A 57054-nucleotide genomic window follows, 5' to 3' on the forward strand; every position below is an offset into this window, starting at 1 on the left:
GATGCGCTCCGGATGAATATGATGATCTCATATCAGGAACTTGTTCGCACCTTCCTTAGATTAGAGGAGGCTAAAGCCTCCTCATTTCATTAACTTTTATTTATGAAACCTTCTATATACCATCTGAGGAAATCATTATGTTTGATATTCTTATATCTCATATTGAACAATGGAGTACATTCATAAGTGCAGTCGCAGCAGTACTAACAGCCGTAGCTACATTTTTCCTTTGGCGCGTAACAAAATTACTTGCGAGAGAGACTACCCGAATGGTTGAAGCCTCATCACAGCCAAATATCGTTGTGACTCTTGAACCTAATGCTTGGTCTGTATATTATTTTGATATTAATGTAGCAAATACAGGTAATGCACCAGCTTACAACATCGAAGTTAATTTTGACCCACCTTTGACCAATGCAGAACACAGAGAAGCCAGACAGCACTCTATACCATTCAGAAAAATTAGCATATTGAAGAATGGTCAGGTTTTATCTAGTAACCTCTGTGATTACAATCAGATAAAAGGAAAGACCTATACTGTAACAATCAGTTGGTCAAAGAAAGCCAACTCGTCTGAAAGAGAGTTCAACCAATACGAATATGACATGACCTCATTTGAGGGAGTTACTTATTTAGGTGCACGAAACCCACTGACGCAAATAGCGGACCAGATTAAAAAAATTAGAGATGACTGGAGACCTATTACACAAGGGTCTAAAAAAATTAAAACAGATAACTATAGTTCAAGTGATAGAGAAAAAGAAAGAATAGCATATGACGAGTGGTGTAAAAATGCTCTAGAAGAAAGAGAGAAAAGAAAAGTGAGAAAGTTATAATTAGATAGGACTAATATGCCCTATTTACATAAAGACTAAGCTGAATTGGCTTTTGCACAGGACTCTTTAACTCAATCCAACCCGGATACTTCATGGCATGAATTATTGCATTTAAGCGGCGCTGCTTTGTTCATAGCTCAAAATCCTCCAGTATTTTGACAATAGTAGCCATTTAGCGCCGTGATGGGACACTATAGCAAGCGCCGATAGGCGCATCATCATGGTATGTCAGTTAACCGTTCTCTTATCGAGTACCGATCATTTATGGCTCGGTGAACACCACGGCAGAGCCAGCCCCTTTCCCGGACTGGTTAGGCTTCCCAACGTAACCCATCTATTACATAGCAAACCGTAGATAATGGGAACGTATGAAGATACCGCCTGGTGATCCCTGAGCCGCTCTTCTCATGACCGACCACCTGTTGCAGGTGCGCCAGGTTACCAACCCAGCCAGCTAAACAGGTTGAGATCATTGTGTGCCTGAACGAATGTACCAGCCGCCGCTGCCCATAATCATCAAGATAAGGAATTCCAAGTTGATCACGGACATCCGCTAAAACTTTGCCGATCTTCGTCATGTTCGATCCAGCCACTTCTGAAAAAATCCGCTCTTTCCATTGGCGATCAACGTAATCCATGAAACCCCATTCAATTAACTTAGGATGAATGACTACCTGCCGTGTAGCGTTCTCAGTTTTGCCCTGCCCCCCTTCCGCGATCAGGAGATAGTACCGCTGGCTATCCTCATCAAATTTGATCTGTGATTTCTCCAGCTTGGCGATCTCCCCTCTTCTGGCTCCCGTATACGCCAACAACAGGGTGATCCACTTCTGCCATCCGTCAGGTTGCTGGAGCGCCCAGCCCACAAATTTTCTCATTTCTGCTGCACTGTATGCTCCAAACCTCGCTTTCGACGGTGCGGCGACTACTCCATCAGTTGGAGACTTCTCAAGAATATCTTTATTATCAGTCAGGAAGGTTTTGAAGAGCGATTTGTAAATCTTCAAATGCTTGTGGATAGACTCAGCGCCAACCAAATCTTCGGGCGGTACATCATCACACTCGATTAATTGCTGAACAGTCATCGAGCGGTAAGGCTGAACAACACGCTTAGGCAAGTTTTCAATAACCTCCATCACCTGCTTAATGTCCTGTTTGGTGATCGTAGTTACGTCTGTGGATGCACCCAAGACAATCATCAGCACTTCCATAAAGCGTTCATTGGCCTGTGAGATTGCCTTCGTCCAGTTCTGAGCCTTCTCCTTTTTGTACATGTTCCAGGCACCAGCAAGCGTTAGCACTTCCTTTGGTTGTGCTTCCATTTGTTCTTCCTCATCTCCCGAAGGAGTGACAACCTTGCGGTATTCCTGAGCAACTATCGGCTGAATATTGCACTGCTCATCATTCAGAAATTGGTGCGCCAGCCATTGTTCATTCTGCTGTTTCAGGCTATTGCCATATTCAGAAAGACGCTTACCGAAGTGATCCGGTTGGATGGTTCCACGTTGAACCAGAGGAATTACAGGAGACGCAAAGGACATAAGCAACTGCGCCTGGGTGTGGCTGTCAGTCTCCAGCGACTTGCGGAAATATTTATTACCGGGCAGCCGGAAACGGACGTAATAAATCCCGTTGCGTGTGATGGTGTGACGTATGGTTCTGTGGCCCATTCTGAAAGCCTCATTGAGTAATGAACTATCAAAACAGGACGTTAAATCTAGAAATTTCTTTTGATTTTCAATGGATAACAGCCAGACTACGCTGGCATTATCCAGATCAGGTGGTACGGGTATTTCTCAGCCTTCAACGAAGAAGGGCACCCCGAGTCAAAATAGTGAAATTGTTAAGCGTTGTGGAATTTACCGCAACTCACCGGTTCATACAACAAGCCTTTAACCCTGCATACGACACCCTCGCGGCTATCATGCTCATCAAGCGACCGGGCAAGATTGCATTCCGCTGCTGGCGGGCGGAAAATGATGACATCATGAGCTAATTAGCCTACTGAGGATATACGCCATGGCGCTTTATCACCATGCGCTGGTACTGATCAACAGCAGTCAGGACGGCGTCCCGCTGCTCGAGCATGCCGCCAGAATGGCAGAAGAGAACGGCATGCGCATCACCATCGCCCACATCAGCACCGACTACCGGGCGCTGAACTATGTTTCCGACAGCCTGCGCGACGATCAGGTCTCGCAGGAGGTGATCCAGGCCAAAGCCCTGCTCAACGAGCTGGCCTGCACCGTCTCCCTGCCGGTGGATACTCTCTCGCTGGTGACCACTCGCCGGTTTGAAGATGTCGAAGCCTGCATTCGACAGCGGCAGATCGATTTAATTATTGCCGGGCACCATAACCGGCTGCTGGGCGTCCTTTCCTCACACTCGCTGGAGTACATCAACCACTTAACCATAGACGTGCTGATCAAGCACCTGCCCTAGCGCAAGGCGGCCTGCAGCAGGGAAAAACAGTCTTCGATAAGCGGCGGCAGCGCCTGCGGCCCGCGCATCAGGGCCACCGTGCGGGTCAACGCCGGCTGCTGCAGCTGCGCGACCTTGAGCGCCGGGTCCTGCAGATGGGTGGTGTACAGCTCCGGCAGAATCGCCACCGCTAAGCGCGAGCGTACCAGGCCATACAGGGTTTCGATATAGTCCACCTGGTAGCGGGTGGTCAGCGTCAGGCGATGGCTCTCCACTAATGCCGCCACCAGCCGCTGGATATTGCCCTTCGAGAAGACGGCAATGTCCCGCCCCACCAGCTGTTTCCACGGCAGATGCGCCTGCGCGGCCAGCGGATCGTCGCGGTGCAGCACCGCCACGAAGGGATCGTCGCGCAGCGGATAGACCAGCAATTCCGCGGGCAGTGAGCTGTCGATCGCCCCGATGCCGAAATCAATCTCGCCGCGCTGCAGCGCCTGGATAAGCGCATCGTTGGTCTGATCGTGAAATTCAATGCGCAGGCGAGGAAAGGCCTGGGCCAGGGTCTGCGGCAGCAGCGGAAACAGCAGCGAACTGACCGACGGCACCAGGCCGATGCGCACCGTCCCGTCGCCGCCCGCCTCGACGATCTGCTGCATATCGAAAAAGGCCGCCTGCGCCACGCTGAGGATCCGCTGGGCGTGGGGTAAAATCGCCGCCCCCAGCTCAGTCAGGGTGACCGCCGAAGCGGTGCGGTTGACCAGCTTGCCGCCGAGCACCGTTTCAATCTGCCGCAGGGCGCTGCTCAGCGCCGGCTGGCTAATCGCCAGCCGACTGGCGGTATCGGTAAAATGGCGCAGCTGGGCCAGGGTGACGAAATACTGAAGCTGTTTAAGTGAGAGCGCGGGCAGCCGCTGCCAGGGTTCTTTCATTATCGGGTTCGCTACGGTGGTCCTGCACAATAACCCGAGCTTATCGGGTGATAAATTTATTCATCTGGGCAAACGTTTGCTGTGCCTCTAGAGTATCCGCATTATCCTTGTGCCGGAGTGGTTATGTCCAGCAATGCTCAAGTCCGCCGTCGCGCCGTACAGGCCGCGCGCGGCGAATCCCCGTTTGATCTGCTGCTGGTCGATGCGCAGATCGTCGATATGGCCACGGGCGAAATTCGCCCCGCTGACGTCGGTATCGTCGGCGAGATGATCGCCAGCGTCCACCCCCGCGGCAGCCGCGCCGACGCCCATGAAGTGCATTCCCTGGCCGGTAGCTATCTGTCGCCCGGCCTGATGGACACCCACGTGCACCTCGAAAGCTCGCATCTGCCACCCGAGCGCTACGCCGAAATCGTCCTCACCCAGGGCACCACCGCGGTGTTCTGGGATCCGCATGAGCTGGCCAATGTCCTCGGCGTCGAGGGCGTGCGCTACGCGGTAGACGCCAGCCGCCACCTGCCGTTGCAGGTGATGGTCGCCGCGCCGTCGAGCGTCCCCTCCACCCCCGGCCTCGAAATGTCCGGTGCCGATTTCGCCGGCGCGGAAATGGAGACCATGCTCGGCTGGCCGGAAGTGCGCGGTGTGGCGGAAGTGATGGATATGCACGGCGTGCTGCACGGCAGCGAGCGGATGCAGGAGATTGTCCAGGCCGGTCTCAACAGCGGCAAACTGATTGAAGGCCATGCCCGCGGCCTGAGCGGCGCCGACCTGCAGGCCTACCTCGCCGCCGGCGTCACCTCCGATCATGAACTGACCTCGGCGGACGACGCGCTGGAAAAACTGCGCGCCGGACTGACGATCGAGATCCGCGGCTCGCACCCCTATCTGCTGCCGGATATCGTCGCGGCGTTGAAAACGCTGCCGCACCTCTCCTCGCAGATCACCGTCTGCACCGATGACGTGCCGCCGGATATGCTGCTGGAGAAAGGCGGGATCATCGCCCTGCTCAACCTGCTGATCGAATACGGTTTACCGGCGGTCGACGCGCTGCGTTTCGCCACCCTCAACGCCGCTATTCGTCTGCAGCGCCACGATCTCGGGCTGATTGCCGCCGGGCGACGCGCCGACCTGGTGGTGTTTGACTCCCTGGAAAAACTGGCAGCCCGCGAAGTCTATGTTGGCGGGGAACGGCTGGCCCAGGCCGGCCGCCTGCTGAAGCCGATCGCCCCGGCGCCGGGCGTGACGCCGCCGCGCGATACCTTACAGATAGCCCCCCTCGCCGCCGATGACTTTATCCTGCGCATCAAGGGCATTCGCCACGGCGTCGCCCGCCTGCGCCATATCCGCGGCGCGCGCTTCACCCAGTGGGGTGAGGTCGAGGTGCAGATCCGCGACGGCCAGGTCCAGCTGCCCGCCGGCTTCAGCCTGATCTGGGTCAAGCACCGCCACGGCCGCCATCAGGCAACGCCGCAAATCGCCCTGCTTGAAGGCTGGGGCGAGCTGCGTGGCGCCATCGCCACCAGCTACTCCCACGACTCACATAATCTGGTGGTGCTCGGGCGCGATGCTGAGGATATGGCGCTGGCGACCAACCAGCTTATCGCCTCCGGCGGCGGGATGGCGCTGACGCAACAGGGCGAGATCCTCGCCCATGTGGCGATGCCGATTGCCGGCATGCTGTCGGATCTGCCGGCCGCCGAGCTGGCGCGTCAGTTCCGCGAGCTGCGCGATCTGAGCAGCAGAGTCGCTGACTGGGAGCCGCCGTACCGGGTCTTCAAGGCTATTGAAGGCACCTGTCTTGCCTGTAACGCCGGGCCGCATTTAACCGATTTGGGTCTCACCGACGGCGGCAGCCGCCAGATAGTCGACCCGTTGATAGCCTGCCGGGAGACCCCGGCGCCAACGCCTCACAACAATAATCCTCAGGGAGCCTGAGCATGGCCGATAACACACTTCACTCTTCCGCCCGCGATAACTGGCTGGAGCGCCGCTTTGCGCTGCGCTCGCGCGGCGGCACGCTACGCACTGAATGCCTGGCCGGGATCACCGGTTTCCTCGCCGCCGCCTATTTACTGGTGGTCATCCCGGGACTGCTGGCGATCGGCGGGATGGACAAAGGCGCCGCGACCACCGGCACCATTCTGGTCTTCGTCGTCGGTTCGCTGCTGATGGCGTTTTACGCCAACCTGCCGTTTATCGTCGGCCCGGGCATTGGCGGCTCGGTGCTGGTAGGGGTCACGCTGGCAGGTAGCGAGGGGATTGGCTGGCAGACAGGCCTCGGGATCGCCTGCTGGTCAGGGGTTCTCTTCTTCCTGCTGACCCGCTTTGGCCTGCGCGAAGTGGTCACCCGCTCGGTGCCACAGTCGATCAAGCTGGGGCTGACGGCCTCCATCGGCCTGTTTGTCGCCGTTCTCGGCTTTCGCAACGCCGGGCTGGTGCTCGCCAATGCGAAAACCAACGCCCTGATGCTCGGCGACTTTCTCGCCCCCGGCGCGCTGGTGGCGCTGTGCGGCCTGTTCCTGGCGATAGCCCTGCAGGCGCGTAAGGTGCCGGGCGCCATTTTGTGGGCCATTCTGTGCGCTACCCTGGTGGGGATCCCGTTCGGCGTGACCAAACTGCCGACGCATTTTATCGATGTCCCCCACTCGCTGGCGCCGGTGCTGGGACAGGTCGACCTGCTGGGGGCGTTAAACATCGCCTTCCTGCCGTTCCTGTTCGTCTTTTTCGCTTCTGAGTTTTTCTCCACCATGGGGACGACGCTGGCGGTGGGCGGCGAGGCAGGTCTGCTGGATGAAGAAGGCAACATGCCGCAGATTAATCGCCCGTTTATGGTCGATTCGATTGCTGCGGCGCTCGGCCCGTGGGTGGGGATTCCGGCGGCAACGGCGCTGATCGAGTCATCTGCGGCAGCGGAAGCCGGCGGCAAAACCGGCCTCACCGCGCTGTCGGCAGCGGTGATGTTCCTGCTGATGCTGCTGTTCACGCCGGTGGCGCTGATGATCCCGAAGGAGGCCACCGCCCCGGCGCTGATCCTGATCGGCCTGAACATGTTCAGCGGCCTGCGCAAAGTGGATCTCGGCAACTTCACCGACGGCCTGCCGGTGCTGATGATGGTGATGATCACCCTCATCGCCAACAGCTTCGGCACCGGTATCGCCGGCGGGCTGCTGTTTTACATTGTGATCAAGGCCATCGCCGGCAAGTGGCGGGAAATCCCGATTGGCCTGTGGGTGCTGGCCGTCCCGCTGGTCTACTACTTCGCGACCTTAGTTAGACATTAAGCCCTTCACAATGTGCTTTCACCTCTTCATATAACAAACGCACCGCGGCAGAGAGCTGCTTGCGGTGCGGACAAATCAGGTTTAACGGCACCATATCCCCCTGGTAACGCGGTAGCAGGCGCCGCAGGCGGCCCGCCCGCAGATCGTCGCTGACGTCGAGCATCGATTTATAGGCAATGCCCTCCCCGGCCACCGCCAGCCGCCGGATCACCTCCGCGTCGTCGCTCATCACCGTGCCGGAGACCTTCTGCTGCTGAACTTCTCCATCGAGGCTCAGTGACCAGCGGTCGAACGGGCGGCCGCGCAAAATGTAGATCAACGCATTGTGCTGGCCGAGCTCCTGAAGGGTCTGCGGCTCGCCGTGGCGGGCGATCCACTCTGGGGAGGCCACCAGCACCCGACGATTTTCCGGCGCCACCGGCAGCGAAATAAACGAGGCGTCATCGTTATTGCCATAGCGAAACGCGACGTCCACCGGATCTTTAAACACGTCGGTAAGCTGGTCGGAAAAGAGCAGCCGCAGGCGCAGCGCCGGATGGCGTTGCCGAAAGTCGCGGAACAAGGTCAGGAGCAGGTTACGCCCGAGGTCTGACGGCACGGCAATCTGCAGCATGCCGCGAATTTCATCATCCGGGGTCTGGATCTTCTGCAGGCCGGCCTCGAGGGTATCGAGCATCTGGGTGGCATACGGCAGCCAGGTCTCCCCCTCCGGCGTCAGGCGCAGGCTGCGGGTCGAGCGGGCGAACAGGCGAATATTGAGGATCGTCTCCAGACGTTTAATCGCCGCGCTCACCTGCGCCGGCTGCTGCCCCGCCTCGCGCGCGGCGTCGCTAAAACTGCCCAGTGCCGCGGCGCGGACAAATAAGGTCAGATCTTCCAGCCTGAACATGCCGATTCTCCCCTGCTTCAGATTGCTCCCAAAATACGCATCACCGTCGCTGCAACGCAAGCGGCGCCGGACTTGCGCCGTGTTTTGCTTACACTTTTTAAAAATCCAGTGCTTGCCATTTCAGCAACGCATCAGGAATGATACGAGGCTGCTATTTTGAGTCCAGGTAATATTGAGGAAATTATGCGTAAAACAAAAATGATGCTTCTGGGCGTACTCCTTGCCACCGCTGGCGCCAGCTGGACGGCTTCTGCCGCGGGGATCGATCAGTATGCGCTGAAAGAGTTCACCGCCGACTTCACCCAGTTTCACATTGGCGACACCGTTCCGGCGATGTACCTCACCCCGGAATACAACATCAAAGGCTGGCAGCAGCGTAATCTGCCCGCGCCGGACGCCGGCAGCCACTGGACCTATATGGGCGGTAACTACGTGCTGATCACCGACACCGAGGGCAAAATCCTCAAGGTGTACGATGGCGAGATCTTCTATCATCGCTGATCCGCTCAATATCCGCATCCGCCCCGGCGAACCAGCGGACTCTCCGGCGCTGCGCCAGCTCTTCCTGCGGGCGCGCAGTGTGTCGTGGACCTGGCTTCCCTCCACGACGTGGCGGCTGGAAGATTTCGATGCCGCCACCGCGGATGAACAGCTGTGGGTCGCGGAATGCGACGGCCTGCCGGTGGGCTTTGCCGCCGTATGGACCGCCGATAATTTCCTTCACCATCTGTTCGTCGACCCGGACTGGCAGGGCAAACATATCGGCAGCGCGCTGCTGGCGCAGGTCGAACGGACCTTTACCGCCAGCGGGACGCTGAAGTGCCTGATGGAAAATAAAAACGCCCTGCGCTTCTACCAGCGTCACGGCTGGACCATCGAAGCACAGGGCGCCTCGCCCGAGGGTGGATACTGGCTGATGCGCTCGCCGCGGCCTTAAACGGCGCGGAAGGCAATCTCACCCGGGATCACTTCTCCCTGCCAGTACATCTGGGCCGCCACCCGGCCCGCCAGCTGGCGGTAAATGTCGGTAAATTCGCTTTCCGGACGTGCCACCACCGTCGGCGTGCCGTTATCCAGATCTTCCCGCAGCGTAATATGCAGCGGCAGCTGGCCCAGCAGCTGGGTGTGGTATTTCTCGGCCAGTTTTTGCGCGCCGCCGGTGCCGAAGATCGGCTCGTGGTGCCCGCAGTTGCTGCAGATATGCATGCTCATGTTTTCCACGATCCCCAGCACTGGCACTTCCACTTTCTCGAACATCGCGATGCCCTTTTTGGCGTCGATCAGCGCGATGTCCTGCGGCGTGGTGACCACCACCGCGCCGGTCACCGGAATGTTCTGCGCCAGCGTCAGCTGAATGTCGCCAGTGCCCGGCGGCATATCCAGCACCAGGTAATCCAGATCCGGCCACAGGGTCTCCTGCAGCATCTGCATCAGCGCCTTGCTGGCCATCGGGCCGCGCCAGACCATGGCGTTGTCGTCAGTCACCAGGTAGCCGATGGAATTGGTGGCCAGCCCGTACTTCATGATCGGCGCCATATGGGTGCCGTCCGGCGAGGTCGGGCGGCTGTCCTCCGCGCCAAGCATGGTCGGAATCGACGGGCCGTAGATATCGGCATCCAGAATGCCCACCTTCGCCCCTTCCGCGGCGAGTGCCAGCGCCAGGTTTACCGCCGTGGAGGATTTACCGACGCCGCCTTTCCCGGAGCTGATGGCGATAATGTTCTTCACGCCGTTGATCCCGGGCTGGTTTTTCACGCGCTTGAGGGTGGCGATGCTGTGGGTCAGCTTCCAGTCGATAGCCTTCGCGCCAGTGATGCGCAGCAGCTCGGCGCTGCACTGCTCTTTCAGCGCTTCGAAGGCGCTGCTCCAGACGAACGGCATCTGCAGCTCAATATGAATGGTATCATCCAGCCAGGCGACATGGTGCAGCGCCTTGAGGGTGGTGAGGTTATGCTTCAGGGTTGGGTGCTGGAAATTGGCCAGCGTCCCGGCGACCATCGCACGTAGGCGCTCGGGGGATTTGGCCTGGGATTGCGAATTCATCCCGACTCCTTTGTTGTTTTGAGATGCTTTCAGTAATCACAGAGTTTATCACAGGTAAGGATTATCCATATATGGGCAGCCATTTATGGCGCACCCACAGCCCTTTTGGTAATATCGGAAGCCCTTTTTACAACAGAAGATGTAATGCTCACTATGACTCAAGTCGCGAAGAAAATTCTGGTAACGTGCGCCCTGCCGTACGCCAACGGCTCCATCCACCTCGGCCACATGCTGGAGCACATCCAGGCTGATGTCTGGGTCCGTTACCAGCGAATGCGCGGCCATGAAGTCAACTTCATCTGCGCCGACGACGCCCACGGCACGCCGATTATGCTCAAGGCGCAACAGCTCGGTATCACTCCGGAGCAGATGATTGGCGAGATGAGTCAGGAGCATCAGACCGATTTTGCCGGCTTCGACATCAGCTACGATAACTATCACTCGACGCATAGCGATGAGAACCGCGAGCTGTCGGAGCTGATCTACACCCGTCTGAAAGAGAACGGCTTTATCAAAAACCGTACCATCTCTCAGCTCTACGATCCGGAAAAAGGCATGTTCCTGCCGGACCGTTTTGTGAAAGGCACCTGTCCGAAGTGTAAATCTCCAGACCAGTACGGCGATAACTGCGAAGTGTGCGGCGCGACCTACAGCCCTACCGAGCTTATCGACCCGAAATCGGTGGTCTCCGGCGCCACGCCGGTGATGCGTGACTCCGAACACTTCTTCTTCGACCTGCCGTCATTCAGCGAAATGCTGCAGGCGTGGACCCGCAGCGGCGCGCTGCAGGAGCAGGTGGCGAACAAAATGCAGGAGTGGTTTGAGTCCGGCCTGCAGCAGTGGGACATCTCCCGCGATGCGCCGTACTTCGGCTTCGAAATTCCGAACGCGCCGGGCAAATACTTCTACGTCTGGCTGGACGCGCCGATCGGCTACATGGGCTCCTTCAAGAACCTGTGCGACAAGCGCGGCGACACCACCAGCTTCGACGAATACTGGAAGAAAGACTCCACGGCCGAGCTGTATCACTTTATCGGCAAGGACATCGTCTACTTCCACAGCCTGTTCTGGCCGGCGATGCTGGAAGGCAGCCAGTTCCGTAAGCCGACCAACCTGTTCGTGCACGGCTACGTGACGGTCAACGGCGCGAAGATGTCCAAGTCGCGCGGCACCTTTATCAAGGCCAGCACCTGGCTGAAACACTTTGATGCCGACAGCCTGCGCTACTACTACACCGCCAAGCTCTCTTCGCGCATCGATGATATCGACCTTAACCTGGAAGACTTTATCCAGCGCGTGAATGCCGACATCGTCAACAAGGTGGTTAACCTCGCCTCGCGCAACGCCGGCTTTATCAGCAAGCGTTTTGACGGCGTGCTGGCCGCTGAGCTGGCCGACCCGGCGCTGTACAAAACCTTCACCGACGCGGCGGAAAGCATCGGCGAAGCGTGGGACAGCCGCGAGTTCGGTAAGGCCATCCGCGAAATCATGGCGCTGGCCGACGTGGCCAACCGCTATGTCGATGAGCAGGCGCCGTGGGTGGTGGCGAAACAGGAAGGCCGCGACGCCGACCTGCAGGCCATCTGCACCATGGGTCTGAACATGTTCCGCGTGCTGATGACCTGGCTGAAACCGGTCCTGCCGCAGCTGGCCGCGCGTGCGGAAGCGTTCCTCAACAGCGAGCTGAGCTGGGACGCCATTCAGCAGCCGCTGCTGGCGCACAAGGTCAATCCGTTTAAGGCGCTGTACAACCGCATTGAGATGAAACAGGTGGAAGCCCTGGTTGAAGCGTCAAAAGAAGAGGTGAAAGCCGCAGCTGCGCCAGTGACCGGCCCGCTGGCGGACGATCCGATTCAGGACACCATCACCTTTGACGATTTCGCCAAAGTCGATCTGCGCGTGGCGCTGATTGAGAACGCGGAATTTGTTGAAGGCTCCGACAAGCTGCTGCGCCTGACGCTGGATCTGGGCGGCGAGAAGCGTAACGTCTTCTCCGGCATCCGCTCCGCTTATCCGGATCCGCAGCCGCTGATTGGCCGCCTGACGGTGATGGTCGCCAACCTGGCGCCGCGCAAAATGCGCTTCGGTATCTCGGAAGGGATGGTGATGGCCGCCGGCCCTGGCGGGAAGGATATCTTCCTGTTAAGCCCTGACGACGGCGCCAGGCCGGGTCAGCAGGTGAAATAATAAAAAAGCCGGATTAACCATCCGGCTTTTTTTTGCCCGGCGGCGCTGCGCTTGCACGGGCCTACGGGTTATGTAGACCGGGTAAGGCGAAGCCGCCACCCGGCAAAATTCACGGTTTCGGGTGATGCACCCGCTGGGTCAGCCCGCGCAGGAAATTACGCAGAAACTGGTCGCCGCACTCGCGGTAGTTTTTGTGGTCAGGCGATCGCATCATGGCGGTCACTTCCGGCACTGACACGCGGTATTTCTGCTCGCTCATGATCGCCACAATATCGTCCGTTTTCAGCGAGAAGGCAATCCGCAGCTTTTTCAGCACCGTGTTGTTATTCACCCGACGCTCCAGCGCTAACTCCGGCGCCGAATCGTCTTTGCCGCGCTTGTCATAGATAAGGCCGTTGAGGAAACCCGACAGAATAATGTCCGGGCAACGGACAAAGCCCTCTTCATCCTCTTTCGTTGTCCAGGTGTCGAAGCTGGCGGAGGTGGATTCCATCGCGGATAGCGCAAGAATGCGCACCATATCGTTATTATTGACTTTCAGGGTGTAGCGCAGGCTACGAAGAATATCATTACTGAGCATGAGTGCCTTTTACTGTCGATGATGCAATGGGGCGCAGTGTAGCAGCTTTACAGGCCAATCGCCTCTTTCAGGCTTTTTAAATAGCGTCGGCTCACCGGCACCGTTTGCCCGGCGCGCATTAGTAGCTCCGCCTGACCATTCTCCTCCAGGCGAATCTCCTTCAGGTGCGCCATATTCACCAGATACTGGCGATGGCAGCGCAGCAGCGGCGTGCGGCTCTCAAGGGTGCGCAGGGTCAGCTCGGTAAACCCTTCCTTGCCCTCGCGGTCGGTCACGTAGATGCCGCTCATCCGGCTGCTGACAAAGGCTACATCCTCCATCTGCAGCAGCCAGATACGGCTGTGACCGGTACAGGGTATGTATTTCAGCGTCTGCTGAGCATCATCCAGCAGCGACACATCCTGCAGATTACGCTCCTGGCGCAGGCGGGCGAGGGTTTTCTCCAGCCGGGCAGCTTCAATCGGCTTAAGCAGATAATCAAAAGCGTGCTCCTCAAAGGCTTTCACCGCGTATTCATCAAAGGCGGTGAGAAACACAATATAGGGGCGGTGCTCCGGGTCGAGCATCCCGACCATCTCCAGACCGCTGATGCGCGGCATCTGGATGTCGAGAAACAACACGTCGGGACGCAGCTTATGTACCGCGCCAATCGCCTCCACCGCGTTGCCGCACTCGCCGACGATCTCGATATCGCGCTGTGTCTCCAGCAATATACGCAGGTTTTCCCGCGCCAGCGGCTCATCATCGACGATCAATACTCTCAGCATGCATTCTCCTCCAGGGGCAGACGTAAGGTGACACGGGTAAAGCGCTCCGGCTCGCAGGTGACGCTGATGCCGCAGTCGGCGCCAAAACGCGCCCGCAGCCGCCTGTCCACCAGATTCATCCCCAGCCCGCTGGCCTGAGGGTTGGCCTGGTACAGCCCGGCGTTATCTTCGATATCCAGCTGCAGCCAGCGATCGTCCTGGCTGGCGCGAATGGTAATTTCGCCGACGCCTAGATGCTGCGATGTGCCATGCTTAATGGCGTTCTCCACGATCGGCTGCAGGGTAAAGGCCGGCAGCTGGTGATGCGCCAGCCCTTCCGGCACCGCCATCTGGATCTGCAGGTTAGCCTGAAAGCGGGCCTTCTCAATCTGCAGATAGGCGTTAACATGCTCTATCTCATCGGCGAGGGTGACGATTTCCGTCGGCCGCTTCAGGTTCTTGCGAAAGAAGGTCGACAGATACTGCACTAGCTGGCCGGCCTGCTCGCTGTCGCGACGGATCACCGCCTTCAGGGTGTTGAGCGCGTTAAACAGGAAGTGCGGGTTAACCTGGGCATGCAGGAGCTTGATTTCGGATTGCGTCAGCAGCGCCTTCTGCCGCTCGTACTGCCCGGCGAGGATCTGCGCCGACAGCAACTGAGCAATCCCCTCTCCGAGGGTGCGGTTGATCGAACTGAACAGGCGGTTTTTCGCCTCATACAGTTTGATGGTGCCGATCACCCGCTGGTTCTCACCGCGTAAGGGGATCACCAGCGTCGATCCCAGCTTACAGTGCGGATGAATCGAGCAGCGGTAAGGCACCTCGTTGCCGTCGGCATACACCACCTCCCCGGTCTCAATCGCCCGTTGCGTATACGACGAGGAGATAGGTTTGCCCGGCAGATGGTGGTCGTCGCCGATGCCGGTAAACGCCAGCAGCTTGTCGCGATCGGTGATCGCCACCGCGCCGATATCCAGCTCCTGGATAAGCACCTGGGCCACCTTCATGCTGTTCTCTTCGTTGAACCCCTGACGCAGGATCCCCTCGGTGGACGCCGCCACCTTCAGCGCCGTGGCGGAAAAAGCGGAGGTGTACTTCTCGAACATCGCCCGCTTGTCCAGCAGAATGCGCATAAACAGCGCCGCACCGACGGTATTGGTCACCATCATCGGCGCGGCAATGCTCTGCACCAGATGCAGGGCGTCCTGGAACGGGCGGGCAATCAGCAGAATGATCATCATCTGCACCAGCTCGGCCACGAAGGTGATCGCCCCGGCGGTGAGCGGGCTAAAGACTTTGTCCGGCCGGCCTCGTTTGACCAGCACGCTGTGCACCAGACCGCCCAGTAGCCCCTCGACGATGGTGGAGACCATACAGCTTAAGGCGGTCATCCCCCCCAGTGAGTAGCGGTGCAGGCCGCCGGTCAGCCCCACCAGCCCGCCGACCACCGGGCCGCCGAGCAGGCCGCCCATCACGGCGCCGATGGCGCGGGTGTTGGCGATAGAGTCTTCGATATGCAGACCAAAATAGGTCCCCATAATGCAGAAAATGGAGAAGGTGACGTAGCACAGCAGCTTGTGCGGCAGGCGAACGGTGACTTGCATCAGGGGGATAAACAGTCGGGTTTTGCTCATCAACCACGCGATGACCAAAAATACGCACATCTGCTGAAGCAGCAGCAACACCAGATCAAACTCGTACATACCCGCAAACCACACATTCCAGAAAGCGCGTACCATACCCTGACTGGCGAAAACTTTCTTTGAAGCCCTGCATAAAAATGAAAAATGACGGGCAGGATCACACTTTTTTGCGGCGCGTTGCTCAGCCAAATAGGCAAAAAGCCCGGCGCGGCGCGCTAAACCGCAATTAATGTTTCATTAACACCTGCGCTTCACCGTATAATCCCCCTGTTAACATCAGGAGCCTATTATGAAGCCAGCGAAAATCGCGGTCGTCACTCTCTTCTTACTTATGGCCATCGGCGGGATCAGCGGCGTAATGCTGGCCGGCTATTCCTTTATTGTGCGTGGCGGTGTCGGCTGATCCAGCGGGTCAGACGCTCAAACGCGCGGTCGACAATGATCGCCGCCAGCGCCACCAGTAGCGCCCCCTGCACAATATAGGCGGTATTAAACCCGCTCAGGCCGATGATGATCGGCGTCCCAAGCGTATTGGCCCCCACCGTCGAGGCTATCGTCGCGGTACCAATATTGACGATGACCGAGGTGCGGATCCCCGCCAGGATCACCGGGGCCGCCAGCGGCAGCTCCACCTTATACAGACGCTGCCAGCCGGTCATTCCCATCCCTTCTGCCACATCTGACACGCCCGACGGTATCGATCCCAGCCCGGCCAGCGTCCCCTGCAGCACCGGCAGTATGCCATACAGCGCGAGGGCGATCAGCGCCGGCAGCCAGCCAAAGCCCAGCACCGGTACCGCCATCGCCAGCACCGCCACCGGCGGAAAGGTCTGCCCGATAGCGGCGATGGTCTCCACCAGCGGACGAAACGCGCTGCCCGCGGGCCGGGTAACCGCCACCCCAGCCCCCAGCCCGACGGCGGTTGCCGCGAGGCTGGATACCACTACCAGCCAGCCGTGATCGAGAGTGAGCGCCCAGAAGCTCTCCTGCTGGTAAACCGGCCGCGGCAGTTCCGGAAACAGCCGACTGAACAGCGGCGCGCTGTAGGGTAGCCCCATCAGCAGGCCGATGAACAGCGCGATAAGCCACCACAACGGCTCACGAAGCGCCTTCATGACTCGCCTCCTGGCGCAGCAGATCGGCAAAATGCAGCGTGCCGCAGGGCTGCCCCTCGGCATCCACCACCGGCAGCGCCTCGCAGCGCCGGGCGACAAACTGCGATAGCGCTTCCCGCAGGGTCATGGTGACGGTCAGCCCCTCGCCCGCCAGCCGCTCGTCGGGGCGCAGATAGTCCCGCACCTCACGCAGCGACAGCAGGCGCACGCCCAGCTCGCTGCGGCCAAAAAAGGTCTGCACAAAGCTATTCTCTGGCCGCAGGAGCATCGCCAGCGGCGCCCCCTGCTGGACCACCTCGCCACCATCCATCAGCACCAGGTGGTCCGCCAGACGTAGCGCTTCGTCAATATCATGGGTCACCAGGACAATCGTCCGCCCCAGCAGGCGGTGAATGCGCAGCATCTCCTGCTGCAGCGCCTCGCGGGTCACCGGGTCGAGGGCGCCGAAGGGTTCATCCATCAGCAGCACCTCCGGGTCTGCCGCCAGCGCCCGCGCCACCCCGACCCGCTGCTGTTGGCCGCCGGAAAGCTGATGGGGGTAGCGGTCGCGCAGCGTCGCCTCCAGCCCCAGCAGCGCCATCAGCTCGTCGACCCGGTCGGCGATCCTCGCCCGCGGCCATTTTTGCAGCTGCGGCACGGTGGCGATATTCTGCGCCACCGTCCAGTGGGGAAACAGGCCGATAGACTGGATGGCATAGCCCATCCGTCGCCGCAGGGTCAGGAGCGGCTGCTGGCGGATGTCTTCGCCGGCAAAGCGAATCATGCCCCGGTCCGGCTCCAGCAGGCGGTTGATCATTTTCAGCGTCGTCGACTTGCCCGAGCCGGAGGTCCCCACCAGCACCGAAAAGGCGCCTTCGCGCAGCTCCAGGGTCAGGTCCTTCACCGCCGGGTGGCCGGCAAACGCTTTGCTGACCCCTTGAAATTCAATCATTGGCCTCTCCTTTTAGCCAGGCGCCCCACAGCGCGAACAGAGCATCCACCACCACCGCCAGGGCAATGGTCGGCACCACGCCCAGCAGCACCAGATCCAGCGCGCTGCTCAGCAGCCCCTGAAATACCAGCGCGCCAAAGCCGCCGGCGCCGATCAGCGCCGCCACCACCGCCATGCCGACGGTTTGCACGCTGACCACCCGCAGGCTGCGCAGCAGCACCGGCATCGCCAGCGGGAGCTGCACCTGACGAAAGCGCTGCCCGGCGCTCATGCCCATCGCCGTCGCGCTCTCCAGCGCATCCTGCGGCACCTGCTGCAGGCCGGTCACCACCCCGCGCACCAGCGGCAACAGCGCATACAACGTCAGGGCAATCAGGGCCGGCGCCACGCCGGTCCCGGAGACGCCCAGCTCGCCCAGCGCCGGAAAATAGCGCGCCACACCGGCAAGCGGGGCAATCAGCAGGCCGAACAGCGCCACCGACGGGATAGTCTGGATCACATTGAGCACGGTGAAGGCCGGCGCCTGCCATCGCGGACGCCGCCAGAGCCATACCCCCAGCGGCAGGCCGATCAGCAGGCCCGGCAGCAGGGTGCCAAACAGCAGAAGCAGATGCTGGCGCAGAGCGTCGTCAAACACCTCCTGGCGGTTGGCATACTCTTTCAGCAGCGAGAGCTGATCGAGCGCCCCGGCGGCGAGCAGGATGATGGGCAGAAGCCAGACTTGCGCATTGAGCAGCCAGCGCCACAGCGGCCGGGCGGTAAGATGACGAATGGCCTCGCTGGCCAGCAGCAGGCAGAGCGCCAGCGACAGCCACAGGCCGCTGCCGGGCGAGGTGCGCGCCAGCGGCGAGCCGTGCCGGGAGAGCTCAAGCGCCGCCTGGCCGCTGCCCCAGATAAGCAGCGGGAAGAGCAGTTCGGCCAGCAGCAGATGGAGAAGCGGCGCGACCCTGCCCGGCAGCCAGCAGAGCAGCATCCCGGCGAGGGCTGCCGCCAGCTGAACGCCGGCGAGCCAGGGCATCACCTGCCACAGCCCGCGCCCTTCCCCGGAGAGTAAGCGATTCGGCGCGTAAGTGATAAACGGCAGCGCCAGCGTAACCAGCAGCAGGCCTGTCAGCAGCAGGCCGACGCGGTGAGTACAGCGAATGGTCACCGGTGGCTTACTTCAGCAGGCCTTTCTGCTGCAGATAATCTGCCGCCACGCGCTTCGCATCCTGGCCTTCCACTGCGATGCGGGCGTTGAGCTGCTGCAGGGTCTTTTCATCGAGGCTGGCGAAGACCGGCTTCAGCCAGTCGGCGATCTGCGGGTAGGCTTTCAGCACCGTCTCGCGCACCACCGGCGTTGGGGCGTAAATCGGCTGCACGCCCTGCGGGTCGCTCAGCGTCTGTAATCCCAGGGCCGCCACCGGGCCGTCGGTGCCGTAGGCCATCGCCGCGTTGACACCGGAGGTCTGCTGCGCCGCCGCTTTGATGGTCACCGCCGTATCGCCCCCGGCCAGCGACAGCAGCTGGTTCTGGTTGAGTTTAAAGTCATACGCTTTTTCAAACGCCGGCAGCGCGTCCGGGCGTTCAATAAACTCCGCCGAGGCCGCCAGCTTAAATTCGCCGCCCTGCTGCAGATAGCGGCTGAGGTCGGCCAGCGAAGTCAGGTGATTTTTCTCCGCCAGCTCCTGACGCACGGCGATAGTCCAGGTGTTGTTAGCCGGCGCCGGGGTAAGCCATACCAGCTGATGTTTCTCCTGATCCAGGCGCTTCACCTTCTCATAGCCCTGCTGGGCATTCTTCCACGCCGGGTCGTTTTCATCTTTAAAGAAAAAAGCGCCATTGCCGGTATATTCCGGGTAGATATCCAGCTCGCCGGCGACAATCGCCCCGCGCACCACCGGCGTGGTGCCGAGCTGGATTTTGTTAATCGTTTTGACGCCGTGGCTTTCCAGCACCTGCTGGATCATATTACCCAGCAGCGCCCCTTCGGTATCAATTTTCGAGCCGACCTTCACCGGCTCCGCCGCCTGCAGCGGCATACTTATCAGGGCGGCCAGCGCCAGCGCGCCGGACAATTTCGTCGCCATCTTCATCCCGCATCCCTCAGTTCTTTTGCGCTTCGCTTACAGAAGCTTAAGAGAAAAGCGTAGTCCATTTGCCAGCGATACGAAAAAGAAAAGGCCGATTAATCGGCCTTTTAAGTGTGACGTTGGGCTTAAGGGCTATGCCTTACAACAGCTCAAACTCGCTCTGCTTCACGCGGGCGGAGTCCACGCCGATAAAGACATTGAATTTGCCCGGCTCAGCGACGTATTTCATCTGCTGGTTCCAGAACTTCAGCGCGTCGACGTCGATCGGGAAGCTGACGGTTTGCGTTTCGCCCGGCTTGAGGTTGACCTTTTTAAAGCCGCGCAGCATTTTTACCGGCCGGCTCATGGAGGCGGTGACGTCCTGCAGATACAGCTGAATGACCGTCGCCCCTTCGCGTTTTCCGGTATTGGTCACCTGCACGCTGGCGGTCACGCTGCCGTCGCGCGGCAGGGTGGCCGACGACATGGTGACATCGGAGACGCTAAAGGTGGTATAGCTCAGGCCGTAGCCAAACGGGTACAGCGGGCCGTTGGCTTCATCGAAGTAACGCGAGGTGTACTTGTTCGGCTTCTCCGGATTATACGGACGACCGGTATTCAGGTGGCTGTAGTAGGTTGGGATCTGCCCCACCGAGCGCGGGAAGGACATCGGCAGCTTGCCCGACGGGTTATAGTCGCCAAACAGCACGTCGGCGATGGCATGCCCGCCTTCGGTGCCGGCAAACCAGGTCTCCACCAGCGCATCGGCTTGCTGATCCTCTTTCACCAGCGCCAGCGGACGGCCGTTCATCAGCACCAGCACCAGCGGTTTGCCGGTGGCCTTGAGGGCGGCAATCAGGTTGCGCTGGCTCTGCGGCAGGGTGATGTCGGTCCGGCTGGAGGCCTCATGGGCCATGCCCTGCGCCTCGCCCACTACGGCAACCACCACGTCGGATTGCTTCGCCGCCGCGACGGCTTCGTCGATCATTTCCTGCGGCGAGCGCGGGTCAACCTGCACCGCGTTCTCATACAGGTTGAGGAAATCGACAATGCCTTTGTCGTCGGTAACGTTCGCCCCTTTGGCGTAAATCACTTTGCCGTTATCGCCCAGCGCTTCTTTGATGCCGGTGAGGACGGTCACCGACTGGTCGGCCACGCCCGCCGCCGACCAGCTGCCCATCATGTCGCGTTTGCTGTCCGCCAGCGCGCCCACCACCGCGATAGTGCCGGATTTTTTCAGCGGCAGCGTATCAAGCCGGTTTTTCAGCAGCACCAGGCTCTCGCGGGCGACTTCCCGCGCCTCTTTACGATGCAGACGGCTTTCCGCGTTGGTGTCCTGCGGGTCAGAATCTTTTGGCCCCAGGTGGCTGTACGGATCGTTGAACAGCCCCATATCATATTTGACGTTAAGCACGTGACGGGTGGCGTCATCCAGCTCGGCCATGGTCACCTTGCCGGACTTCACCAGCCCCGGCAGGTACTTGCTGTAATACTCGTCGCTCATGCTCATGTTGATGCCGGACTTGAGCGCCACGCGCACCGCGTCTTCCGGGTCGGAGGCCACACCGTGCTTGATCAGCTCTTTAATGGCGCCGTGGTCGGAGACGGTGATGCCTTTAAAGCCCCACTGGTCGCGCAGGACATCTTTCAGCAGCCAGGAATCGGCGGTCGCCGGGGTGCCGTTCAGCGAGTTCAGGGCCACCATCACCGCGCCGCTGCCGGCATCCAGCCCGGCTTTATACGGCGGCATATAGTCGTTGAACAGGCGCTGCGGGCTCATGTCGACCGTGTTGTACTCTTTCCCGCCCTCCACCGCGCCGTAGGCGGCGAAGTGCTTGACGCTGGTCATCACCGAATAGCGGTCCGCCGGGCTCTTGCCCTGCATCGACTCTACCATCGCCTGGCCCATCATCGTGGTCAGATAGGTGTCTTCCCCGAACCCTTCGGAAGCGCGTCCCCAGCGCGGGTCGCGGGAGACGTCGACCATCGGCGCCCAGGTCATGTTCAGCCCGTCATCGGCGGCTTCATAAGCTGACACCCGGCCCACGGTCTTCACCGCGTCGAGGTTAAACGACGAGGCCAGGCCGAGGCTTATCGGGAAGACGGTGCGCTGGCCGTGCAGCACATCGTAGGCAAAGAACAGCGGGATCTTCAGGCGGCTAAGCTGCATCACCTGATCCTGCATCACGCGGATATCCGGCCGGGTGACGGTGTTAAAAATCGCCCCCACCTGACCGTTTTTGATCATTTCACGGATCGCCTCTTTGGGGTTATCCGGGCCGACGCTTATCAGACGCAGCTGACCGATTTTCTCGTCTACGGTCATTTTTTTCAGCAGGTCGGTGACAAAAGCATCCCGCGCCTGCGGGGTCAGGGGGTGGTTACCAAACAGTTCATCCGCCAGCGCGGGTTGCAGCGCCAGACTCACGGCGACGCCTACAGTGCAGAGCCATTTCATTGTTATCTCGCTTTTTCTCAGACGGGGACTCGGTAAAACATAATAAAAACCGCAGTTTGCCATATATATAAACAACGCGCCCGCAGAATGCTAAGGTTCTTCTCTGATTTTTGCGAAACATTCATGCATCAAATTGTCATACAAAGCGCTATGCTTATCCTCGATATTTCGCGCACCACCACAAGGAGTGGAACATGTCATCTGCACCCACTAACACCAATAAAACGTTTCTGGCTGACCTCGCGCGCCTGGTTGGCCCTTCGCATCTGCTGACCGACCCGGCAAAAACCCAGCGCTACCGCAAAGGCTTCCGCTCCGGTCAGGGCGAGGCGCTGGCGGTTGTCTTTCCCGGCACCCTTTTGGAACTCTGGCGCGTGCTCAACGCCTGCGTCGACGCCGATAAAATCATTCTGATGCAGGCGGCCAACACCGGCCTGACCGAAGGCTCCACCCCCAACGGCAATGATTACGATCGCGAGATCGTGATTATCAGCACCCTGCGCCTGGATAAACTGCATCTGCTGGACAAAGGCGAGCAGGTGCTGGCCTGGCCCGGCACCACGCTCTACTCACTGGAAAAAGCGCTGAAACCGCTGGGGCGCGAGCCGCACTCAGTGATCGGCTCATCGTGCATCGGCGCGTCGGTGATCGGCGGGATCTGCAACAACTCCGGCGGTTCCCTGGTGCAGCGCGGGCCGGCCTACACCGAGATGTCGCTGTTCGCACAGATTGACGCCGACGGCAAGCTGAAGCTGGTCAACCATCTGGGCATCGATCTCGGCAGTACGCCGGAGCAGATCCTCAGCCGACTCGACGACGAGCGGATCAGCGATAGCGATGTGCTGCACGATGGCCGCCACGCCCACGATCACGACTATGTTACCCGCGTGCGCGATGTCGATGCCGACACCCCGGCGCGCTACAACGCCGACCCGGACCGCCTGTTCGAATCCTCCGGCTGCGCCGGCAAGCTGGCGGTTTTCTCCGTGCGTCTCGATACCTTCCCGGCGGAAAAGCGCCAGCAGGTGTTTTACATTGGCACCAACCAGCCGCAGGTATTGACCGAGATCCGCCGCCATATCCTCGCCGAGTTCCAGCATCTGCCGGTGGCCGGGGAATATATGCACCGCGATATTTACGATATCGCCGAGAAGTATGGCAAAGACACCTTCCTGATGATCGACAAGCTCGGCACCGACAAAATGCCGTTCTTCTTCACCATGAAGGGGCGAACCGACGCGATGCTGGAGAAAGTGTCGCTGTTTAAACCGCACTTTACCGACCGCTTTATGCAGAAGCTCGGCCACGTCTTCCCGGCGCATTTACCGGAGCGGATGAAAACCTGGCGCGACAAATATGAACACCATCTGCTGCTGAAGATGGCCGGCGACGGCATCGAAGAAGCACAGCGCTGGCTGACGGAATACTTCCAGCAGGCCGAGGGAGATTTCTTCGCCTGTACGCCGGAGGAAGGCAGTAAGGCGTTTCTCCATCGCTTTGCCGCCGCCGGCGCGGCGATCCGCTATCAGGCGGTGCATGCCGACGAAGTCGAAGATATTCTGGCGCTGGATATCGCCCTGCGCCGCAACGATACCGAGTGGTTCGAACATCTGCCGCCGGAGATCGACAGCCAGCTGGTGCACAAGCTCTACTATGGCCACTTTATGTGTCATGTGTTCCATCAGGATTACATCGTCAAGAAAGGGGTCGATGCCCATGCGCTGAAGGAGCAGATGCTGGAGTTGCTGAAAGCGCGCGGCGCCCAGTACCCGGCGGAGCATAACGTGGGTCATCTGTATGAAGCGCCGGAGAGCCTGCAGCAGTTCTATCGCCAGAACGATCCGACCAACAGCATGAACCCGGGGATTGGTAAAACCAGTAAGCAGAAATATTGGGGTGAAGCGGCCCCGGCGCCGGTCTCCCCGGCGGATCCGCAATAATCGGCGGCAGGACTATTCAGCCTGGCGCTTCTGTATTACGCTGCACGCCGGAGAATGTCTCTCCGGCAGATTCAGGAGCGCCGCCATGCCCGCAGAGGCCCCGTTACTCGACAGTGATTTAGAAATTCGTGAAGCGCTGCCCGACGATGCGCACGCCATCGCCGCGCTGTATGTCTGGCACGTGCTTAATGGCCGCGCCTCCTTCGAAGAGATCCCCCCCACCGTTGACGAAATGCGTAAACGGATCCAGACCGTGCGCGATAACGGGCTGCCCTGGCTGGTCGCGCTGTGGCGCGGGGCTATCGTCGGCTACTGCTACGCCACTTTCTATCGCCCGCGCCCGGCCTATCGCTATACCCTCGAGGAATCGATCTACGTGGAATCTGGAATGGGCGGGCGCGGCATCGGCAGCGCGCTGCTGTCGCGGCTGATCGCCGAATGCGAGAAAGGCCCGTGGCGGCAGATGCTGGCGATCATCGGCGATGGCCATAACAATGCCGGCTCGCTGGCGATCCATAAAAAGTTCGGTTTTACCGTGGCGGGTCAGCTGCGCAGCGTCGGCTATAAGATGGGCGACTGGCGGGATACGTTGATTATGCAGCGCGCGCTGGGTGACGGCGACTGGACGCTCCCGGAGTAATATTCGGCGTCAAATCCCTGGCTCGCGGCGTAAACGCCTCAGCCGGGCTACCGTTCAGCGCGGTTTCCCAGGCCGGATAAGGCGTCAGCCACCATCCGCCACAACCACCGGCACTCGGCCTGATTGCCCGGCGGCGCTTGCCGGGCCTACGAAGGGGGCGAACCGGGTGCCAAATCACGTAGCCCGGATAAGGCGTCAGCCACCATCCGGGGGATGTGCAGGTTAATCGTTCTGCGCGGTCTGGGCGCCGCCTTTCAGCATCGCCTCCGCCATCTGCGCTTCGCGCTGCTTCTTATAGCTCAGCGCCGAAGCCGGCACCGGCATCACCTTCCCGGTCTCGATCCACGTGCGCAAACGGCTGGCGTCGGCAAAGTGGGTATATTTGCCGAAGGCATCCATCACCACCAGCGCCACCGGGCGTTGGTTGATCACCGTACGCATAATCAGGCAGTGGCCGGCGGCGTTGGTGAAGCCGGTTTTGGTCAGCTGGATGTTCCAGTTGTCGCGATACACCAGATGGTTAGTGTTGCGGAACGGCAGGCTGTAGGCCGGATGGGCAAAGGTGGCGGTCTCTTCTTTGGTGGTGCTCAGCTGGCCGATCAGCGGGTACTGCTCGCTGGCGATCAGCAGTTTGGTCAGATCGCGGGCGGTGGAGACGTTATGCACTGACAGTCCGGTGGGCTCCACGTAGCGGGTATGGGTCATCCCCAGCGCCTGCGCTTTGGCGTTCATCGCGCGAATAAAGGCGTCGTAGCCGCCCGGATAGTGATGCGCCAGGCTGGCGGCCGCACGGTTCTCGGAAGACATCAGCGCCAGCAGCAGCATATCGCGGCGGCTGATTTGGCTGTTGAGACGCACGCGCGAGTAAATCCCCTTCATTTCCGGGGTATGGCTGATATCCACCGTCAGCATCTCATCCAGCGGCAGATGGGCATCGAGCACCACCATGGCGGTCATCACCTTGGTGATCGACGCCATCGGGCGCACCAGATCCGGCTGGCTGGCGTAGATGATTTTTTTGGTGGCCAGATCGACGATCATGGCGCTGCCGGAAGCGATGTCCGGCTGCGAGGCGGTCACCGCCGCGGAGGTTTTTGCTAACGCCTGGGGCGCAAAAGGCACAGCCAGCAGCAAGGTCAGGCTGAGCAAAGAGACTCGAAATTTCGGCATCATGGGCATTCTGAAAAGTATTTTTGCACGTTATGCAACGTACGCCGCGAGGTTAAGTGGGCAACTTCGCTGGCAAATGCCATCATACCGCGCTGTAAGGCCCTGTGCCTAATAAGAATCGTGAAGAAATGCTGCATTGCCGACATAAAATACATATTTGCCGGCAATGCATATTGACCCGTTACGTCCGATCAGAAGAGTCGGTAGCCATACCCCCACAGCACCACGGTGATCGCCAGCAGGACTTCCAGCACCAGCACCCCGATGGCCAGGGTTGAGCTGGCGAAACTGAGCCCCTCTTCCCGGTTAATGCTCAGGAAGGTCGGGATCCCGAGATAGAGCAGATAGCCAGTATAGAACAGGGCAATGGTACCGATCAGCGCGCATAGCCAGACCAGCGGATAGAGCGCCACAATCCCGCTCAGGAACAGCGGTGTGGCCACATAGCCGGCAAATACCATGCAGCGTTTCAGGGAAGGCTGCTGTGGATACTGCCTGGCCATCCACCAGATGACCCGCCCCATGATCGCCACCCCGGCGAGCATCACGGCATAAAACAGCACCGCCAGCGCCAGCCCGGTCAACATCGACAGTTTAATAATAGTGCCGTCGCCGAAGTTCCAGCCCAACTGCGTGGTGCCGATAAAGGCGCAAACCACCGGAACCGCCGCCATCAGCAGCACATGGTGCGTATAGTGATGAGAAATGGTTTCATTCTCGCTCTTAATCACGCTCATCTCCCGGTTGGGATGAGCGAAGAGCCCCCAGACATGGTTCATAGCGTCCCCCTTGTCACGGCTTCGTACTGCACTGATCCAAGTATAATTCACCCTGTAGATTATTTTGTGTACAGCGCAAAAAATCTGCCTCGCCGCGTTTTGGTCAGCAGGGTGTATGATTAAGAGGTGATGAGGTAAGGAGAAAAGCTGTTTATGGATATCAATCACCTGATTTCCCAGTATGGCTACGCGGCGCTGATCGTCGGCAGCATGGCGGAAGGTGAGACCATTACCCTGCTGGGCGGCGTCGCAGCGCATCAGGGGCTACTGAAGTTTCCCCTGGTGGTGATCGCCGTCGCCCTCGGCGGGATGATTGGCGATCAGCTGCTCTATCTGCTTGGTCGCCGCTTCGGCGGGCGCATTCTGCGCCGTTTCGCCAGCCAGAAGGCGCGGATCCGGAAAGCGCAGCGCATGATCCAGCACCGGCCGTGGCTGTTTGTCATCGGCACCCGCTTTATGTACGGCTTCCGGGTGATCGGCCCCCTGCTGATCGGCGCCAGCCGCCTGCCGCCGCGCATTTTCCTGCCGCTGAATATTGTCGGAGCGCTGGTGTGGGCCCTGCTGTTTACCACCATAGGCTATCTTGGCGGCGAGGTGGTCGGCCCGTGGCTGCACCATCTGGACGCCCATCTGAAGCATTGGATCTGGCTGATCCTCGCGGTGCTGGTGGTCGTGGCCGCCCATTGGTGGCTCAGGCGGCGCGAGAGTAAGAAGAAAGACTGAGCGGCGCGCCCGCGGGCGCACCGTGGTTGGCGGTTACTTCACCGTCTGATGGTAGCCGCCGCCAAGGGCCGAGGTCAGCTGAATGCTGGCGTCAATCCACTGGCCGTGCAGGCGCAAGGCGGTGATACGCTCCTGCAGCGCCGGGAGTTTCGCCAGGCTCACCCTGGAGCCGGGCAGGATCCCCGCCGCCATTCGGGCCTGCGCCAGATCCACCACCCGCTGGGCGTCTTTTTCAACCTGCTGCTGCTGTTGGCTTTTGGCCATCAGCGTCTCAACCTGGCTGGCGGTTTTCGCCACCTGGTTGACGGCGTCCACCACCGCTTTGTTGTATTGGGCGATGGACAGGCTGTTCTGCGCGCTGGCGATATCCAGATTAGCATTGAGACGACCGCTGTCGAAGATCGGCAGCGTCAGTCCGGCGGTGACGCCCATCTGCTGCGCCGAATGGCGGAAAAGATCGCTTAAGTGCAGGGCATCCTGCTGCAGGAACGCCATCAGGTTGATGTCCGGATAAAACGCCGCCTTCGCCGCGTCCACTTCGCTCAGCGACGCCTCGATATACCAGTGAGCGACCTGCAGATCCGGGCGGCGCGCCAGCAGCTCATAGCCGAGGGTATCCGGCAGCTGCGCGCTGACCGTCGGCAGGCTGGCGGGTTTGAGGTTTAGCGACTGGCTCTGGCTGTTGGTCAGGGCCATCAGCCGCGCTTCAATCTCTTTCATCGTGCCCGCCACGTCCGCCAGCTGCTGGTCGGTTTTGCTGACATTAATATCGTTCTCCGCCCCTTCGGCGGAGTTGGTGATCCCGCGCTGATACAGGGCCTTGTCGACCGTCACGATATTATTTTGCTCGTTTTTCACCTGCTGCAGCACCGCTTTGATCGCCGCTTCCGTCTGCCACTGCCAGTACAGGCGCGCCACGCTGCCGGAGAGCAGCTCGCGGGTCTGGGCCTGCTCGGCCACCTGGGCTTTCAGCTCGCCGATACGCGCTTTCACCAGCGCGCGGTTTTTGCCCCACAGATCGAGATCCCAGCCGGCAGTCAGGCCGAAGGTGCCATTGGTGTACCACGGGCCGGTATTGCCGTCGGTATCGGTGGCGAACGGCCCCATCAGGCCTTCAGCGGACATTTTCTGCCGTTCGATATCGGCGGAGAAATCCATCTCCGGGCCAAGATTCGCCTGCGACATTCGCGCCTGCGCTTCAGCAAGCCTGATGCGCTGTTCGGCAATCTGCATGTCCGGCGCGTTGGCGAGCGCGCGCTGAATCAGATTATCCAGTTGGGCATCGTGGTAGTCTTTCCACCAGTCAGTGTGTGGCCAGCCATTTTTGACGGCGGCGGGAAGATCCATGGAAACGTGGGAAGCCGGAATTTGCTGCTGCGGCGGATTAGCGACCTCATGAGAAGGCGCGCAGCCAGCCAGCGCGATGGCCAGGGGCAACGCCGCCAGCACGCTATTTTTTAATATCAATTTCATTTAACAGGTCAGATAACGTAATCAGGTTGGTTATCATAAATTAATTGAATTAAACGCGTTTAGTAAAGCGTGTGACTAAATTATTAGTTAGCTAAAAATAAACAACCTTATCAATTCAAGGGATGAATATGAGCCAGAATATTTATGACGACCCGCAGTTCTTTGCCGGCTATGCGACCCTCGATCGCTCGGTGAAGGGACTGGAGGGTGCACCAGAGTGGCCATCGCTGCAGGCAATGCTGCCGCCAGTAACCGGTTTGCGGGTGGTGGATCTCGGTTGTGGCTACGGCTGGTTTTGCCGCTGGGCGCTGCAGCAGGGAGCCAGCCAGATAATTGGTTTTGATATCTCCCGACGTATGCTGGCGCAGGCGCGAGAGATGACCCGCGGGGATGAGATTGACTACCGCTGCGCCGATCTGCAAACCCTGACGTTGCCCACCAACAGCTGCGATCTGGTCTACAGCTCACTGGCGCTCCATTACTTACCAGACATCGCCCCGCTCTTCACCGCCCTGCAGCAGGCGCTGGTCCCTGGCGGCATCCTGGTCTTTTCCGCGGAACATCCCATCTATACCGCGCCGCTGCAGCAGGGATGGCAGGTGAATGAGCAGGGGCAAAAAAGCTGGCCGGTCAGCCACTATCAGCAGGAGGGCGAGCGCGTAAGCAACTGGTTTGCCGAGGGCGTCATTAAACAGCACCGCAAACTCTCAAGCTGGGTAAACGCGCTTATCGCCGCTGGTTTTGTGCTGGAGCAGCTGGATGAGTGGGGTCCGAGCGCCGAACAGATTGCTCAACAGCCCGCCCTGGATGAAGAGAAAGAGCGTCCGATGATCTTTTTACTGCGCGCGCGTAAACCGGGCTGATCCCTCGCCCGGCGATGGCCGGGCGGGGAAGCATTACGCTTTCAGGCTGGCGCCGCGGCTGGCAATCACCTCTTTATACCAGTCAAAGCTCTTCTTCTTACTGCGTGCCAGGGTGCCGGTGCCGTCATCATGGCGGTCAACATAGATAAAGCCGTAGCGCTTCGACAGCTCCGCCTTCGAGGCGCTCACCAGGTCAATCGGCCCCCAGCTGGTAAAGCCCATCAGCTCAACGCCATCGTCAATGGCTTCCCGCGCCTGCACCAGGTGGTCGTTCAGGTAGCTGATGCGGTAGTCATCATTAATGCTGCCGTCGGCTTCCACCTTATCTTTGGCGCCCAGACCGTTTTCCACGATAAACAGCGGCTTCTGATAGCGATCCCACAGCACGTTCAGCAGCGTACGCAGGCCGAGGGGGTCTATCTGCCAGCCCCACTCCGAGCTCGCCAGGTGCGGGTTCGGCACCATGCTAAGTATATTGCCGCGCGCCTGCTGGTTCAGCGCCTCATCGGCGGTGACGCACCCGGTCATGTAGTAGCTGAAGGAGATAAAATCGACGGTGGTTTTCAGCGTTTCGCGCTCGGCCTCGGTGATGTCGAGCGTGATGCCGTTGTCGCGGAAAAAGCGCTGCATATAGCCCGGGTACGCCCCGCGCGCCTGCACGTCGCCGAAGAACTGCCAGCTGCGGTTCTCCTGCAGCGTCTCAAACACATCTTCCGGTTTGCAGCTCAGGGGATACATCAGCCCGCCGAGCAGCATATTGCCGATTTTGCCCTCGGGCACCAGCTCATGACAGGCTTTGACCGCCAGAGCGCTGGCCACCAGCTGGTGATGAATGGCCTGATACACCTCGCCTTTACTGCTGCCGGCCGGCAAGCCGACGCCGGTCATCGGGGCATGCAGCGACATATTGATTTCGTTAAAGGTCAGCCACAGTTTGACTTTGTTTTTATAACGGCTGAACACCGTCCGGGCGTAGCGCTCAAAGAAGCCAATCACCTGCCGGCTGCCCAAGCCGCCGTAATTTTTCACCAGCGCCCATGGCATTTCATAATGCGACAGCGTCACCAGCGGAGTGATGTTGTGCTTCGCCATCTCGTCGAACAATTTGTCGTAGAAGGCGAGTCCGGCTTCGTTCGGCTCGGCGTCGTCGCCGTTGGGGTAGATGCGCGTCCAGGCGATGGAGACCCGCAGGCAGTTAAAGCCCATCTCAGCGAACAGGGCGATATCTTCCGGGTAGCGATGGTAAAAATCGATCGCCACATCCTTTATGCCGCTGTCGCCGGGTACGCGCTCGACCACTTCGCCGAAGACGCCGTGCGGCTGCACATCGGAGGTGGATAACCCTTTGCCATCTTCCAGGTACGCCCCTTCCACCTGATTCGCCGCGGTCGCGCCGCCCCATAAAAAATCTGTCGGGAATGTTTTCATCTCTCTCTCCTGTGATTAATGGCTGACTGACAACAACGGCTGACCGGCTTCGACGGCGCTGGGCGCCACCGTGTCGATCTCACGATAGTCATCGCTGTTGCTGATAATAATCGGGGTCGCCAGGTCGTAACCGGCGTCCAGAATCGCCTGACGATCGAACTCAATCAGCAGATCGCCGGCCTGTACCCTGTCGCCCTCTTTCACATGCGCGGTAAACGGCACGCCGTCGAGTTTGACCGTGTCGATGCCAACGTGGATCAGCAGCTCGATGCCGCTGTCGCTCTGCAGGCCGATGGCGTGTTTAGTCTGAAACAGGGAAGCCACTTCGCCCGGGAATGGGGCGATGACTTTGCCCACCGCCGGGATAATGGCGACTCCTCTCCCCAGCAGGCCGCTGGCGAAGGTGCTGTCCGGCACCTGATCGAGAGCGATGACGCTGCCGCTCATCGGCGCCAGGATGTCATTTGCCGAGACCGGCGCTACCGCCACGGCGCCCGGCGCGGCGCTGGCGCGCGGCAGGCCGGCGAAGAAAGTTAAACCACAGGAGATAATCAACGCCGCGAAGATACCCACTACGCCGCCCCAAACGGTGCTATCAAGCCCTTGGGGCGGGATCATTTGTGCGACAGTAAAAATGTTCCCGAAGCCGAATGAATAGACGTGAGCGTTACTGAAGCCCACAATCGCGCCGCCAATGGCGCCCGCCACGCAGCCGAAGATAAACGGCCGGCGCAGCGGCAATGTTAAGCCATAGATAGCCGGCTCGGTAATGCCGAAGATGCCCGCTGAAAACGCAGAGCCGGCCAGCACTTTCTGGCGGGCGTCGCGGGTTTTCAGCAAAATACCCAGCACCGCGCCGACCTGTCCCATCACGGCCGGCAACAGCATGGGCAGCATGGAATCATGGCCAAGCACCGTCAGATTGTTAATCATCAGCGGAATCAGCCCCCAATGCAGGCCGAAGATCACACAAACCTGCCACAGCGCGCCCATCGCCGCTCCCGCCAGCCACGGCGCCACCGCGTAGATAATCTGATACCCCTGGGCCAACAGATGACTGAGCCAGGTCGCCAGAGGACCAATCAGCAGAAACGTCAGCGGAACCACAACGGCGAGACAAATCGCCGGGGTAAAAAAGTTTTTCATCGATGACGGCAGCAGCGCGTTGCTCTTGCGCTCCAGCCAGCAGCAGACCCATGAAGCGAGAATAATCGGGATCACCGATGAGCTGTAATTGATAAAGGTCACCGGGATGCCGAGAAAGTGCTCCACCGCCGCGCCCGGCGCCTGGCTGGCCTCAAAGGCCTGAATCATCAGTGGGTGGGTTAACGCTCCACCGATCACCATTGAAACAAACGGGTTACCGCCAAATTTTTTACCGGCGGTGTAACCGAGAAACAGCGGGAAGAAAAAGAACAGCGCGTCGCTGGCGGCAAACCAGATTTTATAGGTTCCCTGTTGCGGGGTCAGCCAACCGCAGACGACCGCCAGCGCCAGCATTCCTTTGAGGATACCAGAGGCTGCCAGCACGCCGATAAACGGCGTGAATATCCCCGACACGACATCGATGATCTGCCCCAGCAGCGACCCTTTTTCAACGCTTTCCGCCGTCGGCTCGCTGTCATCGCTCAGCCCAGCCTCCTGGCGCACCGCCTGCCAGACGTCGTGGACGTGGTTGCCAATCACCACCTGAAACTGGCCGCCGCTCTCCACCACCATAATGACGCCCGGATTCGCCTTCAGCCCTTCGGCATCGGCTTTGCCGTTATCTTTCAGTTTAAAACGCAGACGTGTCGCACAGTGAACCAGACTCACAATGTTCTCTTTGCCGCCGACGCGGTTGAGAATATCCTGCGCGAGTGCTTTATATTCCATGCTCTTTTCCTTACTGCCGCTGCCCGCAGACAACCGGCGACTGAGTAGTAAAAATAAAAAAAACCCGAGAACCACGCCGGTAGGCGTCGCGCTCAGGTTTTGCCTGCATCATGCAGTAACAATCCAGTTTGTCGGGAGACTTAGCGTCCCTCTTTTCTTACCCGTTCAATATGAATGGCAAGAAACATAATTTCTTCGGTGGTCAGCGCCCGCTGATACTGCTTTTGCAGATGCGTCGCCACCGTTTCCGCACACTTCCACGCTTTGGCGTAGTTGTCTTTCACCGCGCTGTGCAGCGAGACGTCGTCATCTTCCACCACCGTGCGGGTCAGCATCCGCTGAGCGAAAAACTTCAGGTGGGTGACGAAACGCTGATAGCTCAGCGACTCCTCGTCGTAGTTCAGCTGCAGCTGATACTTCACCAGCTGCAGGATCTCCTGCATCACCCGGGTCACGTGCATGACCTCCGGCATTTCGCTGTTGAGCTGCGCCGTCACCAGATGCAGGGCGATAAATCCGGCTTCATCCTCCGCCAGCGCCACGCCTAGCCTTTTGGCAATGATGGCCCTTGCCTCCTGGCCCAGCGCGAACTCCTTCGGATAGAGCCGCTTAATCTCCCACAGCAGCACGTTACGCAGCGCGATGCCCTTTTTCTGCCGCTCGATAGCAAAGTGGCAGTGATCCGTTAACGTGATGTACAAACTTTCCTGTAACTTGCCCAACCGCCCGCGTGCCAGGTCGATAATGCGATCGCAGGTAGTCATCACTTCTAACGGAATCTGACTGAGTAACTCACCCAGACGGCCTACCAGTTCATCGCTTTGTAAGGCGAAGACTTTTTCAATTTTGCTGTCGTCCAGCGCGTCGCCCGGGCGTTTCTGAAAGGCCAGCCCTCGCCCCATCACCACCTGTTCGCGCTGGTGCTCGTCAAGAACCACCACCACATTGTTATTGAGTACTTTGGCGATTTGCATATTGACCCCAGAAACAAAAAAACCTGACCCCCGACGAAACGCCAGGTAATCAGGTTTTGCCTGCCGCAGCAGTTGCAATCCAACGCCAGCACTGTAACAACTTCTGCTGCGCGCTCAACCTGACAAGTGAAAAAACGTGATAAAGATCGCGACTATCAGAAGGTCACGACGGTTTTCCACTCCACCACCCACGCGTCCTGGGTCTGCGCAACGCCGCCCGGACGGTGCCAATACTGCAGGCCCGGTTGCAGCTCCAGCCAGGAGACCGGGCGGAAGCGATAATAGAGTTCGCCATTCAGCGACTGGCCGGCCACCGGCTGCCAGGCCGGATCGTTATAGTCGGTGGCGCCGCTGAGCTGGTTCATATAGCGCTGATTGCGCGCGTAGTGGCTGCTCATGTCGATCCACGTCAGGCCGAAGCCGATCCAGTCCTCCGGACGGGCGTCAAACAGCCCGCGGTAGCGCAGTGAGGCGGCGACGGCGGAGTGGATATAGTTGCTGCGCTGGTCGCTGAGGCTGCCGCTCAGCGAGACGCTCATTCCCCGCAGCGGATCGTCGGCATGGCGGGTAATCTGCTGGTTCAGGCCAGCGTACATAAACCAGGTGCTGTCGTGCTCGGCGTAGCCTTGCGGGTCCGTCGCCCCGGCGCCGCCAGATTTGCCGCTATAGAGGTCGCTTTGCGGCGCGTTAGTCCAGACCACGCCGAGGTTATAGGCCCCCGGCAGGCCATTAATCAGCGGGCGGGTTTCGATCTCCATTGGCAGTAAAATGCCTTTGCTGCCCTTCGTCGACCAGCTCCAGGCGTGGCTGCGCGAGGCGGCCTGCGGGTTCTGCTCCATCACCCCGCCTTTGAGGGTGACCGTCGGCGTCAGCTTGTACTCGAGGGTGGTGCCCCAGGTGTGGATGTTCCAGTTATTCCACGTCAGCGAGTTGGCCGATTTGCCGCCGCACTGGGTCAGCAGCTGGAAATCGCAGGGAATGATCTGGTCGAAGGTTTGCACCTTGTTCATCATGCCGATACGCCAGGTCAGGCGACGGTCGTCAAAGCTGCGGGCGAAGGTCAGCCAGCCGAGACGGGTGATCGACCCGCCGCCCCAGCTCTCCTGTGACAGATCGTTGAAGCTGACCCGCGGATCCTGCAGCCGTTTCGTGGTGAGGTTATCATCATGGTTGCGGTTGACGATATTGCCCTCAAGCCGCGCGTCCGGTATGCCGGTCCAGCGCTCCAGATCCTGGGTAAAGGTCAATGACACCTGGTCAATATAGGCCAGATGTTTATCATGGTTATAGCCGCCGCCGGCGTTGTAGGCCATCTCGTTAAGATAGCCAAGATTATAATGAAAGCCGTTCTCTTCAAGGATGGGACGAATGCCCAGCATATCGCCCAGCAGCCCTGGCTGTCCGGCTTCAAACCCCAGCACGCTGCCGTTCCACGCCGGGGTTTGCGCCGCGTTCACGGCGGGCGCCATAGTCGCCAGCGCCGCGCCGATAAAAAGCTGATTTATTTTTTTGTTATACATTGTGATCTCCACCGTGACTGAATAAAAACAAAGGGGATCCCCAGGCTATTTATTTACCTGTTTTCTTTTTTAAAAAATGAATGGCAAGGGGCGTCCTTCGGTAATAAAACCGCGACCGAGCCAGAGAAAAGATTAATTACAAACTCTTGTTTTACGTCATCATTTACCCACCGTTAAATTTTTGCCAAAAAAAAACCTAAGCACTTGCCGCCACGCATGACGGAAGTGCTTAGGTTTTGCCTGTGTTCAGTAGCAATCCTGAATTGATTGACGGCACATTATCACTTTATTCAACCCATGCCTATCATCAATAGGCATGCAAGTAATAATATGTGAAGCGAATAACAATATAGCGCTTAATAGCGGGCGATCGCCGCCGCTATTTCAGCAGAGGTTTGCAGGGCGCGAATTTCATTAAACAGCGTCAGCGCCTCGGTATATTCCTTGCGTAAATAGCCCAGCCACTGCTTAATTCTCGCTACATGATACAGGCCGGTATCGCCCTGCTTTTCCAGACGGGTATATTTTTGCAACAGCTGAACCACCTGCGGCCACGGCATGCGCGGTTCGTTGTATTTGATCACCCGGCTGAGGTTCGGCACGTTGAGCGCCCCGCGGCCAATCATCACCGAATCGCAGCCGGTGACGGCCATACAGTCCTGCGCGCTTTGCCAGTCCCAGATCTCGCCGTTGGCGACCACCGGAATAGTCAGACGCTGGCGGATCTCGCCGATGGCCTGCCAGTTGATGCGCTCTGCTTTGTAGCCATCTTCTTTGGTGCGGCCATGGACCACCAGCTCGCTGGCCCCTGCCTGCTGCACCGCGTCGGCGATTTCAAAGCGCCTTTCGCCGCTATCCCAGCCGAGACGCACCTTGACGGTAACCGGTAAATCCGCAGGGACCGCTTCGCGCATGGCTTTGGCGCCGCGATAGATCAGCTCTGGATCTTTCAGTAGCGTCGCCCCACCGCCGCTGCCGTTCACCAGCTTCGACGGACAGCCGCAGTTTAAATCAACGCCCCACGAACCCAGCGCCACCGCGCGGGCGGCGTTTTCCGCCAGCCACTCGGGATATTGTCCCAGCAGCTGGACGCGCACGCGGGTACCGGACGGGGTGCGGCTTTGATGATGCAGTTCCGGGCACAGCCTGTAGAACGATTTAACCGGCAGCAGTTGGTCCACCACGCGCAGAAATTCGGTGATGCACAGATCGTAATCGTTAACCTCGGTCAGCAGCTCGCGCACCAGCGAATCGAGCACGCCTTCCATCGGCGCCAGTAGTACACGCATATCGTTACCCGGAAAAAAAAGAGGCGCTATGGTAGCGCCTCCGGGCGTTGGTTGAAAGCGCTCAATGCGTCCGACCCAGCGCACTCCGGTCCCCGGACGCCCGAGGCGGCAAAACGGCGAGATAATCTCTATGCTTTACAGGGGTCTGTGGCGTCTCATTTACCTTTATTTGCCGCGCCTCGTCCAGCAAGGTAGCGTGGGGAGAGAGACCGTCTAAGCCGCAAGGCTTCGGACTCTGACGGGCGAGACGATGGTTCCCGTAAGCTATAAGCGCTATGCATAGAATTCATGATGTGATCGGTAGCACATTTTAGGGATTAATTGTATGATGAATTCACTTCATCAAGGGTTATTACCATGAGTAAATCGCTGACTATTATCTGGCAGTACCTGCGGGCTTTCGTCCTGATTTACGCCTGCTTGTACGCCGGAATATTTATCGCCGGGCTGCTGCCCATCACCATCCCCGGCAGCATCATCGGCATGCTGATCCTCTTCGTGCTGCTGGCGCTGCAAATAATGCCGCCGCAGTGGGTCAACCCCGGCTGCAATATCCTGATCCGCTATATGGCGCTCCTGTTCGTGCCGATCGGCGTCGGCGTGATGCAGTACTGGGATCTGCTACGCGCCCAGCTTGGGCCTGTCGTTATCTCCTGCGCCATCAGCACGCTGGTGGTGTTTGTGGTGGTGAGCTGGAGTTCCCATCTGGTGCATGGCGAACGTAAAGTGATTGGGCAAAAGGAAAAGAAAAATGATGCATGAAATCTGGTGGTCGCTACCGCTTACCCTGATCGTCTTTTTCCTCGCCCGCAAACTGGCGGCCCGCTTCAAATTCCCGCTGCTCAACCCGCTGCTGGTGGCGATGGTGGTGATCATTCCCTTTCTGCTGCTGACCGGGATCTCCTATGAACGTTATTTTGCCGGCAGCAAGATCCTGAACGATCTGCTGCAGCCGGCGGTGGTCGCGCTGGCCTTCCCGCTATATGAACAGCTGCACCAGATCCGCGCGCGCTGGAAATCGATCATCACCATCTGCTTTATCGGCAGCTGTGTGGCGATGATCACCGGCACCACCGTGGCCCTGCTGATGGGCGCCACGCCGCAAATCGCCGCCTCTGTTCTGCCCAAATCGGTGACCACGCCGATTGCGATGGCGGTGAGCGGCAGTATCGGCGGCATCCCGGCCATCAGCGCCGTGTGCGTGATTTTTGTCGGTATCCTTGGCGCGGTATTCGGCCATACGCTGCTCAACCTGATGCGTATTCGCACCAAAGCATCGCGTGGCCTGTCGATGGGCACCGCCTCGCACGCCCTCGGTACCGCCCGCTGTGCGGAACTGGACTATCAGGAAGGAGCGTTCAGCTCGCTGGCGCTGGTGCTGTGCGGGATCATCACCTCGTTGATGGCGCCATTTTTATTCCCGCTGATCCTCGCGGTGGTGGGATAAATTGTGATTCAAGTCACATTTATTAATGCAACAATGAAAAGTTGCATTAGCAATGGGATGTAAATCACATTTGAAACCCCTTGACGCCCGTACACTGGTTCCCCATTACACTGTTATGAGGCAACGCTATGCACTCACGTTTTCAAGCTGCTTTGACTACCCTGGCAGCAGACCTGCAGGCGGCCATCTCCCCGATGCTCGCCGACCCGCACTTCCCGGCGCTGCTCGAAGCCGATCAGGTGGCGACGCTGCAACAGGCGACAGGTCTGGACGAAGACGCGCTGGCCTTTGCGCTACTGCCGCTGGCCGCCGCCTGCGCGCGCGCCGACCTTTCTCACTTTAACGTCGGGGCTATCGCCCGCGGCGTCAGCGGCCGCTGGTACTTTGGCGGCAACATGGAGTTTCTCGGCGCCACCATGCAGCAGACCGTCCATGCGGAGCAGAGCGCCATCAGCCACGCCTGGCTGCGCGGTGAAACCTCCCTGCGCGCTATCACGGTGAACTACACGCCGTGCGGCCATTGCCGTCAGTTTATGAACGAACTGAACAGCGGACTGGCGCTGCGCATTCATCTGCCCGGTCGCGAAGCCCATGCTCTGCAGCACTATCTGCCGGATGCCTTCGGCCCGAAAGATCTGGAGATCAAAACCCTGCTGATGGACCACCAGGACCACGGCTTCCCGGTCAGCGGCGATGCCCTGACGCAGGTGGCGATTGAGGCCGCTAACCGCTGCCACGCGCCGTACAGCCATTCGCCTTCCGGCGTGGCGCTGGAGCTGAAAGATGGCACCCTTTTCAGCGGCAGCTATGCGGAAAACGCGGCGTTCAACCCGACGCTGCCGCCGCTGCAGGGGGCGCTAAATCTTCTCAGCCTCAACGGCTATGATTATCCGGACATCCAGCGGGCGATCCTGGCGGAGAAAGCCGATGCGGCGCTGATTCAGTGGGACGCCACCGTCGCCACCCTGAAGGCGCTGGGCTGCCACAATATCGAGCGCGTGCTGTTAGGTTAATCCGCCTGCGCAGATGGCCGGATGGCGTCTTCGGCTTATCCGGCCGACCTTTTATACCCTTAGGTGTCGGGTGGCGCTACGCTTACCCGACTTACGGTTCGCGCCATGGCGAGCTGAAGATCCCTATGCCGGGTGTCGGCTCACGCCTTACCCGGCCTGCGTTCAGCGATCTGTCTATATTGCTGAAAATCCCCGCAATCAAACGCGGGTTTCTTGCGCTTACCCGGCGGGTAAAGTAGCCTGAAGACTCCGTTGTCTATTATTGAGCCAAGTTCATGTTAAAGCGTGTGTTCTACAGCCTGTTAGTCCTGCTCGGCCTGCTGCTGTTGACCGTGCTGGGTCTTGACCGTTGGATGAGCTGGAAAACCGCGCCCTATATCTATGACGAGCTGCAGGATCTCCCCTACCGCCAGGTCGGCGTGGTGCTGGGCACTGCTAAATACTACCGCACCGGCGTCATCAATCAGTATTACCGCTACCGCATCCAGGGCGCGCTCAACGCCTACAACAGCGGCAAGGTCAACTATCTGCTGCTGAGCGGGGATAACGCCCTGCAAAGCTACAATGAACCGATGACGATGCGCCGGGACCTGATCAAAAGCGGCGTCGATCCGGCGGATATCGTGCTGGACTATGCCGGTTTCCGCACGCTTGATTCGATCGTCCGCACCCGCAAAGTGTTCGACACCAACGACTTCATTATCATCACCCAGCGCTTCCACTGCGAACGGGCGTTGTTTATCGCCCTGCATATGGGGATCCAGGCCCAGTGCTACGCGGTGCCGTCGCCGAAGGATATGTGGAGCGTGCGGCTGCGCGAATTCGGCGCCCGCTTCGGCGCGCTGGCGGACCTCTACATCTTCAAACGGGAACCGCGCTTCCTTGGCCCTTTAATCCCGATTCCGGCGCAGCAGCACGACGTGCCGGATGACGCCCAGTCCTACCCGGCGGTCACGCCGGAGCAGCTGCTGGAGCTGCAGAAAGAAAAGTAGCCCCATCATCGCATCCGTTTCAGGTATAAAAAAACCCGCGCCAGGCGCGGGTTTTTACTCAGGCAAAAATTACTTCTTACGGGCGTATTTCAGGGAATCCAGCGCCACGGCGAAGATAATGATCGCCCCCTTGATGATGTACTGCCAGTAAGGGTTGACGCCAATGTAGGTCAGGCCATAGTTGATCACGGTGAAGATAATTACCCCTGTCACCACGCCGAATACGGTCCCTACCCCGCCGCTGAACGATACACCGCCCACCACGCAGGCGGCGATGGCGTCCAGTTCGTACATAAAGCCGAGGTTATTGGTCGCCGAGCCGATACGACCGGCTTCCAGCAGGCCGCCGAAGGCGTAGAACACCCCGGAGAGGGCATAGATCATCAGCAGGTTCAACGCCACGTTAACCCCGGAGACTTTCGCCGCTTCCGGGTTACCGCCGATAGCGAAAATGTTTTTGCCAAAGCGCGTTTTGTTCCACAGGATCCAGACAAAGAAGACGGCAATCAGCGCGTAGAAGGTAATGTAGGACAGGCGGAACGAGCCCAGCGCCACAAACCCCTGCGCGAAATGGGAGAAGTGACTGTCGAAGCCGGAGATCGGCGACGCGCCCACGAAATCGTAGTACAGCGAGTTAATGCCGTAGACGATGATCATGGTCCCGAGGGTGGTAATAAACGGCGTTACGTTCAGATAGGCAATGACGATCCCGTTAATCAGCCCGATGACCGCCCCGATGGCGCATACCAGCAGGATGACCAGTGGGATCGGCATGGTCGCCATATCCGGGAACACCTTGTTGGCATTATCCACCGCCTGCAGCATGGTCGCGGCAATCACCGCCGCCAGTCCCACCTGACGGCCGGCGGAGAGGTCCGTGCCCTGCGTGACGATCAGTCCGGCCACGCCGAGGGCAATAATAATACGCACCGAGGACTGGGTCAGAATATTACTCAGGTTGAGCAGACTTAAAAATGTCGGATCCTGGAAAATAATAATGGCCAACAGGACCAGAAGGACGACATATATCCCACCCTCTTTCAGGTAAGTGAGAAAACTCTTTTTATTTAACGCACTCATGTGAAGCCCCTGATCTTAAAGGTGCAATGACGCAAGACGCAGTATTTCGTTTTGCGTGGTGGTTTTAGTCTCAACAATGCCCGCGACCAGGCCGTTGCTCATTACCAGAATGCGGTCGGTAATCCCCAGCAGTTCCGGCATTTCGGAAGAAATAATAATGATCCCTTTATCTTTTTTAGCCAGCTCGGCAATCAGCTGATAGATCTCGAATTTGGCGCCGACGTCGATACCGCGCGTCGGCTCGTCCAGCATCAGGATCTCCGGCTGGGTCAGCAGCCAGCGGCCAATAATGACCTTTTGCTGGTTACCACCGGAAAGCGAACCAATCTGCGTATGCTGGCCGGGGGTTTTAACGCGCATGGAGTCAATCACCCATTGGGTATCGCTCTTCATCCGCGAGTTATCCAGCAAGCCGACGCTGTTTTTATATTTCTTAATATTGGAGATCAGCGAGTTAAAACCGATGTCCAGATAGGCGTAAATTCCGGTGGAGCGCCGCTCCTCGGTTACCAGCGCAAAACCGTGGTTAATCGCCTCATTGGCGCTGTGGTTGTTGATCTTCTTCCCGTGCAGGGTGATGGTGCCGCTGGCCTTCTCACGGATCCCGAACAGGGTCTCCACGATGTCGGTACGCTTCGCGCCCACCAGACCGGCGATACCGAGAATTTCGCCCTTATGCAGGTCGAAGGAGACATCGCGAATGGAGGGCTGGCGCAGGGAGGTGAGATTGCGCACCTGGAGGATGACTTCCCCCGGGGTGTTTTCACGATCCGGGAAGCGCTGATTGAGCGAACGCCCGACCATCATGGCGATGATCTTGTCCATATCCAGCCCTTCCAGCGGCTGGGTAGCGATCCACTGGCCGTCGCGCAGGATGGTAATTTCATCGCACAGCTGGAAAATCTCTTCCATTTTGTGGGAGATATAGACGATACCGCAGCCGCGATCTTTCAGCTTGCGGATGATCTTGAACAGATGGTTGACCTCTTTCTCCGTCAGCGATGACGTCGGCTCGTCCATGATGACGATTTTGGCGTCATAGGAAAACGCCTTCGCTATCTCAATCATCTGCATCTGAGATACCGATAAAGTCCCGACGCGGGCGCGCGGATCGATATCAATATCCAGCTCATCAAAAATAGCCTTGGTATCCCGGTACATTTTGTCCTGATCGACAAACATGCCTTTGGTGGGATAGCGGCCGAGCCACATGTTGTCCATGACCGAACGCTGTAAGACCAGGTTTAATTCCTGATGCACCATCGAAATACCGTTTTCCAGGGCTTCTTTCGCCGAATGGAAATCGATCTCTTTTCCCTGAAAAAGAATGCTGCCGGAATCTTTTTGATAGATCCCAAAAAGGCATTTTAATAATGTCGATTTACCGGCGCCGTTCTCACCCATTAACGCATGAATGGAGTGCGGACGAACCTTCAGGTTGACATTATCAAGAGCCTTGACGCCAGGAAACGATTTGTTGATGTTGGTCATCTCCAACAAATATTCGCCTGACCGTTCGCTATTATTGCTGACCATAGTTATACCTGGCTGCGTTCATGCACGCCCCGTCCGGCGCAATAACGCCAGCAGGAGTCTGGTTCTGTATCAGGAATAATCGGGCGTGGATAACCCACGCCCGCAACTCACATCACGATTATTTGCCGGTAAACTGGCTCAGGTTGTCTTTATCGACTCCCACGTAGGGGACGCGAACAATCTTGTTGTCAATTTTCCAGTTGGTGCCTGCCGCCGCCTCTTTTCCGTCGGCAAGGTTTTTCGCCAGCTCGAAGGTCGCTTTCGCCTGGTTGTTAGCATCGTTCAGCACGGTACCGGCCATCGCGCCGGATTTCACCAGCGCCAGGGCTTCCGGCAGGGCGTCAACGCCGAACACCGGAATGCTGCTCTTGTTGTGCGCTTTCAGCGCTTCAACCGCACCCATCGCCATGGCGTCATTGTTGGCGATCACCACTTCAATCTTGTTCGCATTCGGGCCGGAGAGCCAGGCGTCCATTTTGTCTTTCGCCTGGGCGGTATCCCACATAGCGGTGTCCATCTGCAGCTGCTGGGTCTTCAGACCTTTATCGTTCAGCTCTTTGATAACGTAGGTGGTACGCGCTTCCGCATCCGGATGGCCCGGCTCGCCTTTCAGCAGGACGTACTGGATCTGGCCGTCTTTATTCAGATCCCAGTTCGGGTTGGCTTTCCAGTGCTTGGCGATCAGATCGCCCTGAATAATCCCGGACTCTTTCGAGTCGGTACCGACGTAGTAAGCCTTGTCATAACTATCCAGCGCTTTACGGGAAGGCTCTTTGTTGAAGAACACCACCGGAATATTCTGCCCGCGCGCTTTTTCGATGACCGTTCCCGCCGCAGCCGGGTCAACCAGGTTGATCGCCAGGGCTTTCACGCCTTTCGCCAGCAGCACGTCAATCTGATCGTTTTGTTTCGACTGGTCGTTCTGCGAGTCATTCATCAGCAGCTGGACGTCAGGCGCGGATTTGCCATCTTTTTCAATCGCCTTACGCACCACCGACATAAAGTTGTCGTCATATTTATAAATCGTCACGCCGATACGGGTATCTGCTGCGTGTGCTGCGGCGCCAAATAACAGACCAGCCATTACAGCAGAGAGGGTAAACACCTTCTTATTCATGGAATCTCCGGTTTTATTATGCAGGGTCATTTTTGTGAAAAGTGCGGGCGGGACTTGTTGCATTAGTGTTACCGCACAACGCATTTCACGACGAAAATTCGGTCTTCCGTGTCGGGTAACGCTCCAGGAAAATACGACTCTAATACTCGTTTAACGCCTTGTTCCTAATAGTAAAAGTGAGGATTTCCCCTCACCTTGTGGTTCAGACTGGTAAACGCTGCCATCATAATCAGGCGAATGTTAATATACTGTGAATTTACTCACAAATTGAAAGCGGTTACATCCCGCTGCCGCTTCAGTTAGTGATCGGCCCCACAGTTTGCCGCTGGGCAACGGAGTGACGGCGCACCAGGGTCGGCATAAAGCAGTGCGTCGCCTCGCGATCCAGCTTGCCGGCCGCCCCCAGCAGCGCCAGCTCGGTGGCCAGCTTCGCCATCGACATCACCGGATAGCGCACTGTGGTCAGTTGAGGATCGGTGTAACGGGAAATAGGAATATCATCAAAGCCAATCAGCGATAGATGCTGCGGCACGACAATGCCGTTATCCTTTAGCGTTGTCAGCGCGCCGGCCGCCATGCTGTCGTTATAGGCGAACACGGCGGTGAGGCCGAGATTCCGCCCCAGCAGTTCGACCATCGCCGCTTCGCCGCCCTGCATGTCCGGGGAGCCGGACCCGACCCAGCTGTCCGGGGCGATGATGCCCTGCTCCTGCAGCGCTTTGCTCCACCCTTCCCGGCGCATATCGTCGTCTTCAATGCCGTGATTTGAGGAGAGATAGCCGATGCGCTGGTGGCCGTGATTGAGCAGCATGCGGGTAGCCATCAGCGCGCCGCTGACGTTGTCGAGACCCACGCAGCGATGGGCAAAGCCCGGCACGATGCGGTTGATCAGCACCATCCCCGGGATATGTTGCATAAAGTCGCTCAGTTCAGCATCGCTGAGCGCTTTCGAATGGACGATCAGCGCCGAGCAGCGCTGGCGGATCAGCACCTCGATGGCGTGGCGCTCTTTTTCCGCCTCGTGATAGCTGTTGCCGATCAGCACATACTTCTGATGCTGCTGGGCGACAGTATCCACCGCTTTCACCAGCGCGCCGAAGAAGGCATCGGAGACGTCCATCACCACCACGCCGATGGTATCGCTGACCTGGGTGGCCAGCGCCTGGGCATTAGCGTTTGGCCGGTAGCCCAGCTGGGTCACCGCTTTCATCACGACGTCGCGCGTATCCGGACTCACCAGCGCGCTGTTGTTCAGCACCCGCGACACGGTGGCCACGGATACGCCCGCCTGGCGGGCGACATCACGAATGGTGATCATACTCAGCGACCTTAAGAGAATTACAGCACGTCACATTCACCTCCTGTGCTCAGCAAGGAGGCTATTCTGGCAGCGACCCGCGGTCCGCTACGTGAGTGAGGTCACACGGCTGGAAACGTTTACATCCGTTTTGTTAATGATTGTGATCGAGATCGTTATCTCGATGTATCTTTCAATGATGTCCCTGACGCACGCAGGGTTAACTGACGCCACAGCCATTCCACCGGCCCCTGGCGGAAGCGGCGCAGCCAGAGTGATGACAGAAGGAGGTTTACGGCCCAGATGGGGGGAACAAAGGCCAGCAGCTGCAGACGATCGAAGCGCATAAACAGCCCGAGATGATAAAACAGGGTGGTGCAGATCAGGGTCTGCAGCAAATAGTTGGTCAGCGCCATGCGTCCAACGCAGGCGATAGCCCCCACCAGGCGGAAACGGCAGAGCTGCGGCCAGTAGCCCCAGGCCAGCGAGGCGTAGCCGATAGCCTGCAGCGGGGCGCTAAGTTCACGCGGCGCCTGCAGTAAAAACGCGCACCAGCGATAGTCCCAGGCCAGATACCACTGGGCGACGATGGCCGGCACATTCACCGCCATCCCGGCCGCCACCAGCAGCACGCCGGTGCGCCGATAGTGACGCTGGCTGAACTGCCCTTTCAGCCAGCCGCTGCGCATCAGCGCCGCGCCTATCAGCATCATCCCCGCCAGCTGCCAGCCATACTGCGCGCCGAGCGCCAGCAGATTGTCCGACAGCATATCCGCCCGGTTGCTGACCGCCTCCATGCCGCCGTGCAGCTTCCAGTACTGCTCATACTGCAGATTGGCCGCGTCCGGGACCCAGGAGCGATTGGCTGCGGGTCCGGAGATCATCCCCAGCAGGACCAGCACCGCAATGCCGGTGAGGTAGAGCACCACCCCAGTGTTGAACAGCGATTTGACATGCTGCGCCTCGCGCACCATGCGCCAGCTCACCAGCCCCACCAGGGCGTAGGCCAGCAGAATATCGCCATCCCAGAAGAAAAGACCGTGAATGAAACCAAGCAGTGCCAGCAGGGTCAGGCGCGACTGGATCCAGCGTTTTCCGCGGGGGAGCAGAAGCTGCAGACCGGCGCCAAACAGCAGCGCGAACAGGGTGAGAAATTTCACCTGCGCCAGCAGGTCGAGAAGCGCCCAGGTCCAGGTATCGCTGAGGGTCGCGCTTCCTGACCAGGCCGGATTGAGGTAAGCGGCCTTCGGCAAGCCGAAGGCGCTGATATTGAGAAGCAGGATACCGAGGATGGCGACGCCGCGGACAAAGTCCAGCGTGACATTTCTCTCCATGTACCCTGCTCCGTTTTAGCTGTGGTGACGTACTGCGCGCAGGAATTCCTGGCGGGTATTCTGGCTGGATTTGAACAGGCCACCGAGGGAGGTGGTGGTAGTGGCGCTGGTCGCGTCGCGGATGCCGCGCGCTTTCACGCAGTAATGCACCGCGTCAATGGATACCGCCACGTTGCTGGTGCCGAGCAGCGTCTGCAGCGCAATCAGGATCTGCTGCGTCAGACGCTCCTGGACCTGCGGACGCTGGGCGAAAAACTGCACGATACGGTTGATTTTCGACAGGCCGATCACCGAATCTTTCGGGATATAGGCTACCGTCGCTTTACCATCGATGGTGACGAAATGGTGTTCACAGGTGCTGGTCAGGGTGATATCGCGCACGGTGACCATTTCATCGACCTTCATTTTGTTTTCAATGACGGTGATTTTCGGGAAGCGAGAATAATCCAGTCCGGAGAAGATCTCATCGACATACATTTTGGCGATGCGATGCGGGGTCTCCATCAGACTGTCATCACTCAGATCCAGATTCAGCAGTTGCATAATCTCGGTCATATGACCGGTAATCAAACGCTTGCGTGTTTCGTTATCAATTTCTTGTACTGGCGCACGCATCGGCGTCTCCAGCCCACGAGCGACCAGCGCTTCATGAACGAGGACGGCTTCTTTACTCAGTGATGACATTTGGGTTTCTCCTGCAGGTGTGGCGCTCTTTGCTTTTTCTGGGGGCAAAGTTTGTATTCATTGTGCGTGAGGCGGCGCACAGAATCCAGTAGCCGTAACGATAATTATTGAAATTGGCGCTGCCTTTTATTAAGGCGCGAAGTCTCGCCTCAAGCGCGGCGCCAAATCCCTACCGCCGAATCCGGAATGATCCAACCGCTGTACGCATCCATAAGCGCCATCGCTACACCGGCATGTTGGCTATAAGTTGCATTAATGATGCAGTAAGTTCTCAAAAGGAGAAAGTGAAAGTTGCTCACCGGCTAATGAAATATCTGTATTATGAACGTTTACGCGCACACCCCTTCCGAGGAGCCTTGCATGGAACTGCTTGAAGAGCATCGCTGTTTTGACGGCCGGCAACAACGCTGGCGTCATCACTCCCCTGTCCTGAACTGCGCCATGACGTTCAGCATTTTTTTACCGCCTGAGCGCGAAACGCCGCCGCCGGTGCTGTACTGGCTGTCCGGGCTGACCTGTAACGATGAAAACTTTACCACCAAGGCGGGCGCGCAGCGCATTGCCGCCGAGCTGGGCATCGCGCTGGTGATGCCGGATACCAGCCCGCGCGGTGACGAGGTGGCCAACGACGACAGTTACGATCTGGGGCAAGGCGCCGGCTTCTACCTGAACGCCACCCAGGCGCCCTGGGCGGCGCACTACCGAATGTACGATTACCTGCGCGACGAACTGCCCGCGATTATCCGCAGCGAGTTTAGCATCAGCGACCGCTGCGCCATCAGCGGCCACTCGATGGGCGGTCACGGCGCGCTTATCATGGCGCTCAACAATCCCGGCCGCTACGTCAGCGTCTCCGCCTTCGCGCCGATCGTCAATCCCTCCCAGGTGCCGTGGGGTAAGAAAGCGTTTACCGCCTATCTCGGCGCCGATGAATCGACATGGCACGCCTGGGACAGCTGCGCCCTGATGCAGGCCAGCCAGCCGGCGGACGCTGTGCCGACGCTTATCGATCAGGGCGACAGCGATCCATTTCTTGCCGGACAGTTGCAGCCGGCGGTACTGGCGGAGGTCGCGCGGCAGAAGGCCTGGCCGTTAACGCTGCGCATCCAGCCCGGTTACGACCACAGCTACTACTTCATTGCCTCGTTTATTGAAGACCATCTGCGCTTCCATGCGCAGCATCTCTTTGGCTAAACGCATATGCGCCGCGAAGCTGCTTCGCGGCGCATGTTCAGGCCTACAGGACGCGTTTTAGCGCCGGCAATCAGAAGCGATAATCCACCGCCATAAAGTAGCGACGGCCCTCTTCGGTATAGCTGTAGTCGTCCCGGCTGAGATCTTTATCGCCCACGTTCTGCACCCCGGAGCGCAGTTTCACATTCTTGGTGACCTGCCACGCCGCGCCGACGTCAAACAGGGTATAGCCGCCCGGCGTTTTGCCGGTGGCGCTCACCGCGCGCTGCTGGCCAGTATAGTTGGCTGTCACGTAGAAGGACCAGTCATCCAGCGGTTTCCAGTCGAGCGTGCCGTTGGCGGTATGGAACGGCAGCGTCTGCAGCGGTTTGTCGCCGCCGTTGCTCAGATCGCGACCATCGTTGTAGGTGTAGTTCACCGTCAGCTTCCACTCATCGCCAAACGGGATCTTCACCTCGGTCTCCACCCCTTTGATGCGCGCTTTGTTGACGTTGAAATAGCGGAAGATCGGCACGCGCTTGCCGTTGACGGTTTTCCAGCCGACAAAGTTCGGGTAGCCCGGCGCTTCGCTGGCGCTGGAGGTGCGCAGAACATCGATCATGTCGTCGACATTATTCTGGAAGGTGGTGATGCTGCCTTCGACATTTTCAAGCCAGCCCTCTTCCCCGCGGTAGTAGAGACCGAGCTCGAAGCTTTCGCTGGTTTCCGGTTTTAGATCCGGGTTACCAACGATGCTGCACGAGCCGCGGCAGGAGTTGGTGGTCCAGTCGGGATTAAGCTGCAGCAGGGACGGGGCTTTAAACGCCGTCGCCCAGCCGCCTTTGACGGTGACGGTATCGGTGGCGTTATACACCAGATAGGCGCGCGGGCTCCAGTGATCGCCATAGGTCTGATGGTCGTCCATACGAATGCCGGTGGTCAGCGCCAGCGGCTCGATGATGCGCCATTCGTCTTCAATAAACAGGGCGTACTGGCTGGCCGACGTTGACTGACCGCCGCTGCTCAGGTTGACCGGATCTTTCAGCTTGTCGTGGCGCCATTCGCCGCCGAAGGTCACCAGCTGGTTAATCATGTCCAGCGGCAGAACGTACTTGCCGTCGATGGCATTGCTTTCCGAAGTGATGGTCCCGTTCTGCCCCGGATTTTTATTATCCACCTTTTCGCCGTAGAACTTGAGCTCGCTGTTGCCCATATCCCAGCGGCCGTTATGGCTCAGGGAGTAGTTCTCACGCTCAAGGCGGTTGCGGTCAAGGGAATCGGAGTCGCGATCCTGGCGGTCAAAGCCATAGCCCGCGGTGAAATCGTGGCTGTCGTTCGGCGTCCAGGCGAATTCAACATTGCCATCGCGGCTGGTGAAGCCCTCGATGCGCGGCGTTTCGCCGGTGGCATTGCTGGAGGACTGCGGATCGTCCTTGGCGCGTTTCGCCAGGCTGCCGTAGGCCTTCATCCCGAGCACGCCGTCGATCAGCGGGCCGCTGGTGAAGAACTGGCCGTTCCAGGTATCCCCGCGGTCGCGGTGCTCCTGGATGGTGGTATCAGCGCTCAGCGTCCCGGTCCATTTCTGGCCGATTTTTTTGGTAATAATGTTGACCACGCCGCCGAGCGCATCGGAGCCGTACAGGGAAGACATCGGGCCGCGCACCACTTCGATACGTTCGATGGCATCCACCGGGATCCAGTTAAGGTCGAAGTCGTTGTGGCGGAAGACGGCGTTCCGCGAGTTGACGCGCTTGCCGTCAACCAGGATCAGGGTATAGCTGCTGCTCAGACCGCGGATGCTGACGCCTTTGCGGTTATCCCCTTCGTTGGTGAGCTGGACCCCGGGCACATCGCGCAGTACGTCTTTCAGGTTCTGGACCGGCTTGCGCTGCAAATCCTGCTGAGTGATGACGCTGATGCTCGCCGGCGCGTCTTTGACGCTCTGTTCAGTCGCCGAGGCGGTCACCACCAGCGTTTCTTCATTCACGTCGGCCAGGGCCGGAAACGCCAACGATACGACGGACGCAGACAATCCCGCCCGGATAAAAGGGTTTAACCTGAACATTCCAAATCTCCATGAGGTGTACAACCAAACAAACAAAAAAGGTGCTGCTCACACGCGCTGGCGGCCTGCCGCTCTGTCGGCGGTAGACTCGCTGTTTTCTTGTCGATGTGGCTGGTCGCCCGATGTCAGTCTGTACACATGGCAGAGACGGGGGAGTGGCTTCATCCGTAATGGTCGGAAATGATAAAGATAATGATTTCTATTATCAATATAATTATGAAGAATTGTGTCAGGCTGTAACTGCGCGGACATAAAAAAAGCCCTCTGTATCAGAGGGCTTATGCTGTATCACCGCCGGGATTAACGCTTAAAGCGGTCCGGGAAGGTCATATCGCTGTAACGAACGAAGCGGGTGCCTTTCGCCAGTTTGTAGCCAAACCAGATGACGAGGAACAGCGGAATACCGATGTAGGTCGCCGCCACGCCGCCCCAGTCAATGGTGTCCTTGAGGAACGCTTCATAGTTCTGTCCCAGGGTGATGATGAGGCACAGCACGAAGGCGAAGATCGGCCCCAGCGGGAAGAACCCGGAACGATACGGCAGGTTATTGAGATCGTTACCCTGCAGGACGTAGCCGCGACGGAAACGGTAGTGGCTGATGGCAATCCCCAGCCAGGCGATAAAGCCCGTCATCCCGGAGGTGTTCAGCAGCCACAGGTACACCGTCTGGTTACCGAACATCGAAGTCAGAAAGCACAGCGCCGCGATAACGGTGGTCGCGTACAGGGCGTTGCGCGGCACGCCGCCACGCGACAGCTTCGAGAAAATGCGCGGCGCTTTGCCGTCGCAGGCCAGGGTATACAGCATACGCGTAGAGGCGTACATCCCCGAGTTACCCGCCGACAGAACGGCCGTCAGGATAACGGCGTTCATGATCGCCGCCGCCGACAGCAGACCGGCGTGCTGGAAGACCAGCGTGAACGGGCTGACGGAGATATCTTTAACGTCGTTGCGCAGCAGGCTCGGATCGGTATATGGAATGATCAGGCTGATAATCAGGATCGCGAAGACGTAAAACAGCAGGATACGCCAGAAGACCTGGCGCACCGCGCGCGGAATGTTCTTCTCCGGGTTCTCAGACTCACCGGCGGCAATACCGATAAGCTCGGTGCCCTGGAAGGAGAAGCCGACAATCATCGCCACGCCGATCATCGCCGAGAAGCCGCCGGCAAATGGCGCATCCGCGATCCCCCAGTTGCTCCAGCCGGCAGGCTGCGCCCCTTTGAAGATGCCGACAATCATCATCACGCCGACGATGATAAAGATAATGACGGTGGCCACTTTGATCAGCGAGAACCAGTATTCCGCCTCGCCAAAGCCGCGCACCGAGATCCAGTTCAGCAGGAACATAATGCCGAGGAACAAGGCGCTCCAAATCCAGCCCGGGGTGTCAGGGAACCAGTAGCTCATCACCAGCTGCGAGGCCACCAGATCAACGGCGATCGTTACCGCCCAGTTGTACCAGTAGTTCCAGCCCAGCGCGAAGCCAAAGCCCTCTTCAACATAATTCTGCCCGTAGGTGGCGAAGGAACCGGACACCGGCATAAACGCCGCCAGTTCGCCCAGGCTGGTCATCAGGAAATAGACCATCAGACCGATCAGAATATAAGACAGCAGCGCCCCGCCGGGACCTGCTTGCGAAATCGTTGCGCCAGAGGCAACAAAAAGACCCGTACCGATGGAACCGCCGATGGCGATCATGGTCAAGTGGCGCGCCTTCAGTTCACGACGTAGCGTGGGCGCTTCTGTGGTTTTAGTTTCCGAAACCATGTGATAATGCTATCCATCCAAAAAATGAGGCGCGATTGTAGCAGACGATCGGGGTTCCATCCGGTACAAATGCAAAGTTATAAGAGAGCTTCATGATCGACCGCAAATTATTAGTAAAGCACTAACCTGCGGAATTGCCAGCAAATTCCCCCCACCATTATCAGGCGATAAAGCCGGATCGCTACACCTGGCAATACTGCAGAAAACGTTGTAATGCTTTAGAAATATGCTTCTGCCGGTGGTGGATCCGCCATAGCGTGCGCGTCAGCCGGGGCAGCGGCACTTTCAGCTCCGCCAGCGTGCCGGAGGCCAGCTGTTCGGCAATCACCCGCCGCGATAAGCAGCTGATCCCCAGCCCATGGCGTACCGCGTGTTTGATCGCCTCCGAGTTGCCGAGCTCCATCCCCAGATGAAACGCCGGCAGATGCGACAGCAGAACGTAATCGACAATCTCCCGGGTGCCGGATCCATGCTCGCGCAGGATCCACGGCGCCTCGGCCAGTTGCTGCAGGGTCACCTCCCCCGCCAGCAGCGGCGAGTCAGGCGCGGCAAACACCACCAGCTCATCTTCCAGCCACGGCTCGGCAATAATATCGGCGGCATGACACGGCCCCTCGATCAGACCGAAATCCACCCGCAGGTCGGCAACGGCATTGATCACGTCCAGGCTGTTGCCCACGCTCAGCTCAACCGGCAGATCCGGGAAGTCATGGCGATAGCGGGCGATGATCTCCGGCATAATATAGTTGCCGATGGTGCTGCTGGCGTAGACCCGAATCGCCCCGTTGTCGCCGCGAAACAGCTGCTCGATCTCCAGGGCCCGCTCCAGCAGCGCCAGGGCGCGCGGATAGAGCAACCGTCCATGCTCATTGACCACCAGCCGCTTGCCGACGCGGTCGAACAGCTGTACGCCGAGCTGCCCTTCCAGATCGGTCAGCGCGGCGCTGACCGCAGATTGCGAAAGCGCCAGCATCTGTGACGCCTGAGTGGTCGACCCACTCTTGTGGACTTCGGCGAACACTTCCAGCTGCCGCAGCGTAATATGCATAACCCACCCGTTGAGTAATCCAGTCTGAATAACCTTTCTTACTATGGTGACACAAATCGAGGCGGCTGATGGAAGGAAAATCCCCTTACTTCACAAAATCATCGTCTTGCTGACAAGAACAGCTCGCCTCCGCGCCTCACTCCCCTGCCCCATTGTCACCGGCGAAGCGGTCATTAACCACTTATTACGATTGATTATAAACATATAATCAATTTTATATTTAATCCCGCGCGGCGTAACCTTTAGGCAGACAAAGGAGAAGGTTATGACAGCACTCACTTTACCCACCAAACATCGTTCCCTGTGGCATTTTGTCCCAGGCCTGGCGCTGACCGCCGCCCTGACCGGCGCCGCCCTGTGGGCCGGTAGCTTTCCGGCCATTGCCGGGGCGGGCTTCAGCGCCCTGACCCTCGCTATCCTGTTCGGGATGGTCGTCGGTAACACGGTCTATCCGAAAATCTGGCAACCCTGCGACGGCGGGGTGATCTTCGCCAAACAGCATCTGCTGCGCCTGGGGATCATCCTCTACGGCTTCCGCCTGACGTTCGCCCAGATTGCCGACGTCGGCGTGAGCGGTATTTTGATTGACGTTCTGACGCTCTCCAGCACCTTTTTCATCGCCTGCTTCCTGGGCCAGAAAGTGTTTGGACTCGATAAGCACACCAGCTGGCTGATCGGCGCCGGCAGCAGCATCTGCGGCGCTGCAGCTGTGCTCGCCAGCGAGCCGGTGGTCAAAGCCGAAGCCAGTAAAGTGACCGTCGCCGTCGCCACGGTGGTGATCTTCGGTACCATCGCCATCTTCCTCTACCCGGCGATGTACCCGCTGCTGGCGCACTGGTTTACCCCGGAGACCTACGGGATCTATATGGGTTCCACCATGCATGAAGTGGCGCAGGTCGTCGCCGCCGGCCATGCGGTCAGCCCGGATGCGGAGAACGCCGCGGTTATCGCTAAAATGCTGCGCGTAATGATGCTGGCCCCGTTCCTGCTGTTCCTGGCGGCGCGTGTTAAACAGCTGACCCCGGCGGGTAACGGCGAGAAAAGCAAAATCACCATTCCGTGGTTTGCCATTATGTTCATCCTGGTGGCAGTGTTTAACTCCTTCCATCTGCTGCCGAAAGCGGTCGTGGATATGCTGGTGACGCTGGATACCGTCCTGCTGGCGATGGCCATGGCCGCTCTTGGGGTGACCACTCACGTCAGCGCGCTGAAAAAAGCCGGGGCGAAACCGCTGCTGATGGCGCTGATGCTGTTCGTCTGGTTGATTGTCGGCGGCGGGGCCATTAACGTCGCGATTCACAGCCTGATGGCATAAAGCACTACATCTTTCTCCAGTTAAGCCGCTATCATTACCCACCCCCCAGCGGCTTTAACTGGAGTTTTTTTATGAAATACGTAGGAGCGCACGTGAGCGCCTCAGGTGGACTGGCCAATGCCGCCATTCGCGCCGCCGAAATCGAAGCAACCGCCTTCGCCCTCTTCACCAAAAACCAGCGCCAGTGGCGCGCCGCGCCGCTCAGCGACGAGACCATCGCCGAATTCAAAGCCGCCTGTGAAAAGTATCACTTTGGGCCCGGGCAGATCCTGCCGCACGACAGCTACCTGATTAACCTCGGCCATCCGGTGGAAGAAGCGCTGGAAAAATCCCGTGATGCCTTCATCGATGAGATGACCCGCTGCCAGCAGCTGGGGCTGACGCTGCTCAACTTCCACCCCGGCAGCCATCTGCAGCAGATCCCGGAGGAGGAGTGCCTGGCGCGCATCGCCGAATCGATCAATATCGCGCTGGCCAAGACCGAAGGCGTCACCGCCGTGATCGAAAACACCGCCGGCCAGGGCAGCAACCTCGGCTTTAAGTTCGAGCATCTCGCGGCCATCATCGATGGCGTGGAAGATAAAACCCGCGTCGGCGTCTGCATCGATACCTGCCACGCCTTCGCCGCCGGCTACGACCTGCGCAGCGCCGAAGCCTGCGAGAAGACCTTTGCCGACTTCGAGCGTATCGTCGGCTTTCAGTATCTGCGCGGCATGCACCTCAACGATGCCAAGAGCGCCTTTGGCAGCCGGGTTGACCGTCACCATAGTCTGGGGGAAGGCAACATCGGCCACGACTGCTTCAGCTGGATCATGCAGGACAGCCGCTTCGACGGCATTCCGCTGATTCTGGAAACCATCAACCCGGATATCTGGGCGGAAGAGATAGCCTGGCTGCGGGCGCAGCAGATCGCCGAAGTGGCGTAAACAGAGACATAAAAAAAGGGCCGAACAGTCGGCCCTTTTTTATTGCGGAGAGATTATGCCGCTTTTTCGACTTCCGCTACCTGCGCTTCCGGGCGTTTCAGCACCGCGTAGGAGAGGCCCGCCACCAGCGTCCCGGCGACAATCGCCAGCAGGTAGCCCAGCACTGGCGTAATCGCCCCCGGGATCAGCAGAACAAACAGCCCGCCGTGCGGCGCCATCAGTTTTGCGCCAATTGCCATCGAGATAGCGCCGGTTACCGCTCCGCCGACGATACAGCAAGGCAGCACGCGCATCGGGTCACGTGCGGCAAAAGGAATCGCCCCTTCAGAGATAAAGCACAGGCCGAGAACCAGCGCGGCTTTGCCCCCTTCCCGCTGCCCTTTGTCGAACTTATTGCGGGCAACCAGCGTCGCGACACCCATCGCCAGCGGAGGCACCATACCGGCCGCCATGATCGCCGCCATCGGCGCGTAAGTCTGGGTACTCAGCAGGCCAACGCCGAAGGCATAGGCCGCTTTGTTCACCGGGCCGCCCATGTCGGTACACATCATCGCGCCGAGGATCGCGCCCAGCAGAACCGCGTTGGCGGTGCCCATGGTTTGCAGCCAGTGGGTCAGCCAGGCGAGGATACCGGCGACCGGTTTACCGATCAGGTAGATCATCGCCAGGCCCACGATCAGGCTGGAAACCAGCGGAATGATCAGGATTGGCTTCAGCGCTTCCATACTCTGCGGCAGTTTCAGCTTAGTGCTGATGGCTTTCGCCACGTAACCGGCAAGGAAACCGGCGATGATCCCGCCGATAAAGCCGGAGCCGCCACTGACCGCCAGCATACCGCCGATAAGACCCGGGGTCAGACCCGGACGGTCGGCAATAGAGAAGGCGATAAAGCCCGCCAGCACCGGCACCATCAGCGCAAAGGCCGAGCCGCCGCCGATTTGCATCAGCGCCGCCGCCAGGGTGTCTTTTACTTCAAACGCTTTGATCCCGAAAGCAAAGGAGAGCGCGATACACAGGCCGCCCGCCACCACCATCGGCAGCATGTAGGAGACGCCGGTCAGCAGGTGGCGGTAGGCGCCCGCCGACTCTTTTTTACCTTCGCCAGCAGCCTGAGGTTTCCCGGAAGGCTGGTATGGTTTAGCTTCCACCACCGCTTTGTCCAGCTCCTGGGCGGTTTTCTTCAGCGCCAGACCGGTGGTAGTGCGATACATCGGCTTGCCGGCGAATTTCGCCAGGTCGACTTCGATGTCAGCGGCGACGATCACCAGATCCGCCTCTGCCACCTCTTCCGGGGTGATAGCATTGCCCGCGCCGACGGAGCCGCGAGTTTCCACTTTCACCCACCAGCCGCGTTTTTTCGCTTCGGTTTCAATGGCTTCAGCGGCCATAAAGGTATGGGCAACGCCGGTCGGACAGGCGGTGACCGCGACAATACGTTTCGGTCCGCTGGTAGCCGCCGGGACTGCCGCGGCG

At 58.9% G+C, this 57054-nt stretch carries 48 protein-coding genes, 1 pseudogene and 1 riboswitch (1 of these 50 only partly in view); of the genes and pseudogenes, 19 read left to right on the forward strand and 30 right to left on the reverse strand.

The genetic code is table 11. The features are described 5' to 3' along the window. Positions 1–137 precede the first annotated feature (137 nt). On the forward strand, positions 138–836 hold the full coding sequence (locus ABLU50_RS22025) for a hypothetical protein (RefSeq protein WP_023283265.1): 699 nt from the start codon (positions 138–140) through the stop codon (positions 834–836). Between the two features lie 311 nt (positions 837–1147). Here ABLU50_RS22025 and ABLU50_RS22030 read toward each other — a convergent pair whose 3' ends face one another. Continuing rightward, positions 1148–2506: a tyrosine-type recombinase/integrase gene (locus ABLU50_RS22030; RefSeq protein ID WP_116362723.1), complete on the reverse strand. Its 1359-nt coding sequence runs from the start codon at positions 2504–2506 to the stop codon at positions 1148–1150. Positions 2507–2569: 63 nt separating this feature from the next. Further along, positions 2570–2670, reverse strand: a riboswitch (TPP riboswitch). Between the two features lie 185 nt (positions 2671–2855). On the opposite strand from ABLU50_RS22030, the gene ABLU50_RS22035 reads away from it, so the two are divergent. Continuing rightward, positions 2856–3278 carry a universal stress protein gene (locus ABLU50_RS22035; RefSeq protein WP_032456392.1) on the forward strand — a complete coding sequence of 141 codons (423 nt, stop codon included), beginning with the start codon at positions 2856–2858 and terminating at the stop codon, positions 3276–3278. On the opposite strand, the gene ABLU50_RS22040 is transcribed toward ABLU50_RS22035, so the two are convergent. Beyond that, positions 3275–4189: a LysR family transcriptional regulator gene (locus ABLU50_RS22040; RefSeq protein ID WP_176377274.1), complete on the reverse strand. Its 915-nt coding sequence runs from the start codon at positions 4187–4189 to the stop codon at positions 3275–3277. The genes ABLU50_RS22035 and ABLU50_RS22040 overlap by 4 nt on opposite strands. A gap of 120 nt (positions 4190–4309) precedes the next feature. Between ABLU50_RS22040 and ABLU50_RS22045 the strand changes: the two genes are divergently transcribed. Continuing rightward, on the forward strand, positions 4310–6121 hold the full coding sequence (locus ABLU50_RS22045) for an adenine deaminase C-terminal domain-containing protein (protein ID WP_087832093.1): 1812 nt from the start codon (positions 4310–4312) through the stop codon (positions 6119–6121). A 2-nt stretch (positions 6122–6123) separates the two neighbouring features. Then, positions 6124–7467: an NCS2 family permease gene (locus ABLU50_RS22050; RefSeq protein WP_023318729.1), complete on the forward strand. Its 1344-nt coding sequence runs from the start codon at positions 6124–6126 to the stop codon at positions 7465–7467. Here ABLU50_RS22050 and ABLU50_RS22055 read toward each other — a convergent pair. Then, the gene (locus ABLU50_RS22055; RefSeq protein ID WP_004201589.1) at positions 7457–8356 is read right to left on the reverse strand and encodes a LysR family transcriptional regulator; all 900 of its coding nucleotides are present in this window, start codon (positions 8354–8356) and stop codon (positions 7457–7459) included. The two genes, ABLU50_RS22050 and ABLU50_RS22055, sit on opposite strands and share 11 nt — an antisense overlap. Before the next feature lie 183 nt (positions 8357–8539). Between ABLU50_RS22055 and ABLU50_RS22060 the strand changes: the two genes are divergently transcribed. After that, on the forward strand, positions 8540–8857 hold the full coding sequence (locus tag ABLU50_RS22060; RefSeq protein ID WP_004201590.1) for an RcnB family protein: 318 nt from the start codon (positions 8540–8542) through the stop codon (positions 8855–8857). After that, on the forward strand, positions 8832–9293 hold the full coding sequence (locus tag ABLU50_RS22065; protein ID WP_017899343.1) for a GNAT family N-acetyltransferase: 462 nt from the start codon (positions 8832–8834) through the stop codon (positions 9291–9293). The genes ABLU50_RS22060 and ABLU50_RS22065 overlap by 26 nt, the downstream gene beginning before the upstream one ends. Here the strand turns inward: ABLU50_RS22065 and apbC are convergent. Then, positions 9290–10399: an iron-sulfur cluster carrier protein ApbC gene (gene apbC, locus ABLU50_RS22070; protein WP_087832092.1), complete on the reverse strand. Its 1110-nt coding sequence runs from the start codon at positions 10397–10399 to the stop codon at positions 9290–9292. The two genes, ABLU50_RS22065 and apbC, sit on opposite strands and share 4 nt — an antisense overlap. Before the next feature lie 153 nt (positions 10400–10552). On the opposite strand from apbC, the gene metG reads away from it, so the two are divergent. Continuing rightward, a complete protein-coding gene (gene metG / locus ABLU50_RS22075) occupies positions 10553–12586 on the forward strand; it encodes a methionine--tRNA ligase (protein ID WP_004201594.1) in 2034 nt (677 codons plus the stop codon). Between the two features lie 109 nt (positions 12587–12695). Here metG and ABLU50_RS22080 read toward each other — a convergent pair whose 3' ends face one another. Genes ABLU50_RS22080 through ABLU50_RS22090 form a run of 3 tightly spaced genes read right to left on the reverse strand, consistent with a single transcriptional unit; the run spans position 12696 to position 15615 of the window. After that, entirely contained in the window at positions 12696–13166 is a 471-nt protein-coding gene (locus ABLU50_RS22080) for a DUF1456 family protein (protein ID WP_017899341.1), read from the reverse strand. 47 nt (positions 13167–13213) lie between these two features. After that, the gene (gene btsR / locus ABLU50_RS22085) at positions 13214–13933 is read right to left on the reverse strand and encodes a two-component system response regulator BtsR (RefSeq protein ID WP_004144215.1); all 720 of its coding nucleotides are present in this window, start codon (positions 13931–13933) and stop codon (positions 13214–13216) included. Next, positions 13927–15615 (reverse strand): sensor histidine kinase, encoded by a 1689-nt coding sequence (locus tag ABLU50_RS22090; protein ID WP_004201596.1) that lies wholly within the window; start codon positions 15613–15615, stop codon positions 13927–13929. The genes btsR and ABLU50_RS22090 overlap by 7 nt, the downstream gene beginning before the upstream one ends. 229 nt (positions 15616–15844) lie before the next feature. Between ABLU50_RS22090 and ABLU50_RS22095 the strand changes: the two genes are divergently transcribed. Beyond that, on the forward strand, positions 15845–15958 hold the full coding sequence (locus ABLU50_RS22095) for a protein YohO (RefSeq protein ID WP_002912762.1): 114 nt from the start codon (positions 15845–15847) through the stop codon (positions 15956–15958). Here the strand turns inward: ABLU50_RS22095 and ABLU50_RS22100 are convergent. The 5 genes from ABLU50_RS22100 to bglX form a co-directional block, all read right to left on the reverse strand. Continuing rightward, positions 15933–16670, reverse strand: coding sequence for an ABC transporter permease (locus tag ABLU50_RS22100; protein ID WP_004201597.1), 738 nt, complete (start codon positions 16668–16670; stop codon positions 15933–15935). The genes ABLU50_RS22095 and ABLU50_RS22100 overlap by 26 nt on opposite strands. After that, positions 16654–17601 (reverse strand): ABC transporter ATP-binding protein, encoded by a 948-nt coding sequence (locus ABLU50_RS22105; RefSeq protein WP_048295203.1) that lies wholly within the window; start codon positions 17599–17601, stop codon positions 16654–16656. Before ABLU50_RS22105 ends, ABLU50_RS22100 begins: the two co-directional genes overlap by 17 nt. After that, entirely contained in the window at positions 17594–18751 is a 1158-nt protein-coding gene (locus tag ABLU50_RS22110) for an ABC transporter permease (protein WP_087832091.1), read from the reverse strand. The genes ABLU50_RS22105 and ABLU50_RS22110 overlap by 8 nt, the downstream gene beginning before the upstream one ends. 7 nt (positions 18752–18758) lie before the next feature. Next, the gene (locus ABLU50_RS22115) at positions 18759–19676 is read right to left on the reverse strand and encodes an ABC transporter substrate-binding protein (RefSeq protein WP_087832090.1); all 918 of its coding nucleotides are present in this window, start codon (positions 19674–19676) and stop codon (positions 18759–18761) included. Positions 19677–19812: 136 nt separating this feature from the next. Then, the gene (bglX, locus tag ABLU50_RS22120; protein ID WP_087832089.1) at positions 19813–22110 is read right to left on the reverse strand and encodes a beta-glucosidase BglX; all 2298 of its coding nucleotides are present in this window, start codon (positions 22108–22110) and stop codon (positions 19813–19815) included. 194 nt (positions 22111–22304) lie between these two features. Here bglX and dld point away from each other — a divergent pair, with 194 nt between their 5' ends. Together dld and ABLU50_RS22130 are read left to right on the forward strand one after the other, a co-directional pair. Then, positions 22305–24050 (forward strand): D-lactate dehydrogenase, encoded by a 1746-nt coding sequence (gene dld / locus ABLU50_RS22125; protein ID WP_087832088.1) that lies wholly within the window; start codon positions 22305–22307, stop codon positions 24048–24050. An 85-nt stretch (positions 24051–24135) separates the two neighbouring features. After that, the gene (locus ABLU50_RS22130; RefSeq protein WP_002912829.1) at positions 24136–24690 is read left to right on the forward strand and encodes a GNAT family N-acetyltransferase; all 555 of its coding nucleotides are present in this window, start codon (positions 24136–24138) and stop codon (positions 24688–24690) included. A gap of 222 nt (positions 24691–24912) precedes the next feature. Here the strand turns inward: ABLU50_RS22130 and pbpG are convergent, their stop codons facing one another. Together pbpG and ABLU50_RS22140 are read right to left on the reverse strand one after the other, a co-directional pair. Further along, complete coding sequence (gene pbpG, locus ABLU50_RS22135) at positions 24913–25863, reverse strand: D-alanyl-D-alanine endopeptidase (RefSeq protein WP_017899335.1); 951 nt, start codon at positions 25861–25863, stop codon at positions 24913–24915. 188 nt (positions 25864–26051) lie between these two features. Beyond that, complete coding sequence (locus ABLU50_RS22140; protein WP_004201605.1) at positions 26052–26639, reverse strand: Yip1 family protein; 588 nt, start codon at positions 26637–26639, stop codon at positions 26052–26054. A gap of 153 nt (positions 26640–26792) precedes the next feature. On the opposite strand from ABLU50_RS22140, the gene ABLU50_RS22145 reads away from it, so the two are divergent. Beyond that, positions 26793–27362: a DedA family protein gene (locus ABLU50_RS22145; protein ID WP_023318737.1), complete on the forward strand. Its 570-nt coding sequence runs from the start codon at positions 26793–26795 to the stop codon at positions 27360–27362. Between the two features lie 33 nt (positions 27363–27395). On the opposite strand, the gene mdtQ is transcribed toward ABLU50_RS22145, so the two are convergent. Next, complete coding sequence (gene mdtQ, locus ABLU50_RS22150; protein ID WP_023318738.1) at positions 27396–28835, reverse strand: multidrug resistance outer membrane protein MdtQ; 1440 nt, start codon at positions 28833–28835, stop codon at positions 27396–27398. Between the two features lie 128 nt (positions 28836–28963). On the opposite strand from mdtQ, the gene ABLU50_RS22155 reads away from it, so the two are divergent. After that, positions 28964–29698 (forward strand): class I SAM-dependent methyltransferase, encoded by a 735-nt coding sequence (locus ABLU50_RS22155; protein ID WP_087832087.1) that lies wholly within the window; start codon positions 28964–28966, stop codon positions 29696–29698. 33 nt (positions 29699–29731) lie between these two features. Here ABLU50_RS22155 and ascB read toward each other — a convergent pair whose 3' ends face one another. The 5 genes and pseudogenes from ascB to dusC form a co-directional block, all read right to left on the reverse strand. Further along, on the reverse strand, positions 29732–31126 hold the full coding sequence (gene ascB, locus ABLU50_RS22160; RefSeq protein WP_106479211.1) for a 6-phospho-beta-glucosidase: 1395 nt from the start codon (positions 31124–31126) through the stop codon (positions 29732–29734). Between the two features lie 15 nt (positions 31127–31141). After that, positions 31142–33113 (reverse strand): annotated as a pseudogene (gene bglF, locus ABLU50_RS22165) (PTS beta-glucoside transporter subunit IIABC). Between the two features lie 28 nt (positions 33114–33141). Further along, a complete protein-coding gene (gene bglG / locus ABLU50_RS22170) occupies positions 33142–33975 on the reverse strand; it encodes a transcriptional antiterminator BglG (RefSeq protein WP_049115890.1) in 834 nt (277 codons plus the stop codon). A gap of 155 nt (positions 33976–34130) precedes the next feature. Further along, a complete protein-coding gene (locus ABLU50_RS22175) occupies positions 34131–35495 on the reverse strand; it encodes a carbohydrate porin (protein WP_087832085.1) in 1365 nt (454 codons plus the stop codon). A gap of 356 nt (positions 35496–35851) precedes the next feature. Continuing rightward, positions 35852–36784 (reverse strand): tRNA dihydrouridine(16) synthase DusC, encoded by a 933-nt coding sequence (gene dusC / locus ABLU50_RS22180; protein ID WP_004201619.1) that lies wholly within the window; start codon positions 36782–36784, stop codon positions 35852–35854. Between the two features lie 357 nt (positions 36785–37141). On the opposite strand from dusC, the gene ABLU50_RS22185 reads away from it, so the two are divergent. From ABLU50_RS22185 to sanA, 4 genes are all read left to right on the forward strand, one after another. After that, positions 37142–37546 carry a CidA/LrgA family protein gene (locus ABLU50_RS22185; RefSeq protein ID WP_004201620.1) on the forward strand — a complete coding sequence of 135 codons (405 nt, stop codon included), beginning with the start codon at positions 37142–37144 and terminating at the stop codon, positions 37544–37546. Beyond that, the gene (locus ABLU50_RS22190) at positions 37536–38231 is read left to right on the forward strand and encodes a CidB/LrgB family autolysis modulator (RefSeq protein WP_004201621.1); all 696 of its coding nucleotides are present in this window, start codon (positions 37536–37538) and stop codon (positions 38229–38231) included. The genes ABLU50_RS22185 and ABLU50_RS22190 overlap by 11 nt, the downstream gene beginning before the upstream one ends. A 128-nt stretch (positions 38232–38359) precedes the next feature. After that, positions 38360–39244: a cytidine deaminase gene (gene cdd / locus ABLU50_RS22195; RefSeq protein WP_087832084.1), complete on the forward strand. Its 885-nt coding sequence runs from the start codon at positions 38360–38362 to the stop codon at positions 39242–39244. A gap of 275 nt (positions 39245–39519) precedes the next feature. Further along, complete coding sequence (gene sanA, locus ABLU50_RS22200) at positions 39520–40236, forward strand: outer membrane permeability protein SanA (protein WP_064150961.1); 717 nt, start codon at positions 39520–39522, stop codon at positions 40234–40236. Positions 40237–40305: 69 nt separating this feature from the next. Here the strand turns inward: sanA and mglC are convergent, their stop codons facing one another. The 6 genes from mglC to folE form a co-directional block, all read right to left on the reverse strand. Then, on the reverse strand, positions 40306–41316 hold the full coding sequence (gene mglC, locus ABLU50_RS22205; protein ID WP_002912871.1) for a galactose/methyl galactoside ABC transporter permease MglC: 1011 nt from the start codon (positions 41314–41316) through the stop codon (positions 40306–40308). A 15-nt stretch (positions 41317–41331) separates the two neighbouring features. Continuing rightward, the gene (mglA, locus tag ABLU50_RS22210) at positions 41332–42852 is read right to left on the reverse strand and encodes a galactose/methyl galactoside ABC transporter ATP-binding protein MglA (protein ID WP_004201625.1); all 1521 of its coding nucleotides are present in this window, start codon (positions 42850–42852) and stop codon (positions 41332–41334) included. Between the two features lie 118 nt (positions 42853–42970). Next, positions 42971–43969, reverse strand: a complete 999-nt coding sequence (gene mglB, locus ABLU50_RS22215; RefSeq protein WP_004201626.1) for a galactose/glucose ABC transporter substrate-binding protein MglB — start codon at positions 43967–43969, stop codon at positions 42971–42973. Between the two features lie 295 nt (positions 43970–44264). Next, positions 44265–45287, reverse strand: a complete 1023-nt coding sequence (gene galS, locus ABLU50_RS22220) for an HTH-type transcriptional regulator GalS (RefSeq protein WP_017899327.1) — start codon at positions 45285–45287, stop codon at positions 44265–44267. A 155-nt stretch (positions 45288–45442) separates the two neighbouring features. After that, positions 45443–46600, reverse strand: coding sequence for a DUF418 domain-containing protein YeiB (gene yeiB, locus ABLU50_RS22225; protein WP_032456403.1), 1158 nt, complete (start codon positions 46598–46600; stop codon positions 45443–45445). 15 nt (positions 46601–46615) lie between these two features. Continuing rightward, positions 46616–47284 carry a GTP cyclohydrolase I FolE gene (folE, locus tag ABLU50_RS22230; RefSeq protein WP_004201633.1) on the reverse strand — a complete coding sequence of 223 codons (669 nt, stop codon included), beginning with the start codon at positions 47282–47284 and terminating at the stop codon, positions 46616–46618. Positions 47285–47644: 360 nt separating this feature from the next. On the opposite strand from folE, the gene fghA reads away from it, so the two are divergent. Then, positions 47645–48478 carry an S-formylglutathione hydrolase gene (gene fghA / locus ABLU50_RS22235; protein WP_057216273.1) on the forward strand — a complete coding sequence of 278 codons (834 nt, stop codon included), beginning with the start codon at positions 47645–47647 and terminating at the stop codon, positions 48476–48478. 70 nt (positions 48479–48548) lie between these two features. Here the strand turns inward: fghA and cirA are convergent, their stop codons facing one another. The 3 genes from cirA to yieE form a co-directional block, all read right to left on the reverse strand. After that, positions 48549–50522, reverse strand: a complete 1974-nt coding sequence (gene cirA / locus ABLU50_RS22240; protein ID WP_023318747.1) for a catecholate siderophore receptor CirA — start codon at positions 50520–50522, stop codon at positions 48549–48551. Between the two features lie 300 nt (positions 50523–50822). Continuing rightward, the gene (locus ABLU50_RS22245) at positions 50823–52292 is read right to left on the reverse strand and encodes an amino acid permease (protein WP_004201637.1); all 1470 of its coding nucleotides are present in this window, start codon (positions 52290–52292) and stop codon (positions 50823–50825) included. Between the two features lie 181 nt (positions 52293–52473). Continuing rightward, complete coding sequence (gene yieE / locus ABLU50_RS22250; protein ID WP_004201638.1) at positions 52474–53340, reverse strand: DNA-binding transcriptional regulator YeiE; 867 nt, start codon at positions 53338–53340, stop codon at positions 52474–52476. Between the two features lie 265 nt (positions 53341–53605). On the opposite strand from yieE, the gene ABLU50_RS22255 reads away from it, so the two are divergent. Beyond that, positions 53606–54655 (forward strand): YeiH family protein, encoded by a 1050-nt coding sequence (locus ABLU50_RS22255; protein WP_004201639.1) that lies wholly within the window; start codon positions 53606–53608, stop codon positions 54653–54655. A 71-nt stretch (positions 54656–54726) separates the two neighbouring features. Further along, positions 54727–55581, forward strand: coding sequence for a deoxyribonuclease IV (gene nfo, locus ABLU50_RS22260; RefSeq protein ID WP_023318749.1), 855 nt, complete (start codon positions 54727–54729; stop codon positions 55579–55581). A gap of 53 nt (positions 55582–55634) precedes the next feature. Here the strand turns inward: nfo and fruA are convergent, their stop codons facing one another. Next, a protein-coding gene (fruA, locus tag ABLU50_RS22265) for a PTS fructose transporter subunit IIBC (RefSeq protein ID WP_004201641.1) crosses the window boundary here: on the reverse strand, positions 55635–57054 show its 3' portion. The gene runs 275 nt beyond the window's last position; the window shows 1420 of its 1695 coding nt (coding positions 276–1695); its start codon lies off the right edge, out of view; its stop codon occupies positions 55635–55637.

Origin of the sequence: Klebsiella sp. GG_Kp173 (assembly GCF_040062415.1) — a bacterium.
Taxonomy (GTDB): Bacteria; Pseudomonadota; Gammaproteobacteria; order Enterobacterales; family Enterobacteriaceae; genus Klebsiella; species Klebsiella quasipneumoniae.

Bases quoted from the DNA above. Each gene is read 5' to 3' on its own strand.
- ABLU50_RS22025 (WP_023283265.1), top strand. From the start codon at position 138: ATGTTTGATATTCTTATATCTCATATTGAACAATGGAGTACATTCATA.
- ABLU50_RS22030 (WP_116362723.1), bottom strand. From the start codon at position 2,506: ATGGGCCACAGAACCATACGTCACACCATCACACGCAACGGGATTTAT.
- ABLU50_RS22035 (WP_032456392.1), top strand. From the start codon at position 2,856: ATGGCGCTTTATCACCATGCGCTGGTACTGATCAACAGCAGTCAGGAC.
- ABLU50_RS22045 (WP_087832093.1), top strand. From the start codon at position 4,310: ATGTCCAGCAATGCTCAAGTCCGCCGTCGCGCCGTACAGGCCGCGCGC.
- ABLU50_RS22050 (WP_023318729.1), top strand. From the start codon at position 6,124: ATGGCCGATAACACACTTCACTCTTCCGCCCGCGATAACTGGCTGGAG.
- ABLU50_RS22055 (WP_004201589.1), bottom strand. From the start codon at position 8,356: ATGTTCAGGCTGGAAGATCTGACCTTATTTGTCCGCGCCGCGGCACTG.
- ABLU50_RS22060 (WP_004201590.1), top strand. From the start codon at position 8,540: ATGCGTAAAACAAAAATGATGCTTCTGGGCGTACTCCTTGCCACCGCT.
- ABLU50_RS22065 (WP_017899343.1), top strand. From the start codon at position 8,832: ATGGCGAGATCTTCTATCATCGCTGATCCGCTCAATATCCGCATCCGC.
- apbC (WP_087832092.1), bottom strand. From the start codon at position 10,399: ATGAATTCGCAATCCCAGGCCAAATCCCCCGAGCGCCTACGTGCGATG.
- metG (WP_004201594.1), top strand. From the start codon at position 10,553: ATGACTCAAGTCGCGAAGAAAATTCTGGTAACGTGCGCCCTGCCGTAC.
- ABLU50_RS22080 (WP_017899341.1), bottom strand. From the start codon at position 13,166: ATGCTCAGTAATGATATTCTTCGTAGCCTGCGCTACACCCTGAAAGTC.
- btsR (WP_004144215.1), bottom strand. From the start codon at position 13,933: ATGCTGAGAGTATTGATCGTCGATGATGAGCCGCTGGCGCGGGAAAAC.
- ABLU50_RS22090 (WP_004201596.1), bottom strand. From the start codon at position 15,615: ATGTACGAGTTTGATCTGGTGTTGCTGCTGCTTCAGCAGATGTGCGTA.
- ABLU50_RS22095 (WP_002912762.1), top strand. From the start codon at position 15,845: ATGAAGCCAGCGAAAATCGCGGTCGTCACTCTCTTCTTACTTATGGCC.
- ABLU50_RS22100 (WP_004201597.1), bottom strand. From the start codon at position 16,670: ATGAAGGCGCTTCGTGAGCCGTTGTGGTGGCTTATCGCGCTGTTCATC.
- ABLU50_RS22105 (WP_048295203.1), bottom strand. From the start codon at position 17,601: ATGATTGAATTTCAAGGGGTCAGCAAAGCGTTTGCCGGCCACCCGGCG.
- ABLU50_RS22115 (WP_087832090.1), bottom strand. From the start codon at position 19,676: ATGAAGATGGCGACGAAATTGTCCGGCGCGCTGGCGCTGGCCGCCCTG.
- bglX (WP_087832089.1), bottom strand. From the start codon at position 22,110: ATGAAATGGCTCTGCACTGTAGGCGTCGCCGTGAGTCTGGCGCTGCAA.
- dld (WP_087832088.1), top strand. From the start codon at position 22,305: ATGTCATCTGCACCCACTAACACCAATAAAACGTTTCTGGCTGACCTC.
- ABLU50_RS22130 (WP_002912829.1), top strand. From the start codon at position 24,136: ATGCCCGCAGAGGCCCCGTTACTCGACAGTGATTTAGAAATTCGTGAA.
- pbpG (WP_017899335.1), bottom strand. From the start codon at position 25,863: ATGATGCCGAAATTTCGAGTCTCTTTGCTCAGCCTGACCTTGCTGCTG.
- ABLU50_RS22140 (WP_004201605.1), bottom strand. From the start codon at position 26,639: ATGAACCATGTCTGGGGGCTCTTCGCTCATCCCAACCGGGAGATGAGC.
- ABLU50_RS22145 (WP_023318737.1), top strand. From the start codon at position 26,793: ATGGATATCAATCACCTGATTTCCCAGTATGGCTACGCGGCGCTGATC.
- mdtQ (WP_023318738.1), bottom strand. From the start codon at position 28,835: ATGAAATTGATATTAAAAAATAGCGTGCTGGCGGCGTTGCCCCTGGCC.
- ABLU50_RS22155 (WP_087832087.1), top strand. From the start codon at position 28,964: ATGAGCCAGAATATTTATGACGACCCGCAGTTCTTTGCCGGCTATGCG.
- ascB (WP_106479211.1), bottom strand. From the start codon at position 31,126: ATGAAAACATTCCCGACAGATTTTTTATGGGGCGGCGCGACCGCGGCG.
- bglG (WP_049115890.1), bottom strand. From the start codon at position 33,975: ATGCAAATCGCCAAAGTACTCAATAACAATGTGGTGGTGGTTCTTGAC.
- ABLU50_RS22175 (WP_087832085.1), bottom strand. From the start codon at position 35,495: ATGTATAACAAAAAAATAAATCAGCTTTTTATCGGCGCGGCGCTGGCG.
- dusC (WP_004201619.1), bottom strand. From the start codon at position 36,784: ATGCGTGTACTACTGGCGCCGATGGAAGGCGTGCTCGATTCGCTGGTG.
- ABLU50_RS22185 (WP_004201620.1), top strand. From the start codon at position 37,142: ATGAGTAAATCGCTGACTATTATCTGGCAGTACCTGCGGGCTTTCGTC.
- ABLU50_RS22190 (WP_004201621.1), top strand. From the start codon at position 37,536: ATGATGCATGAAATCTGGTGGTCGCTACCGCTTACCCTGATCGTCTTT.
- cdd (WP_087832084.1), top strand. From the start codon at position 38,360: ATGCACTCACGTTTTCAAGCTGCTTTGACTACCCTGGCAGCAGACCTG.
- sanA (WP_064150961.1), top strand. From the start codon at position 39,520: ATGTTAAAGCGTGTGTTCTACAGCCTGTTAGTCCTGCTCGGCCTGCTG.
- mglC (WP_002912871.1), bottom strand. From the start codon at position 41,316: ATGAGTGCGTTAAATAAAAAGAGTTTTCTCACTTACCTGAAAGAGGGT.
- mglA (WP_004201625.1), bottom strand. From the start codon at position 42,852: ATGGTCAGCAATAATAGCGAACGGTCAGGCGAATATTTGTTGGAGATG.
- mglB (WP_004201626.1), bottom strand. From the start codon at position 43,969: ATGAATAAGAAGGTGTTTACCCTCTCTGCTGTAATGGCTGGTCTGTTA.
- galS (WP_017899327.1), bottom strand. From the start codon at position 45,287: ATGATCACCATTCGTGATGTCGCCCGCCAGGCGGGCGTATCCGTGGCC.
- yeiB (WP_032456403.1), bottom strand. From the start codon at position 46,600: ATGGAGAGAAATGTCACGCTGGACTTTGTCCGCGGCGTCGCCATCCTC.
- folE (WP_004201633.1), bottom strand. From the start codon at position 47,284: ATGTCATCACTGAGTAAAGAAGCCGTCCTCGTTCATGAAGCGCTGGTC.
- fghA (WP_057216273.1), top strand. From the start codon at position 47,645: ATGGAACTGCTTGAAGAGCATCGCTGTTTTGACGGCCGGCAACAACGC.
- cirA (WP_023318747.1), bottom strand. From the start codon at position 50,522: ATGTTCAGGTTAAACCCTTTTATCCGGGCGGGATTGTCTGCGTCCGTC.
- ABLU50_RS22245 (WP_004201637.1), bottom strand. From the start codon at position 52,292: ATGGTTTCGGAAACTAAAACCACAGAAGCGCCCACGCTACGTCGTGAA.
- yieE (WP_004201638.1), bottom strand. From the start codon at position 53,340: ATGCATATTACGCTGCGGCAGCTGGAAGTGTTCGCCGAAGTCCACAAG.
- ABLU50_RS22255 (WP_004201639.1), top strand. From the start codon at position 53,606: ATGACAGCACTCACTTTACCCACCAAACATCGTTCCCTGTGGCATTTT.
- nfo (WP_023318749.1), top strand. From the start codon at position 54,727: ATGAAATACGTAGGAGCGCACGTGAGCGCCTCAGGTGGACTGGCCAAT.